This window comes from Ilyomonas limi (genome assembly GCF_005233845.1).
Classification (GTDB): Bacteria; Bacteroidota; Bacteroidia; order Chitinophagales; family Chitinophagaceae; genus Ilyomonas; species Ilyomonas limi.
On the sequence record NZ_SZQL01000020.1, the window covers coordinates 1 to 57671 of the forward strand.

A 57671-nucleotide genomic window follows, 5' to 3' on the forward strand; every position below is an offset into this window, starting at 1 on the left:
TGAATAAGAAATGGAAAAATTATAACCGAACTTATAGCCATCAAAAAGCAACTGTATAGCAATTACAGGACTAAAAATTATATTTGTATAACCGAATCAGGATTTATTTAATAATCTGTATAGCTATTTTAGGACGAGTCACTGTACAGCGATTCGGATGTTAAAGCTTAGCATAGTCCATAGCATAGTAATAGTAAAGCTATAGATTAGTCCATATTCCTGCGGTCATCTTACGTCCATCCTTCGTCTTTTTGTACCTTTTTAGGTAAGAGCAGTAACTAAGGCAGCAGCGCGTATAGTCTATGTAAATAGACACCGACCTATACTTTTTATATTCATCAACGCTCTTGTCTTCTAACAAAAAATGTACTTTACGGAGAGTTGTATCATGCAATGATAGCAACTTCCCCTTTAGAAACATCCACCCGCAAAATAATAGCATATTAACTATTCAATCCTTACCGCCCTGCATAAATAATCAAAAAAAGTCCTGCAATAAAAAATATAAACATGGCTGTAAGCAATGCATTTATGCCTTTAGGCGCATTGCTAAATTCTTTCCATATAAATACACCCCACAACGCTGCAATTAAGGTGGCACCCTGCCCTAATCCATACGAAATGGCAGGTCCTGCTTTGCCGGCTGCAATCAGGTTGAGCGAGTTGCCCAGCCCCCAGATTAAGCCACCTAAAATGCCGGTTAAATGCGTGTTGAATTTGCCTTTGAAATAAGCAGCATAGCTTGTAGGTTCGCCCATAAAAGGTCTTTTGATAAGGATAGTATTGAATATAAAATTGGATATGAAAATACCAACCGAAAATATGAATACCGCCGTGTAGGGAGTCATCTTTCCCGGTGCAGGCGATTGAAAATTTTCCAGGTCCATACTCGCAGCAATAAAGCGGTAAAAGAACGACATGAGTATGCCTGCTATCAGCGAAATGACAATGCCTTTGCCGGAAACGGTTTTTTCACTAACGCTTTTACGCCGGTAAGCAACCGCATTCAAAATAATAGCAATAGCAACTAATGCGATACCTGCAAACAGGAGTGTAGCATCACCTTTTTGCGCAGCAACATAATTAACGATAACACCCAGCACCAGTGCCAGCCCTATTGCCACCGGAAAAGCTACCGACATGCCGGCAATTGCAATGGCCGCAGAAAATAAAATGTTCGCTGCATTAAAAATAACGCCGCCTATAAATGCACTCCACAAATTGCTGCTATCTGCCTGCTGCAAATCAGTGATAAAACTTCGGCCTTGCGCTCCATTGCTGCCAAGTGTGAAAGCAGAAACAATGGAGAACAGTAAAATGCCTATTACATAATCCCAGTAAAATAGTTCGAAGCGCCAGGTTTTTCCGGCGAGCTTTTGGGTGTTGCCCCACGAGCCCCAGCAAAGCATGGTAATAAAGCAAAAAACAACGGCAAGCGAATAATCGTTAACAATAAACATGGCAGTAGCGGTTTGATATAAAGCTTAAAAAGTAATAAGTGTTTGCTTTACACTTAATGGCTTATCAGTGTAATAAATATAGTGGCTCGCCCATAATGAATAATCCGGATTAGGATTCAGCACTTTCATAGTTACGGTATGCTTTGCATTGGTCAAGCCGTAATGCCAAAACAACTCATAACGACGGGTAGTAAAAGCAGTAGGCAACCTGGTAGTTTCTACCTTTTTGCCATCAACATACAGTTCTGCTTCTATTATAGTATCGGGCTTATTATCACTCTTTTTTTGGGCTGCACCACTTACAATAAAACCAGTTCCGGTAAAGGTAAAAGTCGTTTCAACGATCGCTGTATTCAACGCAATTTTATCTGCCGGGTACATATCGGGAAAACTTTGCTCCAGCTTTACAGGCGTTGGTTGCTGCGCAACAATTATTACATTATCACCCTGTTGTTTACCGCCGTGTGCGAGTATATTTTGCACTGCATGTTTATAGCCAATATCATATACTTTATTCAGCGAAATAGTGGTATATTTAAAGTTAATGTCTTCCGCATCTTTCAGGCTTTGCTTCCAGAGGTCTGGTATTTTATTGTAGCCCAAAATAGTGCCTAATACACCGCCAGCCGAAGAGGGATTACAGTCCGCATCTTGTCCGCAGCGTGTAGCTATATCGAGTGTTTTGGTAAAATCGCCATTGCCATACAACAATCCCGTAACCACATACGCCGAATTGATTTTTGCATCAATATCAAATGGTGCAAATACGCCTTCGGCACACCCCATGTCATTTGACCATTTATTTTGCAATTCGTACCAGGTGCGGTGCCAGTCATCAGGATACTGTTCATGCCATTGTATTACATCCTTGATGCACTGGTAAAAAGTGCTTTGCTCCGGGATTGTTTTCAACGCTGTTTTTACAATGTATGGAATATCGGATGAAGTAAAAGAGAGCGAATACATAGCGCCAATAAATACACCACCATACCAGCCATCGCCATAGTTCATGATGTGTCCTATTTTATCGCTTATTTCCGAGGCGGTGTTCGGCATTGCCGGACTCATTAAACCAGCGTAATCCGATTCTATCTGGTAGTCTATATCATCGGCATGTGGGTTATTCATCCAATAGCCCGATTGTGGTGCTTTGATGCCGTTTAAAATGTTGTACCGTGCAGCCTGATTGGCATGCCACAACATGTAGCCTGCATTCGCAAACGCATTGGCAAATGAATCTACCGGCGCATTCAGTCCATACTTTTCAAATACATCTACAAACGTGAGGTCCATGTATAAATCATCGTACAAGCCAGCGTTGTTGAGCATGTTATTTTTCACATACGAGGCGCTCCAGTGCAAGGGCTGATAATCCTGTATAAAAGTGCCATTGTATCGGAACTCATACGGTCCGCCAAATGTAACGCCAATGGTTTGTCCTGCCCAGCCGCCTTTTATTTTATCTTTCAATACATCGTTGCTGATAGTGACTGTTTGCTGAGCGAAAATGATTGTACTGCTTATCAATACAAATAAAATTGTACATGTGTATTTCATCAATGAGTAGTATTAAGTGATATTACAAATTTTCTACTTCGTGAATATAAGGTGCTGATGCCTGCGCGCCTAACCGCGTAACGGAAATAGAAGCTGCCTTGCAGGCGAAAGCGGCTGCTTCGTGCACAGCTTTGCCATGCGATAATGCTACTGCCAATGCACCGTTAAATACATCACCGGCTGCAGTAGTATCTACTGCCTGTACAGCTATGGCCGGCACATGATGGAATATGCCGTCGTGCAGTACTAAAGCGCCATTACTACCCATCGTAATTATTACGGTTGGAATACCTTTGCTGTACAACATATTGGCAGCTTGCTGAGCCGATGTTACATCAGTTACTTTAATGCCGGTTAGTATTTCCGCCTCGGTTTCGTTGGGAGTAATGATGGAAATACATTGCAACAATTCGTCTGATAATGCACATGCTGGTGCAGGATTGAGCATTACAGGAATGCCTTTACTGAATGCTTTTGTAACGATATAATGCACGGTTGCTAATGGTATTTCCAACTGTATTAAAATTAGTGTTGCAGCCTCCATCAATGCATCTATATTTTGCAGATCATCCCACATAAGTGCCGCATTAGCACCGGAAGCAACAGCAATACAATTCTCTGCTTTTTTATCTACGATGATGAGTGCAATACCCGATGGAAGTGTGGCATCTGTAAGCAGGTGGGAAATGTTAATACCTTCCTGCTTGAATAGTGCCTTAGCTTCGTTGCCAAACATATCCTTGCCCACCTTGCAAATAAGCGTAACTGTGCCACCAAGCCTTGCGGCGGCTACAGCCTGATTGGCACCTTTGCCACCAGGGGTCATAAAAAAAGTACCACCTAATATTGTTTCGCCCGGTACGGGCAAATGATCAGTTTTGATAACCATATCAGTATTGGAACTGCCGATAATTAAGATTCCATGTGTCATAAAAAGCAAGCAATGGTTTTGAAGCAATCTGTATGAGTGTAAATATAAAGGCTTATTTAGTTTTTACTGCAATCATTATTTATGCATTATTAGGAATGGATATACAAGAGCAGATGTTTATTTTAAAATGTAAGTATTGTATTCACTTTGTGAAAAGAAGTTTTTAACTGCAAAGGCGCAAAGTTCCGAACCTGTATTTTATGCGATAATTCTGATTAACCAGATTGTTGAAAAAAATGATTGCTTTGTGCCCCCTATGCGTATTAGTGTCTCTGCGGTCTCATTCACGTACTCGCTTAAAAGTTCAGGCATGTACAGGTGTTGCAGTGAGCGATGGTGCTTTTGGCGCTACAGGCTACACCAACAGCTCAATAGCGGCAATGCAGTTCACTCTATAAAAAAGAAAAACACCCTTTGGGTATTTTTCTTATGATTTTATGAATGAATAAATGTAACGATTACACTTATCAATAAGGTATTGGGTTAAGGATATTATTCTATCCTTAAACAAACAATTCAATCAAAAAGTAAAGTCCGGCAGCCAGCAATGCACTTACCGGGATGGTGAGTACCCATGCCCATATAAGATTAATGGTAACGCCCCAGCGAACTGCCGATAAGCGCTTGGTAGCACCTACGCCAATAATAGAACCAGTGATGGTATGTGTAGTACTTACCGGTATGCCTAGTCCTTCGGTAAGAATAAGGGTACAGGCAGCGGCTGATTCGGCAGCAACGCCTTCCAGCGGCGTAACTTTGGTAATGCGGGTACCCATGGTTTTTACTATTTTCCAGCCGCCGCTCATGGTACCCAATGCAATAGCAGTATAGCACGTCAGCGGCACCCAAAAAGGCATGTGCTCCACTACATTAGCCGGCACTACGCCGTTGTTTTGGTGAAAAATAATGGCTACGGTTATTAACCCCATTACTTTCTGAGCATCATTGCCGCCATGACCAAGGCTAAAGGCGGCAGAAGAAAGTAATTGCAGGCGTTTAAACCATCGCTCCGATTTGTAGGGGTTGGATTTGCGGCAAATCCACACAATAATAAGGGTGATGATGAAAGCCAGTATCATACCTATTAATGGCGAGAGAAAAATAAACAATACGGTCTTTGTGAGGTTTTGCATTACAATTACGCTAAACGAACCTACTTTAGCTATAGCCGCGCCAATAAAGCCGCCGATCAGCGTGTGCGAAGAACTGGAAGGAATGCCAAACCACCAGGTAAACAAATTCCAGCAAATGGCTGCTATCAATCCGGCCAGAATAACGGATAAATCAACAAACTCGGGGTAAACCGTATTGGCAACTGTATTGGCGACTTTATGTTCCTTAAAAACGAAATAGGCTACAAAGTTCCACAGGGCTGCCCACAGCACTGCCTGAAAAGGGGTTAATACCTTGGTGGATACAATAGTAGCTATGGAGTTGGCGGCATCGTGAAAACCATTGATATAGTCGAAAACGAGCGCCAGGACAATGATAGTAATTAATAAAGCCATTGTGTGCAATAAAAGGTTATGGAAGTATAGTGCTAAGCGTATTTTACAATAATAGATTCAATTACATTAGCGGCATCCTCGCACTTATCGGTTACTATTTCCATCGCCTGATAGATTTCTCTTTTTTTAATGAACGTTTTCATATCATTTTCGTTTTCAAAAAGGCGTTCAAGGTTGAGGTCGTATATGTCGTCTGCCTGGTTTTCTATGCTGTTTACTTTTACCATAGCCTCGGTCATGCGGCGCAGGTTTTTCATATCGCGCAAGCCATACACGGCGGTTTTTATCTCGGTGGTTGCATCGGCAATCAAGTCGGCCATTTTGCGGATGCCGGTATCGTCGGGGTTTACGTTATAAAAATTAATTTTTTTTGCAGAACCAAAAATAAAGTCGCAAATATCATCTAATGCAGAGGTGAGTGAGTGAATGTCTTCGCGATCGAAAGGTGTGATAAAATTGCGGCTGAGTTCGGTAAATATCTTATGCGTAGTATCGTCGTTGCGGTGCTCCATATCTTCGAGTTGAGAAATAAGTGCACTGCGGCGGCTGCGTTCGGGCTCGTACACCACTTGTCTTACCAGATAGCCCATATCCTGTACCGTGGTAGCCACTTCTTCAAACAACTCATAGAAGATTTTGTTTTTGGGCATGAATAGCTTTCCGAACGTATTGATTCCCATATTATAATTTTTGCAAAAGTAGAGAGATATATGAAAACGGATTGAAGTAGCCCGTGAAAATTAATAATAAGATAATATACGAACACCCGCTTTTCTGCCTGAAAATAAAATGGCAATAAAGTATTGTATATTATACTTCAATGTTTTATGCTAAAATATAAACCATAGTTATCAAAAACCGTACTGAGTAAGGCTACAGCTTGTTTATAGCCATTCAAAACATTATCGTAGGCAAAATAGCTTGATTAAGCAACAGGCTTTAGCCAGAGCATTTACTTTAGCTAAAGCCTGTTACTAACACTTTAATCAGTATTCTTCACACCAGCAATAATATCGGTTGGTGAAGAACAACCAACAGCGGCGGCATTTTTTACTCATGCATAAAAAGGATACAAATTATTGCTGACTACCGGTGCGGCTGTCGTTTTAATAAAATATATATTATGCCCATAAATTCTGCGGATATGCACCTTGTTCAATCAGCGCATCAATGCTGGCTTTTACTACCGGCGCGTCTTCTTTGTAGGTCACACCAAACCATTTGGCACTTGTAGGTATTACTTCTATTTGCCCTTTGCCCATTTTGATAAACTGGTCGGCAGCTTTAGGCATCAAAAACTCGGCTTTCGGATCGTTGATTTGTTTATCCAAAAATTCCTGGAACAACTGCTCGCAAAGCTGTATAAAGTTGGGTGCGAAGCAGAAAAAGTTCATGCTTACTTTGGTATCATCGGCAAGCGGGTGCAACTCGCCGTTTTCTTCGTACACAATTTGTCCGTCTTCTTTGCGGAAGATTTTGAGGCGCTCGTCAATAGCCGTTAATTCGTTATCGCTGTTGGTGCTGATAACGCCGCGGCTTACGCTGCCGTTTTCGCTGAGGGTATTGGCCAGTTCGTAACCTAATACGGCGTATTTATTGTCGGCTACATTGGTGGTTAAAAACTGGTAAGCTTTTGCAAATGCATCTTTGCCATAAAAGTCATCGGCATTAATTACTGCAAAAGGTTCATTCACAGTGCCTTTGCAGCAAAGCACGGCTTGCCCCGTACCCCAGGGTTTTACTCTGTCTGCCGGTACGGTATGATTACCGAGAAAAGCATCCAGCTTTTGATATACATAATCTGTTTCAATACGGCCTTTCAGTTTAGGTTCAAAGATGGCTCTAAAGTTGTCTGCAAAATCTTCCCTGATAATAAACACTACCTTTTTAAAACCTGCTTCTATAGCATCGTAAATAGAATAGTCCATAATCGTTTCGCCCGAAGGTCCAAAAGATTGTGTTTGTTTCATACTTCCGTAGCGACTGGCCATGCCTGCTGCTAATATCACTAAAGTTGGATTCATATAAGTGTTGTTTTATTAAACTTTGCGAAGCTAAATGAATATATAAAAAGGGACAAGATATTTTAGTGTATGCTGTTGATGAATGATAAAGCGGTACGTGTACATTCGTTACACGCACCTTGGTTAAAGGAGTACGAAGTGCAACTCGATGTATTGCGCCTGGATGAAGTGCACCCGGTAGTAAGTGGCAATAAATGGTATAAATTACACTTTTATTTGCAGGAAGCTATTGCTCAGAATTTTGATACGATTGCAACCTTTGGCGGTGCTTATTCCAACCATATTGCAGCGGCTGCTTATGTATGCAAGGCTGCCGGATTACAAAGTATAGGTATTATAAGAGGAGAGGAGCCAGCGATTTATTCGCATACGTTGCAGCAGGCAAAAGCTTATGGTATGCAACTGCATTTCGTAAGCCGGGAAAAATATAAGCAAAAAGAAGCATTGCAATATTTATATCCAACTGCTTATTGGATAAATGAAGGCGGCTCTGGCGAAAAAGGTGTTGCAGGGGCTGCACTCATTTTGCAACAGGTACCACATGTAGAAAAATACACGCATGTCACTTGTGCAGTGGGCACCGGCACTACATTGGCAGGTATAATTTCCTCTGCTTTACCGCATCATATTATCATTGGCATTAGTGTGCTGAAAGGTGATTTTTCTTTGGAAGCAGAAATAAAAAACTTATTACCATCATCAGCAAATCATCAGCGATTTTCTATTGCGCACGATTATCATTTTGGTGGCTACGCCAAATACAATGCAGCTTTATTGGAGTATATGAATAAAGTATGGAAAGTACATCAACTACCAACCGACTTTGTTTATACTGCCAAAGCATTATATGGAACTGAAATGATGGTTCGCCAAAAAATCATTCCACAAAACAGCCGTGTGCTGATGGTGCATACCGGCGGCTTGCAGGGAAATTTATCCCTACCTGCCGGTACTTTGACTTTTTAATAAAACGTGCAATGTTATATTTGCTCCATTTTTAATATCCAGGAGAAGAAATGTATAAAGTTGCGCTTGTATTTTTATTATTCTTTTTTTCCGTTAGTTGTGTAGTTGCCCAGGAACAAATGATGCCGTTGCCGGAATTCAGTGTGCAAAAAGCAGGAAATGGCAAAGTGCGCATAGGCTGGGTGAACCCTTATGGTTCCGATTTGATACAGATAAATGTGCAGCGCTCGTATGACAGCCTGCGTGGCTACCGTACTATTTTCTCTACGCCATCGCCCGAACTGCCGGCAAATGGCTTTTTGGATAATTATGTAGAAGGCTCCAAAGTGTATTACCGCATTTTTTATATGCTTAGCAGCAATGCTTATTTTTTTACCAAAGTAAAAAAGATCGCGCCGGGCTATGTGGATTCGTCTTTAAACACGGAAATCAATAGTTCTGATAGTGTAACCGTTTCGTTGCAGGATAGCGTTATTGCAACACTGCCGTACAATTTGTTTCTTAAGTTTAGAGATTCCATTTATACCAATACTAAAGATAGCTTGCTTCCTGCCGGGCAAAACCTGGTTGCTATTCATCCGTACATTCCCAAAGCCGGTGAATGGCGGGCATCGCAGTACATATTTACCGACCGTACGGGTGCGCTCAATTTAAGACTGCCAGCGGCAAGAGAAAAAAAATATGCGCTGCAGGTGTATGAAGCCGATGGCAAAACGCAGTTATTTTTTTTGAAGCACATCACCGAACCAGACCTCACAATAAACAAAGCCAATTTTATACACGCCGGTTGGTTTGTATTTGATTTATACGAAGATGGAAAGCTGAAAGAGCGTAATAAATTTTATATACAAAAGGAGTTTTAGAGTACAAGCGATGAGTTTTCTCACAGATAAACACAGATGAGATATAAGCTATTGTTGCATTTCATGTGTAAAGGGGTTGTATGCAGGAACGTGAAACTTTATATTCTGCTCACGCCCGACAATTCTATAGTTATCAATTCCGCCTCAAACACTTCTTCAAAATGCGCCTTCACTCTTTCCTTTACTTCTTCCAAACTTACTTCCCGTCCTAACTCTTCCTGTAATGAAGTTACTTTTTTGTTGACGATGCCGCAGGGAATAATATCGTTAAAAAAATTAAGGTTAGTATTTACGTTCAGGGCAAAGCCATGCATCGTTATCCAACGGCTGCAACGTATGCCCATTGCACATATTTTACGCGCTTTCCCCGGTACATCCGGCTCTATCCATACACCGGTTTCGCCTTTGCTGCGGCTGCCTTGTATGCCGTAGTCGGCCAATGTTAAAATAATCACTTCTTCCAGGCTGCGCAGGTACCAGCCAAGATCTGGTTTGAAAGTTTCTAAGTCTAAAATAGGATAGCCAACTAACTGCCCCGGACCGTGGAATGTAATATCGCCGCCACGGTTAATGTGAAAATATTCCACTCCTTTTTCGGCACGCTGTTGCTCATCAATCAGCAGGTGTGCTTCCTTGCCGCTTTTACCTAGCGTATATACGGGTGGATGCTCTACAAAAATCAACCGCTGCGTGGCAGGCAAACCATTTCTTTTTGCTTCAATATTTTGTTGTAATAGTACTTCCTGGTAATCCCATGTTTCTTTGTATGGCTTTACTCCCAGGTCATCAAACAATACCTGTTGCTTCATACGTGCAAAGATATTTTTTAAAACGCAACAAATTTACACGCGCTATGTGCAAACAAAAACCGGATGCACACTGTGTACCCGGCTTTTGTTTAGCAAAATATGTTATCCTGTTTCCTGTTCCTTATATCTTTCTATTATTGTTTAGTAAAGTTATATACCACGTATGCATTGTTGTTGCCTACCTGAGTTGGCTCGCGTAGTGTAAAACCGCTATTGGTAACATTGGTTAATTCCAGCCGGTAGCCTTCGGTTACTTTGCGTGCTTTGGCGCCGTTGTCAATGTGTTTAAACTGGAAATATTTTACGCCGTTATCGTCGCGCAGGCTCCAGAAAATAGGTCTTGCACCGCCCGCACAACTATCACTTTGTTGTACCGTGTAAGTGGCGTTGCCACTTTGGGTTAAAAACCATACGCTGCCTACGAGGCAATTAGCATTTACATCATCAAAGGCAGTAATCTTAAAGTCGGATGGATTGTTCACGCCTTCAATATTTACATTGTTCAAAACCCAACTGCCATTGAGGTTAGTGCCTTGCACTTTGTGTGCCGAGCATGAAAAAAGGAGCACGGCTATTAAACAAACACTTAATGCTGAAATAATTCTTTTCATGTGTAACTTTTTCAGCCATAAAGCAATTGAAGTGCCAAAACTTTTTACCAGGTCGCCCTTGCTGCCGGCGATACTTCCAGAGTAGCAAAATCACTTTTGAGATATTTGTAATAAGCAGTAATAGCTATCATACCTGCATTATCGGTACAATATTGAAAAGGAGGGATGAACGTCTTCCAGTCATGTTTCTTACCGTAAGCTGTTAAAGTATTGCGAAGGCTGCTGTTTGCGCTCACACCGCCGGCAATACACACATTGTGTATGCCTGTTTGTTGCACTGCTTTTTGTAGCTTTTTCATCAAAACATTTACAATCGTGTGCTGCACCGATGCGCATAAATCTGCCAGGTTCTGCTCAATAAACTGCGGGTTAGCCGCTATTTCTTTTTGCAAAAAATACAATACTGATGTTTTTAAACCACTAAAGCTAAAGTTAAGTCCGGGAATTTGCGGCTCAGCAAATTTGAATCTCGTAGCATCGCCCTGCTTTGCATATTTATCTATCAGCGGTCCGCCGGGATAGGGCAGGTGAAGGAGTTTTGCTGTTTTGTCAAAAGCTTCACCGGCAGCATCATCAATAGTAGCGCCAATCACCTCCAGATCGTCTGGTGCACGGGCAAGCACAATTTGCGTATGTCCGCCGCTTACTGTTAAGCACAAAAATGGAAATTCTGGTCCTGGTGCTTCTATCAGGTTGGCTAATACATGCGCCTGCATGTGATGCACGGCTATCAGCGGTTTATTGAGCGCCAATGAAAGTGATTTGGCAAACTGGGTACCTACCAGCAAACTGCCTATCAATCCAGGTGCCTGTGTAAAGGCAATAGCATCAACTGCAGCGAGTTGCGTTTGGGCAGTTGATAGTGCGACATTTACTACCGGCACTATGTTTTGCATGTGGGCGCGGCTTGCCAGCTCGGGCACCACGCCACCGTATTGCTCGTGCACTTTTTGCCCGGCAATATGGTTGGATAATATTTTTCCATCCACACACACTGCGGCGCTCGTTTCATCACACGAAGACTCTATTGCAAGAATGGTAATACTCAAAATGGTATTCTTTTTAAAGAATAAATAAAAGGGCGAAGTTACGGGTTGTGGTGCAGGAAGAATATGAAATTGTGAGTGGTAATAATTGAAAGATCGAACGTGAGAAGTGAAAATTAAAGAAGTAATTTAAACATTTTACTCACCATTCGCTATTCACAACTGACAATTCACCACTCACATCTGTTACCTACTCCTTATCGCTTCAACCGGGTTCATTTTGGCGGCTGTACGTGCCGGGATAATGCCGGATAAAACGCCCAGTACTACGCATACGCTAAAGGCAATGAGGATGATATGTGGAGCAATAAAAATAGGGAACGGCAATACACTACTTAATATAAGTGTAAGTATGTAAACAAGCAGCAGTCCAAAAGTGCCGCCCAAAATGCAGAGAAAAGCACTTTCCAGTAAAAACTCGGTCAATATCGTACGGCTTTTGGCGCCAATAGCTTTTTTAAGACCTATCTGGCTGGTACGCTCACGTACGGTTACAAACATGATGTTGGCTACGCCAAAACCACCTACTATCAGCGACAAGCCGGCAATTACCCAACCGCCAATATTAACCGAACCAAAAAAAGAACCAACCTGTTCACTAAAACTGTTTACGTCGTTGAGTGCAAAATTGTCTTCGGTGGTAGGACTTAACTTGCGCTGCTGGCGCATGATACCGCGTAGTTCATCAATCAATGCGCTGGTGGGCACATTGGTTTTCCCATTTACCATAATGAATGGCTGACCGTTGTTTTCGTCATTTGTATTCCATACACTGGCAAAGTACCGGTAGGTAAGCATCAGGCACTGATCATAATCGAATCCGCTGCCTATCAGTGAAGAGCCTTGCTTTTCTATCACACCTACTATTTGTACGTGCTTACCATTCATCGAAATGGTCTTGCCTACGGCTTGTTGCGCCTCGCCAAACAGCAATTCTGCGTTTTTATAACCAATTACGCATACTGCAGTGCCTCTCATAAATTCAGTTTCACTAAAGTAGCGGCCATACGCAATACCAAAGGTTTGAATTTTATTAAAGTCTTCGGTAATGCAATACACACTTACATTACTCAACTGGCTGTTATCAAATACCAGTGTGGCGTTGTTGCTATTGAAATAAGCTACATAAGAAGCAAGCGTAGATTTTTCTTTAATAAATTTTACTTCATCATATTTGGGTGTTGGACGCGTGTAATACTTCCACCAGGGATAATCGGGCCCACCGCCGTACTGCCATTTGTCTATGTAAATGGTATTGGAACCAAGTGTTTTTACATCGCTCTGTACTTTATTTTCGAGGCTATTCACCGCGGCGAGCACGCCAATAATGCAAAAAATACCAATGGTAATGCCGAATAAGGACAAAAAAGTACGCAGTTTATTCACCCTTAGTTCCTGTAGCGCCATGCGGAAGGAATTCCATAATATGCCCAGAAGTTTTAGCATACGCCAAACTTATTGCAAAAAAAGCAGGTGAGAAAAGGTTTTATGTGAATGGTGAATAATGGCACACGGATGACATGGGTTAAGATTTGGATAAAAACGATACTGATAGAATGCGCTGATTTATCTGATAAGTACATTGGTAGAGTAGAAACGGTAATCTGCCGTCGTTGTTCCACAATTACGCCCAATAAGAAGCCACTACTATCAATAACTTGCAGGCGCTTTGTGCGGAATCTATGGGTTGAGTTATGTTGTGCTATAATGCTGTCTTTTATGGTAAGGTATGATTTTAGAAATTGGTATTGAATTATATCACTACTCATAGATTCCGTACAAAGCGCCCGACAGTTGTAAATAAATAAAAATTCGTTTTGGTCGCAATTGCGGAATGACGGGCGGCCTGCGTTTTATTTACTCAACCAACAGCTTCCTTCAAAAGGCAGGCAAGGCAAACCTTCGGGTTTGCCTTGCCTGAAATTATATGTATTAATGCTCGTAGCTCATCGTTCACATCTTAAGATTTGCGGCTTACCTCGCTACATTCACCGCTCTTTTTTCGCGGATAACGGTTACTTTTATTTGCCCCGGATACGTCATTTCGGTTTGTATCTTCTGCGCTATTTCAAAGCTAAGTTTATCGCTGTCGGTATCGCTTACTTTATCCGCTTCCACAATCACACGCAGCTCACGGCCAGCTTGTATGGCATACGCTTTTTCCACACCGGGGTAAGAAGCAGCCAGCTTTTCGAGGTCTTTGATACGCTGAATGTACTGCTGCATAATCTCACGCCGGGCACCGGGGCGTGCACCGCTAATGGCATCGCAAGCCTGAATGATAGGAGAGATGACATACTGCATTTCCATTTCATCGTGGTGGGCACCAATAGCATTTACTACTGCCGGGTTTTCGCCATACTTCTCCGCGAGTTTAGCACCTAATAAAGCGTGGCTCAGTTCGGTTTCTTCATCGGGCACTTTACCTATATCGTGCAGTAAACCAGCGCGTTTAGCAAGCTTGGCATTTAAGCCTAATTCTGCCGCCATAATACCACATAAATTTGCTGTTTCGCGGCTGTGCATCAGCAGGTTTTGTCCGTAAGAAGAACGAAAACGCATTTTGCCCACAATACGAATAAGTTCCTTGTGCAAACCATGAATGCCCAGTTCCATTACGGTACGCTCACCAATTTCCACTACCTGTTCTTCTAACTGGCGACGGGTTTTTTCTACCACTTCTTCAATACGTGCAGGATGGATGCGACCATCGGCAATGAGGCGTTGCAATGAGAGGCGTGCAACCTCGCGGCGCAATGGGTCGAAAGAAGAAAGTACAATGGCTTCGGGGGTATCATCTACAATCAGGTCAACGCCGGTAGCAGCTTCAATAGCGCGGATGTTACGCCCTTCGCGGCCTATAATCTGACCTTTTATTTCATCGCTTTCAAGGTTGAAAACAGTTACCGTATTTTCAATCGTTTGCTCGGCGCCCGTGCGCTGGATAGACTGGATGATGATTTTGCGGGCTTCTTTGTTAGCACGCAGCTTCGCATCTTCTATTATTTCCTGCTGCAGTACCAACGCTTGTGTGTGGGCTTCCTGCTTCAGACTTTCTACTAATTGATTTTTAGCTTCTTCGGCAGTAAGTCCAGAAATTTTTTCCAGGCGGCGGATGTGCTCTTCCTGGTGCTTTTCCAGCTCGGTTCGTTTGGTGTTTACAATCTCAATCTGTTTGTTGAGCGTTTCCTTAATGGCTTCGTTCTCTTTTATTTGCTTATCCAGCGAAGCTTCGCGCGCATTGATAGTTTGTTCTTTTTGTTTAATGCGGTTTTCTGTTTCTCCAATTCTTTTGTTTCGCTCCAATACCTGTTTGTCGTATTCTGCCTGTAGCTGTACAAATTTCTCCTTGGCTTCTAACTGTTTTTCTTTTTTAATAGTTTCGGCTCTTAACTCTGCTTCTTTTATAATGGTTTGCGCCTGTGCCTCTGCGTCTTGTATTTGTTTTTTTGTGTTTTTGGCAAAGATGAATTTACCTGCAACTATACCGATAACTAAAGCAACCAATCCTATAATGATGGGGATAACTGTTTGATCCATTAATCTTGTTTTAAAAATTGTGAACTAAGCCGGCTTTTTCCAGCTTCATTGTAATTAATAATGATAAAGTTGCGAAGATAAAAAAAAGCATCTCAAAAACTGTGTGAGTTTTTTCCTATTGGGGGAACCGTTTTTTCCATTTTATAAAAGGGATTAAAATTTACTTAATGATAAAAGTATTGATAATCAATATAATTTAAATTTTTTTAATCTATGGCATATTATTAGATATATTTATGGCAAAGGAATTCAGTATATCACCAACTAACAATGTGTTCCGTGAAGAAAATTATACCTGCTTTATTACTTATGTTGCTTGTTGCCTGCACCAAACAGTCTTTAACAGCACCAACATCAACAAATCAAACTGTTGCGGCTAATACCGCTGTCACTTACAAAGACAATAGTATTTCGATAGTAAATTTTAAAGCGCAGCCAACGAATAGGGCTATTGATGTAGCATTTACTACTTTGTACGAAAAAAATATAGTAAGGCTGGAAATACTGAAAGGACTATCAGCAAATAACCTGTGCAGCATTTATAAGCAGGAGATAGGTGCAGATTCTTATTCGGCTAATGTATATGGCACCAGCGATGCTAATGAAAACGGGGCTTCAGACATTTATTATATGGTAAAATATACGCTGGCAAATGGCGATTGGGGCTATACACCAGTGTTTAAACTGAGCTTATAAGCTAACAGCATTATTTGTAAATAATTTTATTATAAACAAAAAAGCCACTTTGCCGGTAGAGTGGCTTTTTTGCAGTTTATGAGTTATGAATAACATTTATACGTAATGTAATTGACAAAAAAATATTCGCGTTTATAGAAATAATTTGCTGAAATTGCTCATTCTATTAAAAACTTTGTAGTTTGTGTAAAATTTATTTACAAACCCCCAACTAATAACTATGGACGAATCAAAAATGATCAAGGCATACTGCCTTAAAACAAAGGAAAAAAATGTACCCATGCAGGATGCAGTCATTTCGAAAACTGCTAAGGGCGGCTACATAGCTAATGGTAATGATGGTAAAGGCAATAAGATGGCCGCCATTCTTAGCGAAGCCAAAGCTATGCAAGCCATTGAAGACGGCGTAGCCAAAAAGAACTTTTAGCCGTAACCATCTCTTGCAAAAAAGGCTGTGCCATTGCGCAGCCTTTTTTGCAACCGCAATTTTACAGCTATTTTAGCCGTTAAATAGCCAAGTGCAATAACCATCAACTATGCGGCAGTTTCTTGTATCTTTCGTTCTGCTTATGTTAGCTGCAGGCGCTCTTTCCTGTCAAAAAGAAACGGCAGATGTGCAGCTTTCTCCCTTAACCAGTTACTATCCCTTGCAGGTGGGTAATAGTTATACTTATCGCCTCGATTCTACCGTTTATCTCGAATTTGGCAGTACTGTAGCTACGGTTAGCTATATAGCGAAAGATAGTATTATGAGTACTTTTAATGATGATGCCGGTCGCACTACTTACCTGGTGTACCGCTATCTTACCGATACTCTAAAAAAGGCGCCTTTTGCGTATAACGCCGCCTATTATGTGGTATCAACCGGCAAAACGGTAGAAATAACTGATGCCAATAATTTGCATTTTATTAATCTCGCGCAGCCAATTGCAGCCACTACAACCTGGCTGGGCAATGCATACATAGATACCAAATCGTTTTATACCGAGTTGTCTTATATGGATAACTGGAATTATACCTATCAAAACCTCAATGCGCCATTTACAGTACTAAAAGGTAGCATAGACAGCACAATTACCATTGTGGCAATAGATGAAACCCGGCCGGATGACAGCCCTTTTGACCCGCAATATTTTAAACAGCGCGACTATGCCGAAGAAGTATATGCTAAAGGTATAGGGCTGATTTATAAAGACTTTATACACTGGATATGGCAACCATCAGATAATATTAATCCCGGACATTATGCAGATGGGAGCTATGGTATCAAAATGAGTTTGGTAGATTATCATGTGCAATAATTTTTCTCATGAATAATAAATATATACACAGATTGTTTATAGTATATCTCTATAATAAATTATCTCTGTATATCCATGCTATCCATGCGCAACATTCCTAAACAAAGCAGCAAACATTGTATCTGCTTTTACATCATACCCTTTCAGCACAGACGATTGTATTAATTGCAGGGAAGTTGTTTGCTGTATAAATTCAACTACTGCTTCATTTTCTTCTTTATAAACCGAGCAGGTAATGTACAACAAATAGCCACCTTTGTTTACACTTTTTACAACAGTACTTACTATCTTTTTCTGCAGCGCAGCATACTGTTCAATTTTTTCTTCTGTGATAAAAAACAATTGCTCTGGTGTGCGTGCCCATGTGCCCGAGCCGCTGCAAGGCGCATCGCAAATTACTAAATCATACTTTTTTGAAGAACGGAAATTAGTAGCAAGATCGGCAATGAAAGTATGATAATGGCGAATGTCGGCTTTTTTAAAACGCTCTTTTAAGTTGTGAATAATGGATGCCCGTACATCGGAAACGGTGAGTTGTATGTTGGGCAATGTATCCACAGCAAGGATGGCTTTGCCGCCGCTTGCAGCACAGCAATCCCAAACGGTTGCAGGTGAATGATTATTAATAGTTGATTGTAAAAATTCTGCTATGCGTTGTGATGAAAAATCCTGTACTACTGCTTCTTTATTCAACGGAAGTATTGTATCAATTTTTGAGGTATTATTTAATGCGATACAATTATTTCCTATTAACTCATAACTAATCTGCTTAGCATCTAATTTACTGATTACTGCTTGATGAAAACCCGGCCGGATACGTATAAATAAATCGGGCTGTATTAAATGTGCTTTGGCAAATACGGTTTTCTCTATTGCATCACTTACATTATTCAACATAAAAAAAATAGCTTCCGGCTGAAAAGCATATTTAGTTTGAACAAAAGCAATCCGTTTATCCAAATCTTCATCATAAGCGTATTGCCAATCTTCTTCGTACAATTGAAGCCAGTCGCCCCGCTCGTTATTACATAGAAAAAGGGCTGTAAGTAAACGGGTGGCTATTGGTAAATGTTTCAATGCACGACCAAGGCGATAGTAGCAATAACATAAATGCGTTATGTGCTTACGGTCTTTAGAACCATGTTTTTTGTGCTGTGCAAAATAATGTTTCAGATAAATAGCCAGCGGCACACGGCCATTATATTGTTGTATAAGCGTAACTGCTGTATCGAAATATTTTTTATAAAAATTCATGGTATAAAAAAATCCGCTGTGAAGCGGATTGAGAAATGAATTACTGCAAAGCTTTTAATTTATACTGAAATCTGCAAATGTAAAAATGCTATCCTGCATTACAATTCCAGCAATGTTTTTACCGGATCTTTGCCAAACAGCAGCAACTCCGGATTTTCAAGCAATTCTTTTAATCTCACCAGGAAGCTTACGCTCTCACGACCATCAATAATGCGGTGGTCGTAGCTGAGTGCAACATACATCATTGGACGTATCACTACTTGTCCGTTTACGGCCATTGGGCGCTCCTGTATTTTGTGCATACCCAAAATGGCGCTTTGTGGTAGATTTATGATGGGCGTACTCATCAGGCTGCCAAACACGCCACCATTGGTAATAGTGAAAGTGCCGCCCTGCAATTCTTCCATCGTGAGCTTGTTGTCTCTTGCCTTACCAGCCAGTTCTATTACTTTCTTTTCAATATCTGCCATGCTCAGGCTTTCCACATTGCGGATAACAGGAACCGTCAAACCGCGTGGCGTGCTTACCGCAATAGAAATATCAGCATAATCATGATATATTAATGTATCATTATCAATATACGCGTTTACGGCTGGCCATTCGCTTAAGGCAATAGCGCAGGCTTTGGCAAAGAAGCTCATAAAACCCAGATTTACACCATGGCTTTCTTTAAACTTGTCTTTGTACTGCTTGCGAATATCCATGATGCGCGTCATATCCACTTCGTTAAAAGTGGTGAGCATCGCCGTCGTATTCTTCGATTCTACGAGCCTGCGGCTAATGGTTTTGCGCAGGTTGCTCATTTTTTCGCGGCGTTCGTTGCGCGTGTTAAGTTCCTGCCCGGCAAAGGCCTTCTTACCAGGATTTTGCAAAGCCTCTAACACGTCGTGCTTTAATATTTTACCATTAGAGCCGGATGGTTTTATAGTAGCCGGATCAACCTTTTTATCAGCCAGGATGGCCGAAGCGAGCGGCGTTGCTTTTATATCGTTAGAAACCGAAGTAACCGGTGCAGTAGAGGAGGCAGATGGCTTTACTTCTGCCGGTTTTTGTACCGTAATAGTTTCGGTTTTTTGTTGTTGCGCTGGTGGTACTGGTGAAGGTTTGGCAGCTTCCCTAGTTGGCGGAGCTACGTCGGTATTAATAACGGCAATTACATCACCTATCTTTAAAACATCACCTTCCTGTGCTTTGGTTTGTAACTGACCTCCTTCTTCGGCATTGAGTTCAAAAGTGGCTTTTTCGCTTTCTAATTCAGCAATTACTTCATCGCGGTTTACATAGTCACCGTCATTTTTAACCCATTTCAATAAGGTTACTTCGCTGATAGATTCACCAACAGTGGGCACTTTCATAGTAATGTTGCCTTTACCTACAGCAACAGGTTGCGGCGGTGCCGGTGCGGGCGCAATATCCGGTGCAAAAGCTACCTGAGGTGCAGATGCAAACGGAGTTTGTTCGGGAGCTATGGCTTCCTGTTGTGGAGCTTCGGGGGCAAATTGAGGTGATTGTGCCTGGTCGTCAATACTGGCAATGGTTGCACCCACAGCAATGGTGTCGCCTTCTTTTGCCGCCGTTTTTAAAACGCCTGCTTGTTCTGCATTTACTTCAAAAGTAGCTTTCTCGCTTTCTAATTCAGCAATTACTTCATCGCGGTTTACATAATCACCGTCATTTTTAACCCATTTCAATAGGGTTACTTCGCTTATGGATTCGCCTACAGCAGGTACTTTTATATCAATCATTGTAAGGACTGTTATTTATAATATTTTCTATTAAGAATATAAAATTTGTTGCTTCTTTAAAGTGGTTATAACACTATCCGTAACTAAAGAAATCTTCGTAATCTGCCTCAAACCATTTGGCAAAGATTGTTTTTTTGAACCACAAAGGCATGGGGATACAAAGATGCACAAAGAATATTCAAAGAAAGTTCTTGATGTAACTTCTTTTCTTCAGGTCTTTGTAGTTCAAAGTATTAACTTCCCTAAATGTTAAATGCCGTATCAATGATATCTGCCTGTTCTACTGCATGTACTTTGGCGTAGCCCGAAGCAGTAGCTGCACTCGCATTCCGGCTGATGATGCCATAATTGATGCTCTTTAAGTTCATTTGCAAAAACGAAGCAGCGCCCATATTCAGCGGTTCTTCCTGCACCCAAAACCAGATTGCTTTGTTGTACTTGTTATATAAATTGAGCAATTGTTTTTCGGGTAATGGATATAATTGTTCCAAACGAATGATGGCAATGTCTTTCTTGTTTTCTTTCTGTTGCTTTTCAGCCAGTTCAAAGTACAACTTGCCGGAGCAGAATAACACTTTCTTTACGCTGGCGGCATCCTGTATAAATGCATCGTCTATTACTTCTTTAAAACTGCCATGCGTAAACTCACTCATTGGGCTGTAACTGCCGGGATAACGCAGGTAGGCTTTAGGCGAAAAATCAACGAGCGGCTTTCGGAATGGCCATGCCAACTGTCTCCTCAACGCATGGAAGAGATTGGCTGCTGTAGTGATGTTGGTAATAACCATATTCAGTTCAGCACACATTTGGAGAAAACGCTCCATTCTGGCACTGCTGTGTTCTGGTCCTTGCCCTTCGTAGCCATGCGGCAGCAGCATGGTTAAGCCATTCATGCGGCTCCATTTTTGTTCGCCTGCCGAAATAAACTGGTCAATCATTGTTTGTGCGCCATTGGCGAAATCGCCAAACTGGGCTTCCCATAATACCAGTGCATTCGGATTGGCTAAGGCATAGCCATATTCGAAGCCCAGAACAGCATACTCGCTCAATAAGGAATTATAAATATGAAACTTCTGCTGATTATCGTTGAAATGGTTTAAGCGGTTGTATTCCTCTGTAGTATTTTCATCGCGAATGATGGCATGGCGATGGCTGAACGTGCCGCGTTTTACATCCTGACCGCTCATGCGTACGGTTTTGCCTTCTACCAGCAAAGAGCTGTACGCCAGCAGTTCGCCGGTTGCCCAATCCACTTTTTGTTCTCCTTCAAACAATTTTATCTTGTCCTGCAACAGCTTTTCTATCTTGCGCAGCGGTTTAAAACCTTCCGGCCATTTCATTAACCCATTGAATAATGTTTTGAATGTTTCTTCGCTGATAGCCGTGTTGGGCGAAGACTCAAAATCGGCTGGTGTGGCTTTACGCAGGCTGAGCCACCATTTTTCCGGCTGCTGAAATTTGTACGGCAACGGATGCTGTTTTACTTCATCAAAACGCTCCTGCAGGTCGGCGCGAAATTTTGCTTCCATTTCATTCGCTAACTGCTGTGCATCGGGTTCGCCATTATTTTTCAAATAATCAATATATACTTCGCGCGGATTAGGATGCTGTTCAATAATATCGTACAAGTGCGGTTGCGTGTATTTGGGGTCGTCTCCTTCGTTGTGACCGTGCTTGCGATAACATACCATATCTATAAATACATCTGCATTAAACTCCTGACGGTAGCGGGTGGCAATATCGGCACACTTTACCACCGCTTCGGCATCATCTCCATTTACATGAAATACCGGTGCCTGCACCATTGCAGCAACGGAAGTACTGTAATTGGCACTGCGTGCATCGTCAAAATCGGTAGTGAAACCTATTTGGTTGTTTATAACAAAATGAATAGTACCGCCGGTGGCATAGCCTTGTAACAGGCTCATTTGCAGCACTTCATATACAATGCCCTGACCGGCAATGGAAGAATCGCCGTGGATGAGTATTGGCAACATTTTATCGTAATCGCAGTTGTACAACACATCGGCTTTTGCCCTGGTAAAACCTTCTACTACCGGGTCAACCGCTTCGAGGTGCGAAGGATTGGGCATGAGTTTAAGATGAATTTTTTTGCCATTTGGTGTGGTTACTTCGCTGCCAAAACCCAAATGATATTTTACGTCGCCGCTGCCCATTGTTTGATCCATACGCGCCGTACCTTCAAACTCGCTGAAGATTTGTTCGTAGGTTTTTCCTAAAGTATTGGCCAAAATATTCAGCCTGCCGCGGTGCGCCATGCCAATCACTACTTCCTGCACATCGTTATCGGCAGCCGTGCTGATGATGGTGTCTAATGCAGGTATGGTGGTTTCGCCGCCTTCGAGCGAAAATCTTTTTTGCCCTACATATTTTTTATGCAAAAACTCTTCAAAAATCACACCCTGGTTCAACTTTTCGAGGATACGCTTTTTCTTATCCAGTGGCAATGGGTTGGTAAACTGGTGCTCCATTTCGTTGGTAAGCCAATCTACCTTTTTTTGGTCGCTGATGTATTTAAATTCAATACCCACATGCGAGGCATACCAGGTTTGTAAATGTTGCAAAATGTTGCGCAGCGTGGTGGTGCCAAGTCCAACGAGGTTGCCTGCCTGAAAAGTTTTATCTAAATCTTCTTCGCTCAAGCCAAAAAATCCTAAATCCAGGTTAGCACCCCGGTCTTTACGCTCGCGGATGGGATTGGTTTTAGCAATTAAATGACCTTTATTACGATAGCCCAAAATAAGGCGGTACACCTTTATCTCTCTTTTCCATTCGTCTGTAGCAGCAGGTTGCGAAACTGCTTTTTCGGCCGCGGCAATACCGTTGCCATTTCCATTTTTTGGAGGAAAAGACATAGCAAAGTCAAAACCCTCAAAGAACTTTTTGAGTTCAGGCTCTACGCTGTTGGGATCTTTTACATAATCGTTGTATAGATTTTCTATAAACGCGGGGTGCGAATTGGTAATATATGAAAAATCTTTCATGGCTGGCGAATTTCGCTTTAAAACAATAGAAACCTCACTTGCGCTAAACTAACAAGTGACAGGCTTGCAAATATCGCTGAATATGGCACAAAAAAGGTGTTCTTTTTTACAAAACTTAACAATCTTTGCAAAAGGTGGAAAGACAAGTCTGTTTTTTCTTGTACAGCGTTGTATTATTAACTCCCTTTTTTCCATAATAGACACGCTATATAGCAAAAAAATTTTCTTATTTCATTTCGTACGCTTACTTTTGCAGTCCTAAAAAATTCAGGGTTCCTTAATATTATTATTTATGGCAAACCATAAAGCTACCGAAAAAGATGTACGCCAGGCGGCAAAACGCAGAGACAGAAACCGTTATTATGGCAAAACTACGCGTAACGCCATTCGCGACATCAGAGGATTAAAAGACGAGAAGGCGTACGATGAGCAATTGCCGCTGACCGTTTCTATGATAGATAAATTAGCTAAACGCGGTATTATTCATAAAAATAAAGCCAGCAACTTAAAAAGCAAGCTGGCTAAGAAAACAACGTTTAAGACGGCATAACTAACTTCTTTTTTTATTTTTTCGTCCCGACTTGTCGGGACTTTTTTTTGTACTAAAAAGTACATGCAATTTTCTATATAAACGCTGACAGGGTTCAAAACCTGAGTTTTATGTTTGAAGGTAAGGCAATATCGTCACTGTGGGCTTATGCGCAGCAGCCTGTGCTCAACTTTAAATCAAAATAGAAGGCTTAGTTTGATTGTACTACCATTCACAGATTGCTTTACTCCATTTGCAATAATGTAGCGTAAAATTGCACTCCGGTAGGTTTCGAACACTTAGCGGTTGTAAACCCTGCCAGCGTTAATAACAAAGCCGCTAAATAAACTTTAGCGGCTTTGTTATCTGCAAAAAATTATAACCTTTATATAATCAACATTGCATCACCATAGCTAAAGAAGCGGTATTTGTCTTTTATAGCTTTTTTATAGGCTTCCATAGTAAGGTCGTAGCCGGCAAAGGCGCAAACCATAATGAGTAAGCTGGTTTTAGGCAAATGGATATTGGTGACAAGGCTGTCTGCAATATTAAATTTATAAGGCGGATGTATAAAGATATTCGTCCAGCCCTCGCTTGGCTTTAATAATTGCTGTGCGGTAAAGCTTGTTTCCATGGCACGCATAGTAGTAGTGCCGATTGAGCAAATACGATGACCTGTCTCTTTGGCTTTGTTTACAATTTTGCAGGCTTCTTCGTCTATACGGTAGTATTCCGCATCCATCTTGTGCTTGCTTAGGTCTTCCACTTCTATGGGGCGAAAAGTGCCTAAGCCGGTATGCAGCGTAAGCTCGGCAAAACGGATACCTTTTATCTCACAACGCTTTATTAATTCACGGCTAAAGTGCAAGCCTGCTGTTGGAGCGGCAACTGCACCTTCGTGTTTTGCGTATACCGTTTGAAAGCGTTCTTTGTCTTCTTCATCGGGCTTGCGCTTAATGTATTTTGGCAGCGGTGTTTCGCCCAAAAACTCCAGCATCTGTTTAAAGCTCGCTTCATCGTTGTCCCACAAAAAACGAATGGTACGGCCACGGCTGGTGGTGTTATCAATTACCTCGGCTACGAGTTCATCGTTATCGCCAAAGTACAGTTTGTTGCCTACACGTATTTTACGGGCAGGATCTACAATTACATCCCACAAGCGGTTGGGCTTGTTAAGCTCGCGCAGCAAAAACACTTCTATTTTAGCGCCGGTTTTCTCTTTTCGCCCATACATACGGGCCGGAAATACTTTGGTGTTGTTTACTACAAATACGTCTTTGTCATCGTAATAGTCCAGAATGTCGCGGAAGTGTTTGTTTTCGATGTTACCGGTTTTGCGGTCAATGACCATCATCCGGCTGTCTTCGCGGCGTTTGGTGGGGTGTTGGGCAATTAAGTTTAAAGGAAGATCGAACTTGAATTGACTTAGTTTCATGTATATTGTTGACTTTTTACAAAGCAACATTCCATTTCGCCCTAATTCTTCACCGGGCTAGTGTCATGTTACGGCATGATGATTTTAAGAAAGTTTGCAAAGGTAAGGGATTTTTGCTTGTAACGGGTTAGCTGTTTAATTTAAAGATGGGAAATGTTTAATGTACGATGTTAAGTGTATCACTTATGATGCGAGATTTACGGAGTAAATGATGTGTATTGCTTGTGCGATATATACAGGTTTATTAAAATAAAAAATAGAAATGGCGATTGAATAAGTATAAGGGAATGCCTGAAATAAACTTATTAATAACTTCTTTTATATTCCTTAGTGCCTTAGGTCTTTGCTGCAACAATTACTTTACAGTATTACGCCGTTTTAATAATACAGGTAGCAATATGAGATTGGTTAAAGTGCCTACGACCAATGTAAGCGAGGTAAGCCAGCCCAGTCCTCTTGTTCCTCCAAACTCACTAAAACAGAAAATAATAAAACCTGCAATCAACACCAGCGATGTATAAATAATGCTGATACCGGTATGGCGAATGGTTTTGGAAAGCGTAAGATTAACCTGTTTGTTATATTGTGGCAGTTCCTGTTTATAGTTAATCAAAAAACGGATGGTTACATCTATGGCAATACCCAATGCAACGCTAAAAACCAGTACTGTAGAGGGTTTTAGAGCAACGCCGGTCCAACCCATAACGCCGGCAGTAACTACCAGCGGTACTAAGTTGGGTATTAAAGAACATAATAAGATACGGAACGATTTAAACAGGTACAACATACATAAGGCTATTAATCCAAAGGCATATAAAATACTTTCCTTTAATCCGTTAATGATAAAATTAGTACCTTCTAAAAACGTAACGCCTGTGCCTGTAATAGTCACATTATATCTGGAAGTATCAAATATTTGTGCAGCTTTTTTCTGAAAACTGTCCAGCAAAACAGGCAATCGTTTGCTGCCAATATCTTTCATGTTTACACTAATATGTGCTTTTTGTTTATTACTGTCTATAAAGCTATTCATCAGGGTAGTAACAGTATTGCTTTTGGTGGTGCCTGCTGTATCCGGGTTTTTTAAAAGTCCTACTATCAGCGGTGCATCAAACTCGGTAGGTAACGTATAACTCGTGCTGTCGCCGCCATAAAAAGCCTGCGTTACAAACTTCAGTCCTTCTACAAAAGATAAGGGTTTTGCGGTTTCGGGTTGCGAGGCGATGTAATAAGAAAAGCGATCTATTTTTTCAATGGGCTGCAGGTTTTTAAACAAGCCATTTTTGCGTTTAGTATCTATTACAATTTCCAATGGCATTACGCCATTAAAGTTTTGTTCAAACCATTTGAGGTCGGTATAAATCACGTCGGTTTTAGGTAAATCATCCACAATATAGCCTTCACTTTTCAGCCTGAAAATACCTGCTACTGCAATAGCGAGCACAACAACCGTAATGGCATATACCCAACTACTTTTGGTGAATGTCCAGTGTTCTATTCTACTTAATACTTTTTCTAAGAAGTAGTTATTTAAATACCGTAGCTGATGCGGCTTTGGCGGTGGCAGATAACTTAGTACAGCAGGAATAAAAATAAGTGAAATGAAGAATAATGCCATTACATTGATGCCGCTTACTACGCCAAATTCTTTCAGCAAATCGCTTTTGGTAAGTGCAAATACGGCAAAGCCGATAGCCGCTGCAATATTACAAAACAAGGTAACAATACCCATCCTCCCCACCATTGTTACCAGTGCTTCACGTTTGTTTTCTTTTTCAAGATAAGATGCATGGTATTTATTCAAAAAATAAATGCAGTTCGGAATGCCTATCACCACTATCAGGGGTGGAATGAGTGCAGTAAGCAAGGTTATTTTATACCCAAAAAATACCATAGTAGCCAGGCTCCATACTACGCCCATACCTACCACCAATAGGCTCATTAGCATGGCACTGAACGACCGGAAAAACAAGAGTAATGTAATAGCCGATAATACAAAAGAACCAAGCAAAAAGTAGTTGAGTTCTTTGGCTATTTTATTGGCAACAACAGTGCGTATATAAGGCAAGCCGCTGATGTGTACATCTATGTTTGTTCCATTTTCAAAACCCTGCACCTTGCCTATGATGCGGTTTATCAAAGCGGTGCGTGCTTTGCTGTTGGCAGAATCTTTATTCAGTTGCAAAGCCATGAGATAGCTATGTGTCTGCGGATTGTATAATAAGTTTTGATAAAATGGCAGGTTTTCAAAAGTAGCTTTATCACTGTCCAGCAATGCCTGGCTGGTATATGGATAATGAAAAATGCGTTCTGTTTGCAGCTTATCCAGCGAATCGTTCTTCACAAGATTAATAGCTTCGGGCACGCTTAAGATACCTTCTACACCGGGCACTGTACGAAGCTGCTGGTGCAGGTTGCCGGCTGCATTAAACACGTTGGTAGTATATAAATCGGGCGTTTGAAAACCCAGCACCAATGTATTTCCGCTTTGTCCGAATTGTTGCACATATTGCTGATATTGTATGTACTTAGGGTTATCGGTAGGTATAGCTTTGGAGAACTCGTAGCTCATTTGCACTTTGGTGGCATGATAACCCATAAACGCCGTAATTACCAACAGCAAAAAGAGCAAGGGAAGTCTGAACCTGAGAATGAACCTGCCTAAACTAAACCACATAGCTACACAAATAATAAGTGAACAAATGGCTGCAAAGAAACAACGGAAGTACCGATGCAGCAAACGAATAAATTAGAGCTGATAATTATCAACACTGAAGACTATCTGCTAAACATTTCTTTATTGCGCTGTGCAAGGCATAAAAATTGTGACCAGACGAAAGCTGCATAAAAACAGCATTCTATTTTGCTGTGCATAACCATTATTTTATTACGCTCTCCATTGCTGATGGCACAGAGATGGATACTTATATTGACTTGCTGATAAAAAAAGGCTATCCGGGAATTATTTTTCAGGAAGCTCTTGGTGTAAACCGGCACATTTGCAATATAGTGGAACGCCCGTGCAAAGTAGGGTAGCTGTAATTGCACCGGACTTTTTTTATCGCACGAGGAAGAGGGTAGGAGTTTGTTTAACCGAACTTAGTGCAGTCATGCAGCATATAAAAGCATCAATGTTGGCGTTCTTTACAAGCAGCCTAAAGTAAATCTTATCTGTTTACCCATAAAACAAACCACATGAAATACCGGAGATTTGGAAATAACGAACAGCTTTCTGCTATTGGTCTTGGCTGCATGAGCATGAGCCATGCGTATGGTGTGCCAAACGATGAAGAATCTATTGCAACGCTCCAGCTTGCTTTAGACTTAGGCATTAACTTTTGGGATACCGCTGATGTATATGGCAATGGAAAAAATGAAGAGCTTATTTCGAAAGTATTAGTACCTAATCGCGATAAGGTATTTATTGCAACCAAGTTTGGATTTACCCAACAAACCGATGGCAAGGCCATTATGTTTAATGGCTCGCCTGCTTATATGAAAAAAGCAGTAGAAGGGAGCCTGAAACGGCTGAAGACAGAAACCATTGACCTCTATTATGCACACCGGATAGACCCTAATGTGCCGGTTGAAGAAATGGTGGGAGCTATGGCACAATTAGTAAAAGAAGGCAAAGTGCGTTATCTTGGTCTATCCGAAGCCTCTCTTAATTCTATCCACAAAGCACATGCAGTTCATCCTATCAGTGCAGTACAAAGTGAATATTCTTTACTTACCCGTGATGTAGAAAAAGACGTACTTCCAACCTGCAAAGAATTGGGTATTACTTTCGTGCCGTTTAGCCCACTAGCAAGAGGATTGATGACAAATACGTTAAATCTGTCTGAATTACCGGATAATGATTTTCGTAAAAAGCTGCCGCGCTATCAGGAAGCATACCAGGAAAATAATCAAAGCCTTGCATCTGAATTTGCACGGTTGGCAGCGCAGATTGGTTGCTCACCGGCGCAGCTTGCCATTGCGTGGGTGCTGGCGCAAGGCGATAATATTATTCCCATCCCCGGCACTAAGAAGCAAAAAAAATTGCGTGATAATGCCGGCAGTGTAGATATAGTATTATCTCCGCAAAACCTTATAGAAATTGACGAATTGCTGGCAAAATATCCCAATACCGGTAGCCGCTACGACGAAGCGAGCTGGCAAATGGTAGATAAGAGTTAGCATGCAATTATTTTAAAGTTTGTTATTAGCCAAACTACCCGTTCAAAAATAGAAATGCAATTTAGAGTGAGTGGAGGCGTTGGCCGGGCAACACGAAGTCTTATTGAAAATAAACGTGTAGAGCGATCAGGATGTTCCTGAATCCGTGAAGTGGTTCATGGAGGCAAAAAAGATAATAGTTCGCGAAATAACCAAGCAAAGCGTTCTCCTGAATACCATTTAGAAACATCAATACATTCATGACTTTTTGTGTCAATGCCTGCCCCTGACTTGTTGGGGATAAAAAAAGTAAATACGGAATATAATTTTAAAATCATACTCAAAAACATATTTGGAATTTGTAAGAGCTTGTTTATTTTATTTTTGATAAATGGATAAAAATGTGAGTTTTAACAACAATATGCAATCAACTTCTACTTTACTTTCTTCTTTGCTGGATAACGATTTTTACAAGTTCACCATGCAGTATGCCGTTATCCATTTGTTCCCGAGGGCAAAAGCAAAATATGCGTTTATCAACAGAGGAAAACACCTTTTTCCCAAAGGGTTTGCAGCCGCATTACAGGCGAGTGTTAATGCCATAGCTACGCTAAAATTAACAAAGGAAGAAAAAGAATTTCTTACTATTACCTGTCCTTATCTGCCGCCTACTTATTTAGATTTTCTGGAAGGCTATACTTACAACCCGGCTGAAGTAAGCATAGAACAAACCGGCGATGATTTAAGCGTAAGAGTAGAAGGTTATTGGTATCGAACTATTTTGTGGGAAGTGCCTTTGCTATGCCTCATTTCAGAATTGTATTATCAGCTCAATAACCAGCAGCGCGTGCCCGATGCAGAAGTATATGGCATTACCAAACACAAGATTGAACAATATAATGCACTCGGTGTAACCATTGCAGAATTTGGTACCCGCCGCAGGCATTCTTATGAAGTACATAAGATAGTAATGCAGGCCTTAACGCAAAATGGCGGAGCTTCTTTTGTAGGTACCAGTAATGTGCACCTGGCTATGATAAATAATGTAAAACCCATTGGTACACATGCACATGAATGGTTTATGTTTCATGCGGCGAAATATGGCTATAAAATGGCAAACTCGATGGCGCTGGAGCATTGGAGCGATGTGTATCGCGGTGATTTGGGCATCGCTTTGTCTGATACTTATACAAGCGAAGTGTTCTTTCAGCAGTTTGATAAAAAGTTTGCGAAACTGTTTGATGGCGTGCGGCACGACAGCGGCGACCCGATTGAATTTGCACAAAAAACAATAGACCATTACGCAAAGCTTGGTATCCAGCCGCTCTCCAAAACCATTACTTTTTCCGATGCGCTTAATTACGACAAGGTGGCGCGGATTGCCCATTTTTGCAAAGGCAACATAGGCATGTCGTTCGGCGTTGGTACCAACTTTACCAACGATGTTGGCCTGCCAGCTATGAATATTGTAATGAAGCTCACAGAAGCTTATCCGGAAGGCGAGCCCTGGACAAAAGTGGTTAAGTTATCTGACGAAAAAGGCAAGTACACCGGCGATCCCGAAGAGATAGCACTGGCAAAGACGATTTTGCATATTTCTTAATATGGAATCTCACACTCACTAACGGCATACAGGAACAAAGAAGAGTTTAAAAGCTACTACTTTGTTGTGTTTCTCTGTTTTGTCCGCGCCACTGTGGTTTGCCAGCACTCAATACTCCGAAGCGTCAAATACAGTTGAGTGCACAATTTCTTTGTGAATGTTAAATTTTTCATTGATGCCGGCAACAATATCGTATATCCATTTGGGAGAGTATGGCGATATATAAATGCGCTCTATCAGCGTGTTTAAATCCACATCAATAAACACACCGTCATTGGTATCCTGGGCCTGCCAGTTGAATGTGTTGTCTTTGGGCATCACGTAGCAGCAACGCACTTCGTTTTCATATTCATACATTTTGCGCTTGTGCAAAAAAGGCTTCAGCGAATTATTGAAAAGGATAGCTTCACAATCATCATCATAGTCCACCTTGCCAATAAAAACGGGTTGCTTTGCTTTGTTAAAACAATGCTTTAGCCGTTCATAAGTAGTTTGAATAGCAAGCCCATAAGTGCCTTTTGCATAGATCTTCCACATAGCGTAGTTTTCCACGTTGTTCCAGTGCCAGCTATTAATGGTAACATACGTGCGCTTTGCCATGTGCTCTTCCGCGAGCTTTTCCATCTGCTGTTTTGCTTTTTCTATGTCCCCTTCATCATCATGATCATCTGTCAGTTTCTCCATCTGTTCTTTTGTTAGTTCCTTTTTTGCTTCTGCCGTGTATTTACCTTCAAACGGGTCTTCAAACCGGTCGGCTCTGCAAAAGAACAATTGTTGTTTCAGCAGTAAATCTATATAACGCGGAAGGTCCTGGTAGCGCCATAAAATGGCAGTATCATCTATTTATTTAAAATCGTTATGTGGTTTGAACATAGGCTGATAGTTGCAATCGCACATGGGATATTGCATTAAAATGTATGCCATCAAAAGGGATTAAGATAGTATGTTGTTTTACAAAGCAGTAAGTTATTGGTGCATAATTATAACTAAGGAAATAATTACCCAATGTATTTAAGTGTTGATTTAACAGTTAAGATGAAGTAGCTGTTTATAAAATAAGAATAATTTAGGGTTGCTCCTTTATGACACTCCGCTCTTGCATATTTTATTATACCGCACACCTGCCTGCCGGCATGTCCCACATCATAATTGTACATCAAAACACTTACTATAATTTCTTCCTCACCGAATATTCATAAATTCCACTCATTTTTAAATATCTTCACCACCACTAATCAATATCATTTTGCTATGCCACAATCACGAAGACATTTTATTAAACAAACCACGCTTACTTCTGCAGGCGCTTTCTTAGGTGCCAGTGCTTTTAGTGCTTCCAGTTACAAGAGAATAATAGGCGCCAACGACCGCGTGCGCGTAGGTGTTGTAGGCTTTTCAGACCGGCACAGAAGCTCGCACATGCCTTGCTTTATGAACCACTATAAAGAATTGAATTTTGATGTGGTAGCCGTATCGGATATATGGAACAGAAGGCGGGAAGAAGGCGCCGCTGCCTGGAAAAATAAGATGGGACATGAGGTAACCGCCTGCCGCAACAATGAAGAATTGTATGATAAAAAATTGGTAGACGCGGTATTCATCAGCACTGCCGATTTTCAACATGCTTTACATGCCATAGAAGCCGTAAATGCCGGTTGCGATGCCTATGTGGAAAAACCTTTTGCCGAAACCATGGACGACAACCGAGCTGCCCTGAAAGCTATTAAAGATTCAGGTAAGATTGTACAAATTGGTTCGCAGCGCAGAAGCGGCACCAATTATTGGGCAGCTTACGACTTTATCCGTTCGGGTAAGTTTGGACCTGTAACAATGGTGGAACTGACATGGAATGTAAACCAGCCGGGACGCTGGCGCCGGCCAGACGTAGTACCTTTATTAAAAGAAGAAGATACCGACTGGAAACGCTTTTTACTAAACCGTCCCAATGATGTGTTTGACCCAAGAAAATATTTGGAGTTCCGCTTGTTTTGGCCGTATTCATCAGGATTGCCAGGGCAGTGGATGAGCCACCAGATAGATACAGTGCATTGGTTTACCGGCTTGCCGCACCCCAGAAGTGCAGTTGCCAACGGTGGCATTTATATGTGGAAAGATGGCAGAAAAAACTGGGATACCATGACGGTAGTTTTTGATTATGGTCCGCTTAATGATCCTTCTTCCGGCTTCCAGGTGTCCTTTGCTTCGCGCATGCACAACGGTGAAGAAGACCCAAAAGAAATTTATTACTCCAATGGTGGCGAATTAAACCTGAATACCAATAAAGTTTCTCCAGCAGGTGGGCTTACACAGAAAATGGCTGCGCAAATGGGTATGCAGGCAAATTTGTTACCCGAGATAAGTCTTGAGTCGAAAGAAAAGGTAGTAGTTTCTGCCAACACCGGGGGCGATACGCTTACTTCCAACCACATTCGCAACTGGATGGAGTGTGTGCGCAGCCGCAAGCAACCGCATGCGCCTGTAGAAGCGGGCTATGCACATGCTGTAGCAGTGATTATGGCAAATGCTGCCGTACACACTGGCGCCAAAGTAACCTTTGATGAACAGACCGGGGAAGTAATGGCGAATGGTAAACCATTTAAATATTAGTAAGCTTATGATTGTAAAAAAGATAACTGCTGCACTTTGTATGTGCTTCATTATTGCACCTGCACTTGCCCAAAAAAATGAAATGGTAAACGTAATGCCAAACGAAAATGCAAAGCAAATAGCTATTACGATTGGCGGGCAGCCTTTTACTACTTTTTGGTATCCTGATACATTGGAAAAGCCAATGCTTTTTCCCATTGCCGCTGCAAATGGAACAATTGTTACCCGGGGTTTTCCATTGGTTACACGCGCCGGCGATCCTACCGATCATCCGCATCATGTGGGGCTTTGGTTTACTTTTGAAAATGTAAACGGGTTGGACTTCTGGAACAATTCGTATGCTATTCCCAAAGAAAAAGAGAGCGGCTATGGCTGGATAAAAACCGATAAAATTTTGAGGGTTGGCAGTGGTGAAAAAGGTACGTTATCTTATCACGCCAACTGGACTAATGAGGCTAATAAGGTATTGCTCGAAGAAGTAACGCATTACGTTTTTAGCGGTAATGCGCGCCAGCGTATCATAGACAGAATTACTACTTTAACTGCTGATACTACGGTTCTTTTTAAAGATGCCAAAGATGGCATGTTGGGCTTGCGGGTTGCGCACGAGTTGCAAATTCCTTCCAAAGAAGACCAGCAATTTATGGATGATAAAGGCAATGTAACAGTTGTAAAAGGTGGCAACGATACTATTGCCAATGGCAATTATCTTACCAGCGAAGGCAAGACCGGTGATGATGCCTGGAGTACACGCGCCAGATGGTGCAAAATATATGGCAAGATGGGCAACGATTCGGTAAGCATTACCATCATAGATCATCCGGCCAATATAAATTATCCTACCTTTTGGCATGCACGCGGCTATGGTTTGTTTGCTGCCAATCCTTTGGGCGAAAACATTTTTACCAATGGTAAAAGTGCCAAAAACCTGCAGCTCCATAAAGGCGAGTCGGTTACATTCCGTTATCGTATCATTATCCAAAATGGTAGTACAACCCTTTCACCCAAACAGTTAGATATGCTGGCTGATAATTTTGCAAAGGTGAAATAAGTATAGTTGTAATAAACTTTTAGCAGCAAGCAATCTTTATTTATAGCAATCTATAATTTATGCTTAATAAAATTACTGCTGGTTTATTCACTTATTTTATTAGCATATTTTTACACGTTGTGCTAAAGAACAATTTTTCGTTTCTATGAATATGGGTGCAACTCATCAACCTGCTACTGACGACCGTTTTGAAACAAAAACAAAGATGACCAACGATGCTATCTGGGATTGGGATCTTACTACTAATAAAATGTGGTGGAACGAAGGTTTTAAAAACATCTTTGGTTATACCGAAGCTGAACCTACTATTGACTCCTGGACCAGCAGGATACACCCGCATGACATTGAAAGGATAACTACTGCCGTAAAGCAGGTGATTGCAAATGAAAGCGACAAGTGGGGTGAAGAATACCGCTTTTTGCGTGCCGATGGCACATACGCTTATGTGTTTGGCAGAGGCTACGCTATTGTGCAGAATAATAAGCCTTTAAGAGTTGTAGGTTGTATGATAGATATAACTGCGCAAAAACAACTGCAAACAGCCAAAGAAGAATCGGAAGAATGGATACGCTTTGCCTTAGATGCTGCGGGACTTGGCACCTGGGATTTTGATATACAATCGGGCATGATTAAGTGGGATAAGCGTTGCAGGGAATTGAATGGCTGGAGCAAAGGCGAAGACATAAAACTTGAAAACATTTTAGTCCATATTCATCCTGATGATCTGAAACGGGTGGAAGATTCAATTGCTGATGCAATTAATCCGGCAATAAAAGGAGATTACCACATTGAGTTTAGAGTAATAGGTGCTGAGGATAAAGTAGAACGATGGATACGAAGTAAAGGCAAGGCTCATTTTAATGAGGATGGCACTGCAAAACGCCTGTCGGGTATTGTACAGGATATTACCAAAGAAAAAAACAACCGGCAGGAGCAGGATATGTTGCTGAAACTGGTGGATAATACACCTGAATTTGTTGCGATGGCCACTGCCGAAGGTAAAGTAATCTACCTTAATAATGCAGGCAGAAAACTCGTGGGTATTGGCCCGAATGAAAATGTACACGACATTGAAGTAAGAAATTTTTATTTGCCTGAATTTTATACTTTTTTGGAGAAGGATGTATTACCTGCACTTTTCAGGAACAGCCATTGGTCTGGCAAAATACATTTAAAGCATTTTAAGACGGATGAACAGATTCCCTGCCATGCAGAGTTTATTACCATTAACGATCCGGCTACGGGAAAAGTACTGGTACGCGGCGTCACCATGCGCGATCTACGGCCGGAGTATGCTGCACAGGCCGAACAACTAAAGCTGCTGACGCTGGTGGATAACAGTGTTGACATGATGTCCATTTTACGGCTGGATGGTAAAAACAGCTATATCAATAAAGCCGGTAAGGTATTGCTTGGGCTGGATGAGAATGCCGATGTAACGGAGATCTCTATCAGCGAATTTCATACGCCGGAGCAGATCAGTTTTGTGCAGCAGGAAATTCTTCCAAATGTGATGAAAAATGGCAGGTGGTCGGGCCGCTTTGCTATTAAACACCTGAAAACAGGTGAAATTATTCCGCTCGAAAATAATAGCTTACGTATTGATGATGCCATTACCGGCCAACCTATTGCTATTGGTGCGGTAATGCGCGATCTAAGACCGGAAATGGCTGCGCAAAGTGAGCAAAGAAGATTGCTTGCTTTGCTGGAGAATACCAATGATTTTGTAAGCCTTTCCGATATCAGTGGCAACGTATCTTATGTAAATGCTTCGGGCTTAAGGATGATGGGGTTTGAAAATTTGGAAGAAGCAAAAAGACACAATACCGAGTATGTAATGCCAGGCGAAGTAAACCATGTAAAATATACAATTTACAAGGCTTTGATGGAAAGAGGCGTATGGAGCGGAGAAGTGTTGTATCGTCACTTCAAAACCAGAGAAGCCATACCTGTGCAAGGCACTACGATGATGGTGTACGACCCTGTTACCCGTCAGCCACAAGGCAGGGCAACTATTGTAAGGGACTTGCGCCCCGAAAGAGCCGCGCAAAAAGCACTGCGCGAAAGTGAGCAACTGTTTAGAAGCATTGCCACTGCACTGCCACTAATATTATGGATGTCCAATGCAAAAGGAGAAATTACCTTCATGAATCAAAAATGGGTAGAGTTTCTGGGCTTGCCCGGGCAGCCAAAATTTGATGGTCAAATATGGTATGAGGCTATTGTGGAGGAAGACCGCGAGGCTGCAGTGCAAACTTATTCTTATGCCATGCAGTCTGCCACTACGCTGAGCATGGAATTTCGCGTAAAACGCGCAGATGGGAAAATTATATGGACTTACTCGCTTGGTCAGCCCCAGTACGATCAGCAAGGTAATTATACGGGTTTTTTAGGCTATACCATTGACATAACAGCACAAAAAGAATTGCAGCGCCAGAAAGATGAATTTATTGGTATTGCGAGCCACGAATTGAAGACCCCTGTCACCAGCATTAAAGCCTATGCACAATTGCTGAAAGAGATGTCTGCCGTACGGGGTGATACCTTAGAAACACAGATGCTTACCAAAATGGACGGACAGATAACCAAGTTGTCCAACCTTATCCGCGATTTGCTGGATGTAACCAAAATTCAGGCAGGCAAGCTGCAGTTTAATGATGCGTATTTTGACTTTGATAAACTTGTAGAGGAAGTGTTGGAAGAGATGCAGCGTACTACCAACCGTCATCAGATAGTCTGGCAGGGCTCTGATTTAGGTATTATATATGGCGACGAGCACCGCATCAGCCAGGTTATCACCAATCTCCTGTCTAATGCCATTAAATATTCGCCAAACGCAGATAGAATCATTGTTACTGCCAGCAAAGAAAATAATGAAGTAAAACTATCGGTACAGGATTTTGGAATAGGCATTCCCAAAGACAATCTGGAGAAAGTGTTTGAACAGTTTTATCGCGTGAGCAATAATAAACAGCACCTCTATCCGGGGCTTGGTTTGGGGCTGTATATTTCAGCCGAAATCATTCGCCGCGAAGGTGGCAAAATTGGCGTGGAAAGCACTGAAGGAGAAGGCTCCATCTTCTATTTTACATTGCCTATTGACAGTAAAAAGGATAGTGCATAAAAGAAGGCAAACAATTGAGACTTATTTCAGTTTGATGTATTACAACATAGCCCACGGATTAATCCGTGGGCTATAAAGAATGTTTGTTTGATGCAATAGAACCATTTTTTTAGATTCCGTTGATGCCTAAAAATTCCAATTCAGAAATTAAGCAATTTCAATCATGCGCGGCGGTTTTTGCTTAGCTTCTTCTTTTTTAGGAATCATCAGGTGCAATACACCATCTTCGTAGCGGGCTTGTATTTTATCGGCATCCACTACATCTTTTTGCAGGGTAAAAGTGCGGTAGAAAGATTGGTAACTGAATTCGCGGGTAATGTATTTTTCATCGCCACTACTCTGTTGTTCATTCTCTTTTTCTGAACTAAGGGTGAGTACATTACCATCCAGTTGCACTTTAAAATCTTTTTTGTTCATGCCGGGGGCTGCCACTTCTACTTCGTAATTGTCACCTGTCTCTTTGATGTTTACTGCCGGAATAGTCGTGTTGGTATTCGAGAAATTAGACGTATTCCAATTAAAAATGTCGCGGTTAAAGAAATCATCAAAGAATGTAGGTAAATGGTTCAGCAAATTACCGTTTCTTCTTACGATTGTCATAATTGCCTCCTTTTAATTGGTTAAAGAATAATTTTATAAGTGTTTAGCAAGCAAAATGCCACGGCATTTTTCACCCGGTAGCGCTGCAATTTTTTCTTTTTAGCTGCAAAAAATACAGGATTTAAGACAAATTTTCCTGCTTACAGCGGTACACGAATGCTTAGGAATATTGAATAATTTAAATGCAGCTACAGAATTGTAAATTGTATGAGAAAGTCCACTCACAAACCGCCATTTACCACTTACAAAAAACATCTGTGTTTATATGTGAGAAACTACAATAGCTGGTTTTATTTTTGCCATTATAAAAATTCATTTCATTACTTATGCCACCTTCTTTACAATACGATTTTTTGGATGCTTGCCGACGCGGCGATTTGCAACAGGTAAAAGAACTATTTACTATCAATAATATGCTTATCAATACCGAAGACGCTAAAGGTTTTACGCCGCTTATTATTGCAGTGTATAACAATCAGGCGGAGGTTACAGATTTTTTACTCAGCAATGGCGCACGCACCGAAAGTCAGGATGCATCGGGCAATACAGCGCTAATGGGCGCTGCTTTTAAAGGCTATAAAGTATTGGTTGAAAAATTATTAAATGCCGGCGCCGATGTCAATCAGCGTAATTATCAGGGTGCTAATGCACTTACGTTTGCAGCCACTTTTGGACAAATGGAAATTGCAGAATTGCTGTTGCAAAAAGGCGCTGATATGTTTGCAGAGGATGTGCGCGGCAAGAGTCCGCTGGACCATGCAGTAATACAGGAAAACGAGCCGATGGTATTGCTGTTGGAACGATATGCAAGCAATGGGCAATAAATAAAAATAGGGCATAAAGCATTGCTTTCAATAATAACATTAACCATTAACAATATACAATATGGATGCGGTAATTGCCATTATTGAAACACCTAAGGGAAGCGCTCATAAATATACTTACGAGCGGGATAAGCACTTATTCAAGCTCACCAAAGTATTGCCTGCAGGCATGGTATTTCCATTTGACTTTGGTTTTATTCCCGATACTAAAGGTGAAGACGGCGACCCGCTCGACATTATTGTTATTTCCGAATTTCAAACCTTTACCGGCTGCATGATGGATTGCCGTATTATCGGCGGCATTAAGGCACAGCAAACAGAGCGCGATGGCAGAACTTTACGCAACGATCGCTTCATTGGCATTCCCGAAGTATCGCAATTATTTGCCGATATAAATAGTACAGAAGATTTTCCGAAAAAAATTATGGATCAGTTAGAAGCATTCTTTAAAAACTACAACGAGCAAAGCGGCAAACAGTTTAAGTCGTTGGGCCGGATGACGCCGGAGGAAGGATATACATTAATTCAAAAAGGATAAGGTTGAATATGATAAAAATTGGTTTGCTCTCCGATACACATAATTATTTAGATGAAGCTGTTTTTAAGCACTTTGAGTATTGTGATGAAATATGGCACGCCGGCGACTTTGGTACGATAGATATTGCTAATAAATTGCGTGCTTTTAAGCCACTAAAAGGCGTGTACGGCAATATTGATGGCTATGATATAAGAAGCGAATTTCCTGAACAGCTTCATTTTCAGTGCGAAGGTGTGAAGGTATTTATGAAGCACATTGGTGGTTATCCAGGCAAGTATGCACCCGGTGTGAGGAATACTATTATTGCACAGCAACCACAACTGTTTATATCCGGTCATTCGCACATACTTAAGATCATGTATGATGATAAACTACACTGCCTGCATATCAATCCCGGAGCAGCAGGATTGCAAGGTTGGCACAAAGTGCGGACGTTAGTACGTTTTGTTATTGATGATACAGAAATTAAAAATTGTGAGGTGATAGAGTTGGGTAAAAAAGGAATGAAGGAATCATTGTAAATCCTTTATAAAATTAATTAGGGGCGAAAGCAGCCCGTCATTATCTTACGCCAAGTTCTCCAAAATATTTGTAATCAGTGCTATCAGTTGCATTCATCAGCTTAATCATTATTCAGGAAGATCTTTGAAATGTGCACGCATTTTTACCGGATAATCTGCCAATGCAATCTCCGGTTCCGCAATTTCAGGGTGCCACAGCTTTTCCCATTCAAAGCTGTAATAACCGGTATAAGCGTTTCTATATAAAACATCTATGCCCGCAAACACCGGCGAAATACCCTGACCGAGCAAGGTGTATAATTCTTTTCCATTTACTATGCTGAGGTCTTTGATATGTGCATGATGAATGTATGGCTTTAACTTTTGATACACTTGCGCCGGCGGCTCTTTGGTTACCGACCACATATTTACAATATCCCACACCAAACCAACTTTTGGATGTGCTGCCAGTTGCATTATATGTACTATGTCATCTGCTTTTACTACCTCGCCATGCGTTTCCATCAGCACAGTTACATTGGTATTTTTGGCATAATCGCCCAACTCCTGCAAGCCTTTTGCAATCAGTTCCATAGTAGCATTGCGGTCTTGACCGGGTGGAAAATCGTTAGGGAAAACGCGGATGTAAGAGCAGTGTAATTGTTGTGCCAGGTCAATAAATGCTTTGGCTTCATCGAGGTTCTTTTTGCGTTCGGCAGCATCGCTGTGATGCAAAGCAGCGGAAGACCCCAGGTTTACAATATGGAGTCTTTTATCCTTTACCAATTGCATTGTGTCATTTATTTTATCTGCACTGAATACCGGGCACTTTGGTAAATACATCTCCCGCTCAATACCTCTTATTTCAATGCCATTATAGCCGTTAGTGGCTGCAAAATGTACAATAGTATCAAAGCTCCAGTCGGGGCAGCCTAAGGTAGAAAACGAAAGCAAAGGCTTGTTGTTTTTGAAATAAAAATTGTTTTTTGCTAGCGGAAACAGCAACAGGCTGCTTGTGTTTTTTACAAAGTTTCTCCGTGTAATATTTTTCATATTGAAGCAGATAAGCGTGGTGGAAAGATACATTATCCGGACGGAGATTTGAGAGATTTTTAAGATTTGCCGGATTATATAATAAGAATATGTTTTTGCTTTACTGGTATATAAAAAGATGCTTTTGTTTTTTAAGAATATAGAACCATGAAGTCGCAGAGAAATAAGGTTGCACGAAGACTTTTTAGTTTATGTTCTTTATGTTCTTTTGTGCCTTTGTGTCTTTGCGACTCCAAAAAATAGCAACAGCAAAAAATCTTATTGCTGTAGATTTGACTTTTATACAACTTGTTTTGTTATTATGAGAAAAAGAATCTTTGTTATTGTAATTCCAATCTTAATATTGTTATATGGTGTGGCATGTAATGAAAATAATAAAGAATCTATATCTAATGATCCGGCAGTAATTGCTAAAGGTGAAGCACTTTTTAATCAGCAATGCAGTGGCTGCCACAATTTCCGGCAGGATGCAATAGGTCCGCAGCTAAGCGGCATTACTGCTATGCAATCGCCACATTGGATTACCTCTTTTATAAAAAATCCACAAGAAGTTATTAACTCAAAAGATAAATATGCAGTTGAATTATACCAAAAGTATAAAGTAGTAATGCCTTCGTTTACTGCACTTAACAATGAGGAACTAAGTGAAATTGTTGCTTTTTTAAACACGCATCAGGCAGCAGAAAAACAAACAGATGATGAGGGCAATAGTTTGTCCGATCCTATAAAAGATACTATTCCAACTTCCTCGCTTGTAGTGCAATTAAAACAAATAGCGCAAATACCGCCAAGCGATACCAGTAAGCAACTATTAACACGTATTACCAAGCTCGATTTTAAGCCCGGTACCAAAGATTTGTTTATACTCGATTTGCGGGGCAAAATATATAAGCTGCAAAATGGCAAACCGGAAGTGTATATGGATATGGCAAAGCTCCGGCCTGCATTTATTAATCAGCCTGGTTTAGCTACTGGCTTTGGTTCTTTTGCCTTTCATCCCGGCTTTGCAAAAAACGGATTGTTATACACCACCCACAGTGAAGCATCAGGCACCGCAAGAGCCGATTTTGGTTATGCCGATTCTATTAAAGTAACGCTGCAATGGGTGCTCACAGAATGGAAAGTAGATAACCCTCAAGCACCTGTTTTTTCGGGAAAAGGACGCGAATTATTAAGGATAAATATGGTGTCGCCTATACATGGTGTACAAGATATACGTTTCCATATACAGGCAAAGCCCAGCGATGAAGATTATGGACTCTTATACCTCGGCGTTGGCGAAGGTGGCGCGGCAGAAAATGGCTATGCGTTTTTGGAGCATAGCAAAGAAAAAGTTTGGGGCACTGTATTGCGCATTAATCCGCTTAGCAGCAACAGTAAAAATGGTAAATATGGTATTCCTGCAAGCAATCCTTTCGCCAATAGCAAAGACACCAATGTTCTAAAAGAAATATATGCGTATGGCTTCAGAAATCCGCACCGTCTAACATGGACAAAAGATGGACAATTGTTGGTAGGCAACGTTGGTCATGGCAATATTGAATCGTTGTATTTGATAGCAAAAGGTGCCGATTGTGGCTGGCCTATACGCGAAGGCAGTTTTGTAGTAAACCCGTATGGAAACTTAAATAAAGTGTATGCGTTACCAACAAATGATACGGCTTATCACATTACTTACCCGGTAGCAGAATACGACCATGGCGAAGGTAAAGCCATCTCGGGCGGCTTTGAATACACGGGCGCTATTCCTGCTTTACAAGGTAAATACTTGTTTGGCGATATACCCACCGGCCGGTTGTTTTATGTAAATATGAAAGACATACAGCCGGGAAAAGAAGCACCTGTAAAAGCGTGGAGTGTATCTTTAAATGGCAAGGTGCAAACACTACGGCAATTGTGCGGCAATAACAGAGTGGACCTGCATTTTGGAAAAGATGCCAGTGGCGAAATGTACATCTTAACAAAGCCCGATGGTAAAGTGTATAAGCTGGTGGGCGCAAGGGAGTAAATAATTTCTGGATCATGATTTTCCTGATAGGTTGCTGATGCACTTGGTAGAGAAAATTAAACAACCTGGATGTATGATCTTGCTTTAAAGCAGCCTCAAATCTCAGGTGGCAGACTATTTGTTTTAGTACGCACGTTTAAAGAGGCTGTATGAAGTAATGCAGTTCATCGTTTTGTAATTATCTGTGGAGGTGTTGTACAAAAGCAGCAGATTAATTTTGCTTATTACTAAATTATACCTGAATACACTTTCTACATTATTTAAAAATCCTCTCCTCTCTGCCGCATAATCTTACTGATAAACCTAAGATTTTATTAGCGGGATGATTGGGAACTGTATTTTTACAACCATAAATCGGTGTAATAAAATCTTTCCCAAAATGTTCATTCTTTCCCATTATTGGACTTTCTTTGCATTGTGTGCAGGTTTAGATAGAGTAGCCTTAATCTCCTAAAATGATTGCCCTGAACTTTTTGCAATCAATAGCAGATACAGCTAACATGTGATACCAAAAACAAACGAATATGCAAACAAGTAATCGCATACATTCCGGTAATTGTATAACATTATCCCGCAAACAACACAACACTACTCATTTGATCACCCACAAAAACAGATATTCATGAAAAAAACGGTACTATTATTTGCTACGGCACTCACAGCTACAGCCGCTTTGGCGCAGCCAAATTTAAGAGCGCAAAAAACGTATGGCAGCAGCGGAACGGATTTGCTTTATCAAATGTGTTTTTCTAAGGAGGAGGGTATGGTCGTAGCCGGCTCATCGGCCTCTGGTATTTCGGGAAATAAAACGGTAGCTGCTAAAGGTGGCTTGGATTTTTGGATAATAAAGCTGGGCAAGACCGGCAATGTGAAATGGGAAAGATCCATTGGTGGCAGTGCAGACGATAGATTGACAGATATTAAACCTACTACTGATAGCGGGTATATATTGGCGGGATGGTCTATTTCGCCTGCATCCGGTGATAAAACAGAAAATCCAAAAGGTAATGGAGGAGACTATTGGGTAGTAAAAGTGGATAAACACGGCAACATACAATGGAATAAAACCATTGGCGGCAGCGAAGACGATGATGCGCAGGCTATATTGCAAACGGGCGATGGCGGCTACCTGGTTGCCGGTATTTCCATGTCTGGTATTTCGGGCAATAAAACAGGAAAAAACATAAATGGCGGACCTTTGCTTTGGAATACCTACGACATCTGGCTGGTAAAGCTAGACAAAGATGGAAATATTCAATGGGACAAAACCATTGGTGGAACTGCTGATGAAGGCATGATTTATCATATCTATACACCGCAGCAGGGCAGCAACAGGCGTAAACTGGCCTGCAGGCAGGCGCCCGATGGTGGCTTTGTTATTGCCACTTCTTCCAATTCAAATAAATCTGCAAACAAAACAGAAAACAGTTATGGCGGTTCGCCCGATTACTGGGTATTAAAGACCGATGCCCAGGGCAATGTGCTTTGGGACAAAACTATTGGCGGCAGCGGTGAGGATTATGTAAGCGCATTGGATATTGCAGATGATGGCAGTATCCTTGTGGGTGGCTACTCCTGGTCTGATCCTTCGGGCAATAAAACACAGGATCACCGAAACAGCGACTATTGGATAGTAAAGCTTAGCGGCACAGGTACTTTACTGTGGGATAAAACCATCGGCAGCGGATCTGATGATATATTGCAGGAGATACAGCATACCAGCGATGGCGGATTTATATTAGCCGGTAATTCTACTTCTGGCAGAGCATACGATAAATCAGAGCCACGTTTAGGGGAGAATGACTATTGGATAGTGAAGTTAAACAGCAACGGCGCCATAGAGTGGAACAGAACATTTGGTGGCACCGGCAACGATGTTCCTTATGCAGTGCTGGAGGATCAGGACGAACCTAATGTTTATTATATCGGCGGCTATTCTGCTTCGCCTGTTTCGGGCAATAAAACGGCAGATGCATATGGGGACCCGGATTATTGGGTGATAAAACTGATGTATCACACTGCCACTTCCGAATCCACCAACGATATAACAACCAGTAATAAGCTAAGCGGCAATGAAACAGCTAACAACACATCATTCCGCATTTATCCTAATCCTGTTACTACGGTGTTGCACATACAAAACAGTGGCAAAGCAACTTACGTACTTACCAATCAAGCCGGTAAAGCTGTTTTAACCAAAACCATTAATGGCAATGGAGATATCAATCTTGCTAACCTTACAGCGGGTATTTATTATTTAACCAATACTGCAACAAAAACTACACAAAAAGTGGTAATAACAAGATAAAAAGATTATTTAAAAGCTATGTACTTCGGAGCACATCATGTGCTCCGAAGTACTTTATAGCAATACCTGATGTACGATGTAGAAATAGATTTATACCAGGATGAAAGGTTACATGTGCCCTGCATTCCGCAAGCCGGTGGAGGTTGTAGCATTATACTACAAATGTGCTAATTGTATTATCTACGTACAGCAGCAACTTTATACGAAACTTGTAAACAGCCTTAGTTGACTGCAATTTTTTAAATACATTTACTACACTTATAAACTGAATACGTTTATAATAAACGCTTAAAAGACTATGACTGCTTGATACATACCCTTTGCCAATTTGTATTAAAATATAAAAGTGTTGAAATAGATTAGGTTTTTGTTACACAATCTATCACAGTAAACTATTGCTTTTTATTAGCGTTTAAAATGCCGGTAAGTAAAATATATAAGCAGCAGCCATACTAATATGATGAATACTGCTGCCGTCCGGTTGTTTTTTTTCAAAACGCTTTGCTTTGTTTTTGCTATAGCTCTTGCATCGGTCAACACAGTTGTTGGAATCATTTTTAGAGAAACAGCAATGAGTATTGGAACTATAATCAAATCATCCAATAGGCCTAATACAGGTATAAAGTCCGGAACAAGATCAATGGGACTTAATAAATAACCTACTGTAACAGCAATTAAGATTTTAGCGGTAACAGGCGTACGCTTATCCTTATATGCAATCATTAGCACGTGTGCTTCTTGTTTTAAGCGTTTAGTTTTTTGTTGTAACTGTTGCAGCCATTGCATTATTCAGGAGGCTTTGATAAATGTTTTTTCTTACTTATAAAAATAAACTTTGGGACAGGGCAGCGCATTCCCCTAGGTTTAATACTTATTTACCGAAAATAACGAACATTCGTTAAAACGATTATAAAAGGTCGTACTTTTAGATGGTACAAAGTCGCTTTATACAGTCTGTCACTGACTTGATAACAATTATATTTTTTACTTCTTATTTTCCTTACAACGGCGCAATCTGTATAAAGTGGTCCCACATTCTTAAGCTAACGATTGACCTAAACTTGTACTATTAAGTATTTCGTAAAAAATAGATTAGAATAAAGTTGTTCTACATTCCGCAATGGTCACCTGTATGAACATAGTAATACTTATAATGAATCGGCAGCGCTGTGTGCATCTGTGAGTAAGGTTAATCAAGCGCTATGCTGCCGGCTTACTTGTTATAGAAGTATGTAATCGTTGCTGTTTCCTGTGAAAATTATGCTCATCAATCACCTGATAAAAACATTTCCCTCCGTATAATCTTAATCTATTTATGCTTTTAACTATAAAAAACAAACATTATGAAAAAACCGGTACTCCTATTTACAACGGCATTCATTACTACAGTTGCTCTTGCGCAGCCCCGCATTAAACACCAAGGGGTAATAGGTGGCAATGAAGATGATCAATTTTCTTCCATGTACCTTACCAAAGACGGAGGATTGATTGTAAACGGAACCTCCAACTCCAACATATCAGACCAAAAAACACAAAACAGCAGAGGTAATGGTGACTACTGGATAGTGAAACTGGATAGTGCAGGAAATATACAATGGGATAAAACTATAGGTGGAACTGACTATGATGGCTTGACCGATTTACAGCAAACCAGCGATGGCGGCTATATACTGGGTGGGCTCTCTTATTCCAATAAATCTGGTGATAAAACAGAGAACAGAAAAAGCAAAGATAGTTATAGTGACTACTGGATAGTAAAGCTGGATGCGGCTGGCAGCATCGAGTGGGATAAGGCCTTCGGTGGCACTCAAACAGATTTTTTTGAATCACTTCAGCAAACCGCTGATGGCGGATACATACTGGGTGGAGCATCTTTCTCTAACAAATCTCATGAAAAATCACAGAACAGCAGAGGATTGATTGACTATTGGATAATAAAGCTGGATGTTGCTGGTAATATACAATGGGATAAAACCATTGGTGGTAATAACACTGATTTTTTAAGGACGCTTCAGCAAACTTCTGATGGCGGATATATATTGGGTGGAGAATCTTTATCTCCAATTTCAGGAGAAAAAACAGAGAATGGTAGAGGTGATACGGACTACTGGATAGTAAAACTAAACAGTAACGGCAAGGTGCAGTGGGATAAAACCATCGGGGGTAGTAACGAAGATGCTTGTTATGCGGTGTCGGAAATAAAAAAGAACCACTATGTAGTAGGCGGATATTCCTATTCAGGTATTTCCGGCGATAGGACAGGTGGCAACAGGGGAAAAGTTGATAAAACTGCCGATTACTGGTTAGTTGAGTTGGAGGTATGTAAAGCCGGACAGTGTATCTGTTACACAGGTACCAGCCAGCAAATTGACTGCTCCGTTATCATATAGCAACAACACTTTCTCCATTTATCCCAATCCTGCCACTGCTGTATTGCATATACAAAATAGCGGTAAAGCAACTTTCATTCTCACCGATCAATCCGGCAAAAGACTGTTGACTAAAACAATAGAAGGCAATGGAGATTTGAATGTGGCTAATGTACCTGCAGGTGCATATTACATTACGAATGCTACTACAAAGACTACGCAAAAGATAGTAATAACAAAATAGGCTTACTATTTAAAAGTTTACCTTACATCGGGGTGCAATGTGCACTCCGATGTGCTTTATAGAAAGGTAGTGATTATATCTTTCTATAAAGCAAAAAACTGATACACAAATTAACCTGCCTATGTTGTATCTTTCTCATCTAAAACTGCTTGCATGAATACCAATTCATACCATCACTTCGATGAAAATGATATTGCACATTATCAATGTAAAAAAATCAATGGTGGCATTACTATTAATGGCGATCTCACTAAACCGCAATGGGCAAATGCTGTAAAATCTGCAAGATTTGTAGATATGGTTACCGGCGCACCGGCAATGTACGATACACGCATGGCTGCCCTTTGGGATGATGACAATTTATACATTGCTTTTTGGGCAGAAGAGCCTTTGGTAACTGCTACGCAGCAAGAGCGGGACTCTATTATTTTTCTGGATAACGACCTGGAAGTATTTATTGATGGCGGCGATTGCTATTACGAATTGGAAGTAAATGCGCTCAACACGGTGTATGAAGTATTTTTCATCTGGCGGGATGCATACCAAAAAGGCAGCCGTTTTGATGCACCCCAATTTGATGTATTTAAAGAAAAAGCGATGACCTTTGGCGGCAATTACGACCGCACCGATGTATCCTTTTGGTGGGGCACGCACCCGCGGGGGCTACGATGGGCATTTTTAGACTATGATATGGAAGGCCTACAAACTGCCGTGCAAATAGATGGCAAAATAAACGATCCCACGCATATTGACAAAGGCTGGACGCTCGAGATTGCCATTCCCTGGAAGAGCATGCACTGGCTGGCAAACGGACGTTCTATTCCGCCCAAAGCAGGGGATAGGTGGCGTATCTTCTTTGGCAGGTTTCAAAAGCTGATGGCTTCGGGGCAGGAGATACAACCGGATCCGGCATGGGTGCTTAGCAAGCACGGTATTTATGATACACATTTGCCCGAATGTTTTCCATATGTGCATTTGGTAGAGTAACCATGAGCAATCAGCTTAAAGCACAAGTTGCAAGTAAAAGAAGCTTTGTGGCGGTGATTTTGAGCATCGCTAAAAGGAAAGCTAAGATGCAAAGCATAAAACAAAAGGTTCAAACTTCCAGAAAAGTTTGAACCTTTTATTATGGATTTCGCTATGCTCTTTGTGCAATAACTTCTGCTACTCTGTGGTAAAAACAGTTACTTACTTTCCTTTCATTGCTTTATACAATAAATCCAGTTGTGCTGCGTCTCTCAACGGCTCCGTTTGCTGCATAATTCCCAATACCATTACTTGCCTGGATGTTTTGGTATATGCTTTCCAGTCTGGCAAGTCATCCCCATTAGGATTGCCGCTCTTTATAAAATTTGCCCAGTATGCCGACATTACTTTTGCCAACTCATGATCTGCAGGTTCCCACGGGCGGTTTACAAATTTCAGATTATCATACGCATAAGGCACTTCGCCGGTATGAAAAGCACCATATTTTACGTATTCTCCCGTTGCCGGCACCTTTCGTATAAACTTATATACATACACTTTTTTGCCGTGACTGCTGGCAATATTTGCCCATGTATAATTCTGCACGCCAAAGATGACATCACGCGCCAAATTGAGCTGCGAAGTATTAGCCACCGAATCATTTGTGGCAGGGTAATATTGCTGCAGTTTGCCAGCATCTGCACCATATTGCTGCTCCAACTGCTTTTGAAAATCGGCTGCATTTTTTACTGGTCCAAATAGTAAGCCTTCATTCTCATTCCAGCCCGTAAGTAAGGCAACCTTGTTTTCTTTGCCTTGTGCAAAAATGGTTGCAACAGATTGCGGCAACACATAGCCATCAACGATTGGCCCGCGCAATCCACCGGCTTTTTGCATTAGTTCTTCTGCCGGTATGTTCCGTAGTGCCTCAACAGAGGTGACGTTGAATTTTTGCATTATTTCTTCGCCCGATTTTTCTGCAGCAGACAGCGGCGGATTATTATTGGTAAAGCTTGCGCCGCTTTCGGCAATGGCTTTATTAAATAAGCCTTTTGCCAGCGGCGATGCTACCAAACAATTTACGCTCATAGCACCTGCCGATTGCCCTGCAATGGTTACATTATCAGGATCGCCTCCAAATGCTGCAATGTTACTTTTCACCCATTGCAATGCAGCAATCTGATCCATTAATCCATAATTGCCCGAGGCATGTTGCGGTGATTCTTTCGTTAGTTCCGGATGGGCAAAAAAGCCAAAGATGCCTACGCGGTAATTGATGCTCACAAATACAATTCCTTTCTTTGCCATAGCCTCGCCATCATAAATAGGAACGGCACTGCCACCGGAGTTAAAACCTCCACCATATATCCATACTAAAACAGGTCTTTTTTCCTGAGCCGATGTGGCCCCACTCCACACATTGAGATACAAACAATCTTCGCTGATGGGTTCTTTGGGTATTAAAAACTCTGCACTCCACATGCTGAATGGTGCAGGTGATGCCTGCATAGGACTTGGACCAAAAGCATTACATTTTTTTATGCCCGTCCAGGCAGTTACCGGTTGCGGCGCTTTCCATCTTAGTTCGTCAACAGGCGGTGCAGCAAACGGAATACCTTTGAAAACATGAATACTGCCATCTGTATTTGTTGCGCCGGAAACAAGGCCGGCATTGGTTTTTACAACATCAAGGTTGTTACTTCCTTGTGCATTTACAATATAGCAGATAAGTAATAAAAATGAAAAAGCCAATAATTGTTTTGAGTAATGCATACTGTGGGTTGTTTAAGCACTACAAGCATTAAGCTTTTAGCTACAGCTTGCAGCTTAATAGTACTAATCTTTTTTATTAAAAACTAAAATTACCTTTTACAATATTCAAACTTAACCAGGTTTGTCATCCTGCTAATGGCAGAAGGAAACATCTATGTTTTAACATAAATCAAAATCTGGTTACAGAGTAATTGATGTACAGTTCACAGATGCTTCCTTCCCTGTCGTCGGCAGAACCGGTATGACAAAGATTTGATTTTAGAACTCAATTGTAAAAGAGCGTGCATATATTCAATTATAATGCCAGCACTACACAAAAGTTATAAGCTATAATTCCCGCAAATGAGCTACCTGCTGCTTATGGAGCATACGCCAATGGTAAAGCGTTTATAGCTTATTTCTTCAATGCTGCAGCAATCGCTTTCTGTGCCAGCGGTTCCATTATCTTATAGCCTGCCAGCGTTGGATGCACACCATCTTCCGAAAGCGATTTTGGTAACCCATTTCTTTCATCTTTCATAGCAGAAAAATAATCGAGATAAACGATGTTATTTTTATCTGCATAATCTTTCAGCATTTTATTCAACTGTACTACTTTCGGGGCAGGCTGCAAACCCGGGCGCCAGGGAAAATCATAAGCTGGCAATATGGAAGAAATCACCACTTTAATATTATTCGCTTTAGCCAGTTCTGCCATCGAAACAATATTGCCAAATGTTTGTTCCAGCGTCATTGGACCAGTGTTTTGTGCAATGTCATTAATACCTGCTAAAATCACCACTGCTGCGGGTTTGAGGTCAATCACATCCTGGCGGAAACGTAGTAACATCTGCGGCGTAGTTTGCCCGCTAATGCCTCTGTCAATATAGTTGTTATTGGTAAAGAAAGTGGAATCTGCACGCATCCAGCCTTCGGTTATGGAGTTACCCATAAACACTATACGATTGTTGGCAGAAGAGTTTAAATGCTCATTCATATCGCTATACCGTTTCATATTAGGCCAGTCTTGCAACATCCGCTGCATTCCCTCAATTTGTTGTGTATTTAAGGAGATTGCACCCTTTATAAAACCTTCTATATTCAGCCAGTCACCAAAACGGTCAATCCATGTATCGGTGGGTAAATGTTGCTGGCGCATACCAAAGCCGTGGCCGCCTTTTACATATAGGTGTAACTCTACCGGCTTTTTTGCATTCAGCCATTTATTATACAAATCTACGCTATGTGACGCCAGTCCTAAGTTATCGTCCGATGCAGCTGCAATAAACATGGGGGGTGCATCATTTGCCACTGTGCCCATTAACTGCGCCGGCATGTAAGCATAAACAGGTGCCACAAAATCGGGGCGGTTTGCTGCAGTGTAGTTAAAAGCCGAAGAAGCAGCAACAGTGCCACCTGCAGAGAAGCCAATAATACCAATCTGGTCAGGCTCTAGGTTGTACTCCGCTGCATGTTGGCGTACATAAGTAAGGGCTGCTTTACCATCGGCGATAGCCAGCAATATAGCGGCACTATCTTTTGCACGGCCTTCTTGGGTGCCTAAACCGGCTACCCATTCCTGCACCGGATTGTTACTGATGGTATGTGCCAGGCGGTATTTTAAAACAAAACAAGTAACGCCTTTTTTGGTGAGCCAATTGGCTACATCGTAGCCTTCGCTGTTGATAGATAACGCATGAAAACCGCCACCGGGACAAATAATAACTGCCGTTCCGGTTGCAGGCGCTGCAGCATCGGGCAGGAATACATTTAAAGTTGGTTTTGAAACATTGTACACAATTTTAGTTTTCCAGGCATTACTATCATTTTCTGCCTCATTCCAGTTCCAGTTTTCCGAACCGGGTGCGGGACCATTGTATAAGGGAATTACTTTTTGTTGTGCATGAACAGTGATAACAATAAATAGTAAAAAGAAGGCGGCAAGTTTTTTCATGTAGCTTGATTTTTTTAGATAACCAAAGTAAGGTAATGTTCTTAATTGTATGATAGCAGTTTTTGTTGGGCAGCTTGATGTTGGGCGGCATGTAGTGTTCTGTTGGCCGACTATGAAAGCCGGATACAGAACTAAAGTATAGATATATCCTGTTGCCCCGTAATGCTGGTTAGGCTGGGGCAGGAGCTGAAAGGTGAACAAATGTTAATGGTTTATTCATCATCGGATATAGCGCCAAACCGCCTGCTCCCAGCCGTTTTATAATTTTGTTGGTGAGCCAATAAGAGTTAAAAACTATTTATTTTTTACAGTAATAATTATCCGCTGATAGCTTGTAAGTGATGGCGTTCCATTGTCTGTTGCTTCGAGAATTAAATGAATTGTCTGTCCACCCACTGCATCATTGAGAATAAGAACTCCAGCTTGCGCCGAAGCCGGATTGGAGATAACTACTTTATCAGGATAACTTCCTACCCCAAACTGCCACCATTTGAAGGAAATGGCATTGCCATCCGGATCGGAGACTGCTCCATTCAGTCGTATTTTTTCTCCGGCAACAGCCAATACATGTAACGGCCCTTCTACTTTTACAACGGGTGCATGATTTGCATTGGCATACTTAGGCGTTACAGACCATTTAAGACGGGCGGCAAAATCATGCTGTGCCTGCGGAAAGAAATCAGGGTAAGCCAGTTCTTTTGCACTTTTATTTAACTGGTTATTTAAGGTGCTTAGTGTAGTTGCCATTGTATTGGCACTTGTATCAGAAGGGAAAGAAAAATTCATTGCCTCCATATTGCCTGTTTCACGGCCACCCCAACCACCATAAGAACCCACTTCATAGGCACGTAATCCATTGCCCAACATATTCATAAATGTATGGTCGTCCCCTTCTCCCAGCCAGGAGCCTTTCGGTTGCACAGGCATCCACACCACATATCCCAGCCGCTTTAGTTCATCATTAGTATAGCCTGATATACCAAAATAATCCATAATGTCGCCTTTTACCATCTGTTTTCCATCACCCCAAACCCGGTATAAGGCTCCTAACGGTCCACGATCCGATACATTTTCCTTCATCCACGATGCCGTCAAATAAACAGAATCCCCTTCTTTAGCTCCCAACTGCGCCCCGTATCCATAATTGGGACCACCTCTGAATTGCCTGTAATCAATATCAGGCCAATTAGGTTTGATATACTTTGCATACGTATCATCCTGATCGCCGGAAGGCAGCAATACTACTTTTCGCGAGATTTTCTTTTTAATAGCTTCCCATTCAGTGGTGTACTCATATTGCTCCTGTATTGATTTGAGTGCCCGGGCAATAGTGCTCTGGCCACCCCAGGCAGTTATAAAGAGTGGTTCAGGCTTATCATCCAACATCAACGATTTGATCAGGTCTGAGCCCGGTGAATCCTTAGAAATATCACCATCAAATTCAATGTTTCCATACCTGATTTTCGATTTCAATTCATCCGGAGCCGGGTAATTGGAATTATGCACTTTCAGGTTCGGATATACTTTTCCATACGCTTCTACGGCGTCATCAATGAAGCGCTCATTTTCAGCCCATCGCCAGGACGTACAAGGGCATGTATCTAACCCAAAGCGGGCATATTCTCTTCCGGGAACAAACCACTTGGTGCCTTTTCCATCTCCTTTCCAGTGGAAACCGCTGCTCGCATAAATAAGCCCTTCTATTTTAAAATCGCTGCTGTAGAGCAGGAAACGGATAAGCGAGTTATTATCATCGAGTTCCGGATCTGCAGTAACAACGATCCGTGGTCGTACCTGCTCATAGGAAGATTGTGCACCTGCACTGTTTGCATAGAGGCACATCATGATTAGCCCAATTGCGTAAAGGTGGATATTGCTCTGTAAATGTAGTGGATTTGAACTCATTAGTTTTAGTGTTTTTGTATTGATATGTATTTGAATTTTCCTGGTGTTTTTGCCTTACTTGTCACCTTTTGACTGTTTAGTAACAGGAAAGTGTCGCAATTGCCAAAATGATTGTGGTTGCAGTAAGTATTCCAATATAATTGCAGCTACCATTCCAATAGCACCATACCTATGTGTTGCTTCATACAACTGAAAACTGTAGTTAAAGTAAGGTGCAGAAAATAAGGAGCAAGCGATAAGCAACTTGTTTTTCTGCTGAATAATGGCAACATAAACAAGCGCCTGCTTTAGTGTAAGGGCAGGCGCTTGTGCAGAATATAGTAGAGCAATAAGTGTAAGCCGTTGTTAAATAAAACCGGAACTACTAAGCCTCAATGAGAATAAGCTACGCGAAGTATGCTGCATTAAATCGTTGTGAACCTTTGCTCTTCGCGGTTCAAACAATTATTTATAAACGATTTTCAAACCGCTTTCATTTATTACCCCAGCATCTTTTGCAGATAATTGTAACTATTAGTAATGTTTTGCAACGGTTGCGGCGCCTGATCCTGTTCTACGAAATAGTATTTCATACCCGATTCCTGTGCATTGTCAAATACATGTTTAAAATCAACAATGCCGGTGCCTACTTCTGCCGGAGCTTTTGTGTTTTTATCTAAGTCTTTTACATGCCAAAGCGGGAAGCGGCCAGGATGCAGCTTGAATAATGCAACCGGGTCCTGGTTTGCTTTGGTAGCCCATGCCAAATCCAGTTCCATCTTCACCAGATCTTTATCTGTGTTAGATAAAATATAATCAAACGGACGGTGACCTTCCACTTCATCAAACTCGGTAGTGTGATTATGATAGGCAAACTGCACACCATTCTTCTTGCATGCTTCACCTGCTTTGCTAAACACCTCTACTGCTGTTTTTATCTCATCCAAAGTGTTTACCGGAATGCTGGAACATACCAGGTAGCTGATACCGCCTTCAGCAGCGGCATCTGCCAGCTCCTGATAATTTTCTTTCAGGTTTAATGACTTTGGTGCATTCTTAAACCGCTCCATATAACCTTTTATCCTCGCTGAATCTTCAGCAGTTTTAGCCATCTTCATCACTTGCGCCATTGTAAAAGGTGCACCGCCCACATGCGCCGAACGCCACGTCATACCCATATCTTTTATCATGGCAGCAAATTCTTTTGGCTTGTAACCATAAAAGTTGCCTTTCTCTGAGCCTGCGCTTTCCAGCTCCTTATAGCCAATGGCAGCCACTTTTTGTAAAGTACCTTTTGTGTCTGTAGTCATTAAATTGCCGAGGGTGTACAACTGAAGCCCGGCGGGCGGCATTGCAGTTGCACTAAAAAGAGATGTCGCACGGCTCATGCGTGGTAATAGTAAGCCTGCCACCGCAGCGGCAGCCGATTGTTGTAGAAATTTTCTTCTTTGCATTATATGGTAGTTTTATTGTGTTAGATGATTATTGTTTTTGAAGTATAAAAGTCGTTAGGTGTAAAAGTGAATGGTCTATTGCCCGGCTTCTTTCGGATACTGTCATCTTCGTTTATACGGTGTCGTTGATAAACATCATACCTGTTTTTTCCTCAATGGTCATTTGTTGCAGTGGGTTGTTTATTCTTGCTTCAACAGGTTGTTTTAAGTCTTCATCCATTTTTCTGTTTTTGTTGAGCTGGCGGAAAGCAGTTTTGTGTTTGCTTTCATTTTGATGACTTGACCTGGTAAAGGGGATTTTGAAAGCGTTGATAGCCGAAGCTACAGCAATAACAGCAGCAGCAAAAAAGAGCAGTTTTTTAGGCAACATGCAATGTTTTATAATAGTGTACTACGAAAATAAAAGTTTATTCTGTGAAAAATACGCAATGGTATAAATTTTTTATTTTCACATGCCAAAAGACGGTTACACCTTAATTTTAACCTATGCGACAGAATGATACTTTAGACTTTGTACACCATGGTGATAAATATTTTTTGCACCATTTATCTATTGACTGTGTAATTTTTGGCTACCATGAGCGCCAGCTGAAAGTATTATTACTTAAATGGAAAAATGCTGAAAAATGGTCATTGCCCGGTGGTTTTATAAAACTGGAGGAAACATTGGAAGACGCGGCTTCGCGAATACTTACAGAGCGTACCGGCTTATCTCAATTGTTTTTACAACAGTTTCATACGTTTGGCGAACCAAAACGGTCTGTACGGACAGCAGCAGACATTGCACACCTGGAATCTATATGGAAAACGGATGTTCCAAAAGAACATTGGTTGCTGAAAAGAACGGTCTCCATCGGTTATTATTCGGTAACAGAATATTCGCAGGTAAACCCGCAGCCTGACTATCTTTCTGATGAATGTACATGGCATGACATTCATTCTATTCCCCAACTTGTATTTGACCATAACCTCATTGTCACGGAAGCATTGAAGGCATTAAGAATGCAGATTAATTTGCAGCCAATTGGTTATAATTTATTGCCTAAAAAATTTACATTACCCGAAATACACGACCTGTACGAAACCATCCTGGACAAGAAACTGGACCGTAGAAATTTCCCCAAAAAATTACTATCGCTCGGCATTATTAAAAAGCTGGATGAACAGAAAAGTATTGGTGCACACCGGTCGCCGTTTTTATACAAGTTTGATAAACGGAAGTATGATAAAGCTTTAAAAGAAGGCATTGTGCTGGCGTTTTGATGTTGATAGATTTTCTTGTTAATTCACAATCAGAGTCGTTACAGGCTTGTGGAATGACGGGCAACATTATCCTACTTTAACTTTAATATTATACCTGTATTGTAGTGAATAACCTAAACAAAAAACCCTTT

Annotated in this window: 46 protein-coding genes; 21 read left to right on the forward strand and 25 right to left on the reverse strand. The window is 41.3% G+C overall.

Annotated elements, in window-relative coordinates:
• Positions 1 to 458 precede the first annotated feature (458 nt).
• The 6 genes from FC093_RS19550 to FC093_RS19575 form a co-directional block, all read right to left on the reverse strand.
• Positions 459 to 1460, reverse strand: coding sequence for a GRP family sugar transporter (locus tag FC093_RS19550; RefSeq protein WP_137263502.1), 1002 nt, complete (start codon positions 1458 to 1460; stop codon positions 459 to 461).
• 24 nt (positions 1461 to 1484) lie between these two features.
• Positions 1485 to 3017 (reverse strand): ADP-ribosylglycohydrolase family protein, encoded by a 1533-nt coding sequence (locus tag FC093_RS19555; RefSeq protein ID WP_137263503.1) that lies wholly within the window; start codon positions 3015 to 3017, stop codon positions 1485 to 1487.
• Between the two features lie 22 nt (positions 3018 to 3039).
• On the reverse strand, positions 3040 to 3948 hold the full coding sequence (gene rbsK / locus FC093_RS19560) for a ribokinase (protein WP_137263504.1): 909 nt from the start codon (positions 3946 to 3948) through the stop codon (positions 3040 to 3042).
• 503 nt (positions 3949 to 4451) lie between these two features.
• Positions 4452 to 5456, reverse strand: coding sequence for an inorganic phosphate transporter (locus FC093_RS19565; protein ID WP_137263505.1), 1005 nt, complete (start codon positions 5454 to 5456; stop codon positions 4452 to 4454).
• A 32-nt stretch (positions 5457 to 5488) separates the two neighbouring features.
• The gene (locus FC093_RS19570; protein WP_137263506.1) at positions 5489 to 6136 is read right to left on the reverse strand and encodes a DUF47 domain-containing protein; all 648 of its coding nucleotides are present in this window, start codon (positions 6134 to 6136) and stop codon (positions 5489 to 5491) included.
• A gap of 441 nt (positions 6137 to 6577) precedes the next feature.
• Positions 6578 to 7480: a nucleotidyltransferase family protein gene (locus FC093_RS19575; protein ID WP_137263507.1), complete on the reverse strand. Its 903-nt coding sequence runs from the start codon at positions 7478 to 7480 to the stop codon at positions 6578 to 6580.
• A gap of 69 nt (positions 7481 to 7549) precedes the next feature.
• Here FC093_RS19575 and FC093_RS19580 point away from each other — a divergent pair, with 69 nt between their 5' ends.
• Positions 7550 to 8446: a 1-aminocyclopropane-1-carboxylate deaminase/D-cysteine desulfhydrase gene (locus tag FC093_RS19580; RefSeq protein ID WP_137263508.1), complete on the forward strand. Its 897-nt coding sequence runs from the start codon at positions 7550 to 7552 to the stop codon at positions 8444 to 8446.
• A gap of 50 nt (positions 8447 to 8496) precedes the next feature.
• Positions 8497 to 9309, forward strand: coding sequence for a hypothetical protein (locus tag FC093_RS19585; protein ID WP_137263509.1), 813 nt, complete (start codon positions 8497 to 8499; stop codon positions 9307 to 9309).
• A 98-nt stretch (positions 9310 to 9407) separates the two neighbouring features.
• Here the strand turns inward: FC093_RS19585 and lipB are convergent, their stop codons facing one another.
• The 5 genes from lipB to rny all read right to left on the reverse strand — a co-directional run bounded on the left by lipB (position 9408) and on the right by rny (position 15315).
• Positions 9408 to 10118, reverse strand: coding sequence for a lipoyl(octanoyl) transferase LipB (lipB, locus tag FC093_RS19590; RefSeq protein WP_137263510.1), 711 nt, complete (start codon positions 10116 to 10118; stop codon positions 9408 to 9410).
• A gap of 134 nt (positions 10119 to 10252) precedes the next feature.
• Complete coding sequence (locus FC093_RS19595; protein ID WP_137263511.1) at positions 10253 to 10729, reverse strand: hypothetical protein; 477 nt, start codon at positions 10727 to 10729, stop codon at positions 10253 to 10255.
• Between the two features lie 44 nt (positions 10730 to 10773).
• Entirely contained in the window at positions 10774 to 11778 is a 1005-nt protein-coding gene (gene tsaD / locus FC093_RS19600; protein WP_206106637.1) for a tRNA (adenosine(37)-N6)-threonylcarbamoyltransferase complex transferase subunit TsaD, read from the reverse strand.
• A gap of 183 nt (positions 11779 to 11961) precedes the next feature.
• A complete protein-coding gene (locus FC093_RS19605; protein WP_137263513.1) occupies positions 11962 to 13221 on the reverse strand; it encodes an ABC transporter permease in 1260 nt (419 codons plus the stop codon).
• Positions 13222 to 13749: 528 nt separating this feature from the next.
• Positions 13750 to 15315 carry a ribonuclease Y gene (gene rny / locus FC093_RS19610; protein ID WP_137263514.1) on the reverse strand — a complete coding sequence of 522 codons (1566 nt, stop codon included), beginning with the start codon at positions 15313 to 15315 and terminating at the stop codon, positions 13750 to 13752.
• A 279-nt stretch (positions 15316 to 15594) separates the two neighbouring features.
• Here rny and FC093_RS19615 point away from each other — a divergent pair, with 279 nt between their 5' ends.
• The 3 genes from FC093_RS19615 to FC093_RS19625 all read left to right on the forward strand — a co-directional run bounded on the left by FC093_RS19615 (position 15595) and on the right by FC093_RS19625 (position 17312).
• A complete protein-coding gene (locus tag FC093_RS19615) occupies positions 15595 to 16011 on the forward strand; it encodes a hypothetical protein (protein ID WP_137263515.1) in 417 nt (138 codons plus the stop codon).
• A gap of 220 nt (positions 16012 to 16231) precedes the next feature.
• On the forward strand, positions 16232 to 16438 hold the full coding sequence (locus FC093_RS19620; RefSeq protein WP_137263516.1) for a hypothetical protein: 207 nt from the start codon (positions 16232 to 16234) through the stop codon (positions 16436 to 16438).
• Positions 16439 to 16547: 109 nt separating this feature from the next.
• Positions 16548 to 17312 carry a hypothetical protein gene (locus FC093_RS19625; protein WP_137263517.1) on the forward strand — a complete coding sequence of 255 codons (765 nt, stop codon included), beginning with the start codon at positions 16548 to 16550 and terminating at the stop codon, positions 17310 to 17312.
• 78 nt (positions 17313 to 17390) lie between these two features.
• Here the strand turns inward: FC093_RS19625 and FC093_RS19630 are convergent, their stop codons facing one another.
• The 3 genes from FC093_RS19630 to FC093_RS19640 form a co-directional block, all read right to left on the reverse strand.
• Positions 17391 to 18566 carry an RsmB/NOP family class I SAM-dependent RNA methyltransferase gene (locus FC093_RS19630; protein WP_137263518.1) on the reverse strand — a complete coding sequence of 392 codons (1176 nt, stop codon included), beginning with the start codon at positions 18564 to 18566 and terminating at the stop codon, positions 17391 to 17393.
• A gap of 98 nt (positions 18567 to 18664) precedes the next feature.
• Complete coding sequence (odhB, locus tag FC093_RS19635; RefSeq protein WP_137263519.1) at positions 18665 to 20311, reverse strand: 2-oxoglutarate dehydrogenase complex dihydrolipoyllysine-residue succinyltransferase; 1647 nt, start codon at positions 20309 to 20311, stop codon at positions 18665 to 18667.
• 242 nt (positions 20312 to 20553) lie between these two features.
• Positions 20554 to 23316 (reverse strand): 2-oxoglutarate dehydrogenase E1 component, encoded by a 2763-nt coding sequence (locus FC093_RS19640; RefSeq protein ID WP_137263520.1) that lies wholly within the window; start codon positions 23314 to 23316, stop codon positions 20554 to 20556.
• A 292-nt stretch (positions 23317 to 23608) separates the two neighbouring features.
• Between FC093_RS19640 and rpsT the strand changes: the two genes are divergently transcribed.
• Positions 23609 to 23866: a 30S ribosomal protein S20 gene (gene rpsT, locus FC093_RS19645; protein WP_137263521.1), complete on the forward strand. Its 258-nt coding sequence runs from the start codon at positions 23609 to 23611 to the stop codon at positions 23864 to 23866.
• 364 nt (positions 23867 to 24230) lie between these two features.
• Here rpsT and queA read toward each other — a convergent pair whose 3' ends face one another.
• Both queA and FC093_RS19655 read right to left on the reverse strand, forming a co-directional pair.
• Positions 24231 to 25280, reverse strand: coding sequence for a tRNA preQ1(34) S-adenosylmethionine ribosyltransferase-isomerase QueA (gene queA, locus FC093_RS19650; RefSeq protein ID WP_137263522.1), 1050 nt, complete (start codon positions 25278 to 25280; stop codon positions 24231 to 24233).
• A 355-nt stretch (positions 25281 to 25635) separates the two neighbouring features.
• Entirely contained in the window at positions 25636 to 27957 is a 2322-nt protein-coding gene (locus FC093_RS19655; protein WP_137263523.1) for an efflux RND transporter permease subunit, read from the reverse strand.
• A 191-nt stretch (positions 27958 to 28148) separates the two neighbouring features.
• Between FC093_RS19655 and FC093_RS23840 the strand changes: the two genes are divergently transcribed.
• The 3 genes from FC093_RS23840 to pncB all read left to right on the forward strand — a co-directional run bounded on the left by FC093_RS23840 (position 28149) and on the right by pncB (position 31041).
• Positions 28149 to 28316, forward strand: a complete 168-nt coding sequence (locus tag FC093_RS23840) for a hypothetical protein (RefSeq protein WP_170971161.1) — start codon at positions 28149 to 28151, stop codon at positions 28314 to 28316.
• 159 nt (positions 28317 to 28475) lie between these two features.
• The gene (locus FC093_RS19660) at positions 28476 to 29459 is read left to right on the forward strand and encodes an aldo/keto reductase (protein ID WP_137263524.1); all 984 of its coding nucleotides are present in this window, start codon (positions 28476 to 28478) and stop codon (positions 29457 to 29459) included.
• Between the two features lie 400 nt (positions 29460 to 29859).
• Positions 29860 to 31041, forward strand: a complete 1182-nt coding sequence (gene pncB / locus FC093_RS19665) for a nicotinate phosphoribosyltransferase (protein WP_137263525.1) — start codon at positions 29860 to 29862, stop codon at positions 31039 to 31041.
• A gap of 108 nt (positions 31042 to 31149) precedes the next feature.
• On the opposite strand, the gene FC093_RS19670 is transcribed toward pncB, so the two are convergent.
• On the reverse strand, positions 31150 to 31812 hold the full coding sequence (locus FC093_RS19670) for a hypothetical protein (RefSeq protein ID WP_137263526.1): 663 nt from the start codon (positions 31810 to 31812) through the stop codon (positions 31150 to 31152).
• Positions 31813 to 32292: 480 nt separating this feature from the next.
• On the opposite strand from FC093_RS19670, the gene FC093_RS19675 reads away from it, so the two are divergent.
• From FC093_RS19675 to FC093_RS19685, 3 genes are all read left to right on the forward strand, one after another.
• A complete protein-coding gene (locus tag FC093_RS19675) occupies positions 32293 to 33648 on the forward strand; it encodes a Gfo/Idh/MocA family protein (RefSeq protein ID WP_137263527.1) in 1356 nt (451 codons plus the stop codon).
• A 7-nt stretch (positions 33649 to 33655) separates the two neighbouring features.
• Positions 33656 to 34699 carry a DUF6807 domain-containing protein gene (locus tag FC093_RS19680; protein WP_137263528.1) on the forward strand — a complete coding sequence of 348 codons (1044 nt, stop codon included), beginning with the start codon at positions 33656 to 33658 and terminating at the stop codon, positions 34697 to 34699.
• Positions 34700 to 34844: 145 nt separating this feature from the next.
• Positions 34845 to 37823 (forward strand): PAS domain-containing sensor histidine kinase, encoded by a 2979-nt coding sequence (locus tag FC093_RS19685; RefSeq protein WP_137263529.1) that lies wholly within the window; start codon positions 34845 to 34847, stop codon positions 37821 to 37823.
• A gap of 147 nt (positions 37824 to 37970) precedes the next feature.
• On the opposite strand, the gene FC093_RS19690 is transcribed toward FC093_RS19685, so the two are convergent.
• A complete protein-coding gene (locus FC093_RS19690) occupies positions 37971 to 38423 on the reverse strand; it encodes an Hsp20/alpha crystallin family protein (protein WP_137263530.1) in 453 nt (150 codons plus the stop codon).
• Positions 38424 to 38749: 326 nt separating this feature from the next.
• Here FC093_RS19690 and FC093_RS19695 point away from each other — a divergent pair, with 326 nt between their 5' ends.
• The 3 genes from FC093_RS19695 to FC093_RS19705 all read left to right on the forward strand — a co-directional run bounded on the left by FC093_RS19695 (position 38750) and on the right by FC093_RS19705 (position 40306).
• Positions 38750 to 39247: an ankyrin repeat domain-containing protein gene (locus tag FC093_RS19695; RefSeq protein ID WP_137263531.1), complete on the forward strand. Its 498-nt coding sequence runs from the start codon at positions 38750 to 38752 to the stop codon at positions 39245 to 39247.
• 61 nt (positions 39248 to 39308) lie between these two features.
• Positions 39309 to 39785, forward strand: a complete 477-nt coding sequence (locus tag FC093_RS19700) for an inorganic diphosphatase (protein WP_137263532.1) — start codon at positions 39309 to 39311, stop codon at positions 39783 to 39785.
• Positions 39786 to 39793: 8 nt separating this feature from the next.
• Entirely contained in the window at positions 39794 to 40306 is a 513-nt protein-coding gene (locus tag FC093_RS19705; protein WP_137263533.1) for a metallophosphoesterase family protein, read from the forward strand.
• Positions 40307 to 40414: 108 nt separating this feature from the next.
• Here the strand turns inward: FC093_RS19705 and FC093_RS19710 are convergent, their stop codons facing one another.
• The gene (locus FC093_RS19710; RefSeq protein ID WP_137263534.1) at positions 40415 to 41338 is read right to left on the reverse strand and encodes a sugar phosphate isomerase/epimerase family protein; all 924 of its coding nucleotides are present in this window, start codon (positions 41336 to 41338) and stop codon (positions 40415 to 40417) included.
• A 301-nt stretch (positions 41339 to 41639) separates the two neighbouring features.
• Here FC093_RS19710 and FC093_RS19715 point away from each other — a divergent pair, with 301 nt between their 5' ends.
• The gene (locus FC093_RS19715) at positions 41640 to 43346 is read left to right on the forward strand and encodes a PQQ-dependent sugar dehydrogenase (protein WP_137263535.1); all 1707 of its coding nucleotides are present in this window, start codon (positions 41640 to 41642) and stop codon (positions 43344 to 43346) included.
• Between the two features lie 622 nt (positions 43347 to 43968).
• Positions 43969 to 45654, forward strand: coding sequence for a T9SS type A sorting domain-containing protein (locus FC093_RS19720; RefSeq protein ID WP_137263536.1), 1686 nt, complete (start codon positions 43969 to 43971; stop codon positions 45652 to 45654).
• 405 nt (positions 45655 to 46059) lie between these two features.
• Here FC093_RS19720 and FC093_RS19725 read toward each other — a convergent pair whose 3' ends face one another.
• A complete protein-coding gene (locus tag FC093_RS19725; RefSeq protein ID WP_240743377.1) occupies positions 46060 to 46377 on the reverse strand; it encodes a YkvA family protein in 318 nt (105 codons plus the stop codon).
• A 620-nt stretch (positions 46378 to 46997) separates the two neighbouring features.
• On the opposite strand from FC093_RS19725, the gene FC093_RS19730 reads away from it, so the two are divergent.
• The 3 genes from FC093_RS19730 (at position 46998) to FC093_RS19740 (ending at position 49254) form a co-directional block, all read left to right on the forward strand.
• Positions 46998 to 48044 (forward strand): hypothetical protein, encoded by a 1047-nt coding sequence (locus FC093_RS19730; RefSeq protein ID WP_137263538.1) that lies wholly within the window; start codon positions 46998 to 47000, stop codon positions 48042 to 48044.
• Positions 48022 to 48267: a T9SS type A sorting domain-containing protein gene (locus tag FC093_RS19735; protein WP_170971162.1), complete on the forward strand. Its 246-nt coding sequence runs from the start codon at positions 48022 to 48024 to the stop codon at positions 48265 to 48267. The genes FC093_RS19730 and FC093_RS19735 overlap by 23 nt, the downstream gene beginning before the upstream one ends.
• Before the next feature lie 153 nt (positions 48268 to 48420).
• Positions 48421 to 49254 carry a carbohydrate-binding family 9-like protein gene (locus FC093_RS19740; RefSeq protein WP_137263540.1) on the forward strand — a complete coding sequence of 278 codons (834 nt, stop codon included), beginning with the start codon at positions 48421 to 48423 and terminating at the stop codon, positions 49252 to 49254.
• Between the two features lie 201 nt (positions 49255 to 49455).
• Here the strand turns inward: FC093_RS19740 and FC093_RS19745 are convergent, their stop codons facing one another.
• The 5 genes from FC093_RS19745 to FC093_RS19765 all read right to left on the reverse strand — a co-directional run bounded on the left by FC093_RS19745 (position 49456) and on the right by FC093_RS19765 (position 56647).
• Positions 49456 to 51006 carry a carboxylesterase/lipase family protein gene (locus FC093_RS19745; protein WP_137263541.1) on the reverse strand — a complete coding sequence of 517 codons (1551 nt, stop codon included), beginning with the start codon at positions 51004 to 51006 and terminating at the stop codon, positions 49456 to 49458.
• Positions 51007 to 51400: 394 nt separating this feature from the next.
• On the reverse strand, positions 51401 to 52939 hold the full coding sequence (locus FC093_RS19750) for a GDSL-type esterase/lipase family protein (protein WP_137263542.1): 1539 nt from the start codon (positions 52937 to 52939) through the stop codon (positions 51401 to 51403).
• A gap of 294 nt (positions 52940 to 53233) precedes the next feature.
• The gene (locus FC093_RS19755; protein ID WP_206106638.1) at positions 53234 to 54784 is read right to left on the reverse strand and encodes a DUF1593 domain-containing protein; all 1551 of its coding nucleotides are present in this window, start codon (positions 54782 to 54784) and stop codon (positions 53234 to 53236) included.
• 539 nt (positions 54785 to 55323) lie between these two features.
• Complete coding sequence (locus tag FC093_RS19760) at positions 55324 to 56277, reverse strand: sugar phosphate isomerase/epimerase family protein (RefSeq protein WP_240743378.1); 954 nt, start codon at positions 56275 to 56277, stop codon at positions 55324 to 55326.
• Between the two features lie 112 nt (positions 56278 to 56389).
• Positions 56390 to 56647 (reverse strand): hypothetical protein, encoded by a 258-nt coding sequence (locus tag FC093_RS19765; protein WP_137263545.1) that lies wholly within the window; start codon positions 56645 to 56647, stop codon positions 56390 to 56392.
• A gap of 116 nt (positions 56648 to 56763) precedes the next feature.
• On the opposite strand from FC093_RS19765, the gene FC093_RS19770 reads away from it, so the two are divergent.
• Positions 56764 to 57540: an NUDIX hydrolase gene (locus FC093_RS19770; protein WP_137263546.1), complete on the forward strand. Its 777-nt coding sequence runs from the start codon at positions 56764 to 56766 to the stop codon at positions 57538 to 57540.
• Positions 57541 to 57671: the final 131 nt, after the last annotated feature.

Excerpts from the sequence above, each read along its gene's own strand:
- FC093_RS19760 (WP_240743378.1), bottom strand. The coding sequence starts at position 56,277 with ATGCAAAGAAGAAAATTTCTACAACAATCGGCTGCCGCTGCGGTGGCA.
- FC093_RS19755 (WP_206106638.1), bottom strand. The coding sequence starts at position 54,784 with ATGATGTGCCTCTATGCAAACAGTGCAGGTGCACAATCTTCCTATGAG.
- FC093_RS19565 (WP_137263505.1), bottom strand. The coding sequence starts at position 5,456 with ATGGCTTTATTAATTACTATCATTGTCCTGGCGCTCGTTTTCGACTAT.
- FC093_RS19680 (WP_137263528.1), top strand. The coding sequence starts at position 33,656 with ATGATTGTAAAAAAGATAACTGCTGCACTTTGTATGTGCTTCATTATT.
- FC093_RS19720 (WP_137263536.1), top strand. The coding sequence starts at position 43,969 with ATGAAAAAAACGGTACTATTATTTGCTACGGCACTCACAGCTACAGCC.
- FC093_RS19605 (WP_137263513.1), bottom strand. The coding sequence starts at position 13,221 with ATGCTAAAACTTCTGGGCATATTATGGAATTCCTTCCGCATGGCGCTA.
- FC093_RS19580 (WP_137263508.1), top strand. The coding sequence starts at position 7,550 with ATGCTGTTGATGAATGATAAAGCGGTACGTGTACATTCGTTACACGCA.
- FC093_RS19765 (WP_137263545.1), bottom strand. The coding sequence starts at position 56,647 with ATGTTGCCTAAAAAACTGCTCTTTTTTGCTGCTGCTGTTATTGCTGTA.
- FC093_RS19585 (WP_137263509.1), top strand. The coding sequence starts at position 8,497 with ATGTATAAAGTTGCGCTTGTATTTTTATTATTCTTTTTTTCCGTTAGT.
- FC093_RS19570 (WP_137263506.1), bottom strand. The coding sequence starts at position 6,136 with ATGGGAATCAATACGTTCGGAAAGCTATTCATGCCCAAAAACAAAATC.
- FC093_RS19625 (WP_137263517.1), top strand. The coding sequence starts at position 16,548 with ATGCGGCAGTTTCTTGTATCTTTCGTTCTGCTTATGTTAGCTGCAGGC.
- FC093_RS19660 (WP_137263524.1), top strand. The coding sequence starts at position 28,476 with ATGAAATACCGGAGATTTGGAAATAACGAACAGCTTTCTGCTATTGGT.
- FC093_RS19745 (WP_137263541.1), bottom strand. The coding sequence starts at position 51,006 with ATGCATTACTCAAAACAATTATTGGCTTTTTCATTTTTATTACTTATC.
- lipB (WP_137263510.1), bottom strand. The coding sequence starts at position 10,118 with ATGAAGCAACAGGTATTGTTTGATGACCTGGGAGTAAAGCCATACAAA.
- FC093_RS19740 (WP_137263540.1), top strand. The coding sequence starts at position 48,421 with ATGAATACCAATTCATACCATCACTTCGATGAAAATGATATTGCACAT.
- FC093_RS19725 (WP_240743377.1), bottom strand. The coding sequence starts at position 46,377 with ATGATTGCATATAAGGATAAGCGTACGCCTGTTACCGCTAAAATCTTA.
- FC093_RS19595 (WP_137263511.1), bottom strand. The coding sequence starts at position 10,729 with ATGAAAAGAATTATTTCAGCATTAAGTGTTTGTTTAATAGCCGTGCTC.
- FC093_RS19575 (WP_137263507.1), bottom strand. The coding sequence starts at position 7,480 with ATGAATCCAACTTTAGTGATATTAGCAGCAGGCATGGCCAGTCGCTAC.
- FC093_RS19730 (WP_137263538.1), top strand. The coding sequence starts at position 46,998 with ATGAAAAAACCGGTACTCCTATTTACAACGGCATTCATTACTACAGTT.
- FC093_RS19695 (WP_137263531.1), top strand. The coding sequence starts at position 38,750 with ATGCCACCTTCTTTACAATACGATTTTTTGGATGCTTGCCGACGCGGC.
- FC093_RS19690 (WP_137263530.1), bottom strand. The coding sequence starts at position 38,423 with ATGACAATCGTAAGAAGAAACGGTAATTTGCTGAACCATTTACCTACA.
- FC093_RS19750 (WP_137263542.1), bottom strand. The coding sequence starts at position 52,939 with ATGAAAAAACTTGCCGCCTTCTTTTTACTATTTATTGTTATCACTGTT.
- queA (WP_137263522.1), bottom strand. The coding sequence starts at position 25,280 with ATGAAACTAAGTCAATTCAAGTTCGATCTTCCTTTAAACTTAATTGCC.
- FC093_RS19550 (WP_137263502.1), bottom strand. The coding sequence starts at position 1,460 with ATGTTTATTGTTAACGATTATTCGCTTGCCGTTGTTTTTTGCTTTATT.
- rpsT (WP_137263521.1), top strand. The coding sequence starts at position 23,609 with ATGGCAAACCATAAAGCTACCGAAAAAGATGTACGCCAGGCGGCAAAA.
- FC093_RS19640 (WP_137263520.1), bottom strand. The coding sequence starts at position 23,316 with ATGAAAGATTTTTCATATATTACCAATTCGCACCCCGCGTTTATAGAA.
- FC093_RS19700 (WP_137263532.1), top strand. The coding sequence starts at position 39,309 with ATGGATGCGGTAATTGCCATTATTGAAACACCTAAGGGAAGCGCTCAT.
- FC093_RS19715 (WP_137263535.1), top strand. The coding sequence starts at position 41,640 with ATGAGAAAAAGAATCTTTGTTATTGTAATTCCAATCTTAATATTGTTA.
- FC093_RS19705 (WP_137263533.1), top strand. The coding sequence starts at position 39,794 with ATGATAAAAATTGGTTTGCTCTCCGATACACATAATTATTTAGATGAA.
- odhB (WP_137263519.1), bottom strand. The coding sequence starts at position 20,311 with ATGATTGATATAAAAGTACCTGCTGTAGGCGAATCCATAAGCGAAGTA.
- FC093_RS19555 (WP_137263503.1), bottom strand. The coding sequence starts at position 3,017 with ATGAAATACACATGTACAATTTTATTTGTATTGATAAGCAGTACAATC.
- FC093_RS19685 (WP_137263529.1), top strand. The coding sequence starts at position 34,845 with ATGAATATGGGTGCAACTCATCAACCTGCTACTGACGACCGTTTTGAA.
- rbsK (WP_137263504.1), bottom strand. The coding sequence starts at position 3,948 with ATGACACATGGAATCTTAATTATCGGCAGTTCCAATACTGATATGGTT.
- FC093_RS19770 (WP_137263546.1), top strand. The coding sequence starts at position 56,764 with ATGCGACAGAATGATACTTTAGACTTTGTACACCATGGTGATAAATAT.
- FC093_RS19655 (WP_137263523.1), bottom strand. The coding sequence starts at position 27,957 with ATGTGGTTTAGTTTAGGCAGGTTCATTCTCAGGTTCAGACTTCCCTTG.
- pncB (WP_137263525.1), top strand. The coding sequence starts at position 29,860 with ATGCAATCAACTTCTACTTTACTTTCTTCTTTGCTGGATAACGATTTT.
- FC093_RS19630 (WP_137263518.1), bottom strand. The coding sequence starts at position 18,566 with ATGAATTTTTATAAAAAATATTTCGATACAGCAGTTACGCTTATACAA.
- rny (WP_137263514.1), bottom strand. The coding sequence starts at position 15,315 with ATGGATCAAACAGTTATCCCCATCATTATAGGATTGGTTGCTTTAGTT.
- FC093_RS19620 (WP_137263516.1), top strand. The coding sequence starts at position 16,232 with ATGGACGAATCAAAAATGATCAAGGCATACTGCCTTAAAACAAAGGAA.
- FC093_RS19710 (WP_137263534.1), bottom strand. The coding sequence starts at position 41,338 with ATGAAAAATATTACACGGAGAAACTTTGTAAAAAACACAAGCAGCCTG.
- FC093_RS19675 (WP_137263527.1), top strand. The coding sequence starts at position 32,293 with ATGCCACAATCACGAAGACATTTTATTAAACAAACCACGCTTACTTCT.